The sequence below is a fragment of the Thiohalocapsa sp. genome, assembly GCF_022340605.1.
In the GTDB taxonomy this organism is placed as follows: domain Bacteria; phylum Pseudomonadota; class Gammaproteobacteria; order Chromatiales; family Chromatiaceae; genus Thiohalocapsa.
On record NZ_JAJDNQ010000111.1, the window covers coordinates 1 to 52,407 of the forward strand.

A 52,407-nucleotide genomic window follows, 5' to 3' on the forward strand; every position below is an offset into this window, starting at 1 on the left:
GCCCGCCTCTATGACGCGGTGCTGGCCGAGGCACCCGGCCAGCGGGGCGCGCTGCTCGGCAAGCTCCAGCTCGCAATCAGTGAGGGTGATCCGACGCGAGCGCTGAGCCTGTGCGACAGCGCCGAGCGGCACCTGCCCGGCAACACGCAATTGCTGATCACGCGCGCCACTGTATTGCAGCAGCTGGGCAGGCTGACCGAGGCGGCGGCGCTGCTGCGCGGGATCGCGCAGCCACCCGTTGCGGCGCGGTTGCGCCTGGCCGACATCCTGCGCCTGGCGGGGGAGGCGGCGGAAAGCGCCCGCATCTACGACGCGGTGCTTGCCGAAGCGCCCGGCGACCCCGGTGCACTTGCCGGCAAGATCACCCTGTTTCTCGAAGTGGGGGACATCGAAGCGGCTCAGCAGGCGCTAGGGCAGTGTGGCCCTGACTGCGCGCGGCATCGGGACTTGGCGCGAAAGAAGATTGCCATCACAAGAAGGATCGGCCGGCTGTCGCACGCCGCAAGACTCGCGCGGGAGCTCTGGGAGCGCTTCCCCGAGGATAGGGGCATCGCATTCGAGCTTGCCGAGCTCTTGGTTGCGGACGATGCGCCCGAGGAGGCCCTCGCGATCTTCGATAGCAAGCTGCGCGCGGATCCCGGCGATCGCCGGGCTCGCGTCGGCCGCGCCAGGATCGCGGCGGAAACCGGGGATCTGGATGAAGCCCTCTTGCTGCTGAAGCAGGATCCGTGGCTCAGGCGACGGTCCGGCGGCAACAGCAGTCTCGCGGGCGCCCCCGGTAGGGCGCAGGCGTTGCTGCTCCTGGAACTGCTCGACATCTCGGCAAGGCTCGACGCGCGCGATGAGATCCAGTCCGCGCAGGACCTGCTGATCCCAATGCTCGCGCACATGTCGAATTGGGAAGTCGCTCGGTTCGTCGGACTCGCCGAGAAATGGGAGCTTTCAGGCGCCTTGGAAGCCGCGGTCTCACAGATCGCCGAGCGTGCGACCATCCCGCCGCTGCTGGCCGTTGCCTTGCTGCGGCGCGCTCATGCCTCCTGCGATAGCGAGCTCGCACGACAGGTGCACGTGGCTTTGCGAGAGCGCGTGCCTGTCGTGCACCGATACACTTATGAGATTCAGGCGCTGACGCTGTTGCAGGGTGCCAAGGATGCCCTGCTTTTCATCAGACGCCAGAAACGGGGCTGCCGGTCGCCCGCCGAGATTCCTCACCTGACCCTGGCCCTGCGGGAAGGGGGAGCGAATGCGCTCGCGCTCCGGTATGTGCGTCTTTGTCATCGAAAATGGCCACACTCCCGGGAGATCCTGCACGCCCTTGTCACCAGTCTTATTTCCAGCGGCCAGCCACATGCCGCTTTGTCCGTGCTGCGCAGCCAGGCGTCGCGAATCCCGGGTATCGATCTGTTCGGAGTGCAGCTCAACGCACTGACGGAGACCGGGGACCTGGACGCGTGCCAAGCACTGATCGCCCGGAGCGGCGAGGCGAAACGCAAGACCGTTGCCGCAGCTCGGCTGCAGATCGCCACGGCGCTCGAGCAACTCGACGAGGCGCGGGCCGCCGCGCGGGACATGCTGTCCGCGCCGGGGCAGGCGCTACATGCCGCGAAGCACTTCAACATCAAGCACCAGGGGGCGCTTCTGAATGAGCTCGCGCTGTTCAAGGCTGCCGAGCGTGACGCCGCGGCGAATGGCATGCCATGCACCAGCCTCGTGCAAGACCACTACTACGCCGCGCGGCGGGTGCTCATCGATTGGGCCGGCGGCTCGGAGCGGCGCGGGTCGGGCCACGGGGCAGGGGCGATTCCGCGCAACATCTTCCAGTATTGGGACACGGCCGAGATTCCGGTGGCAGTTCAGGAGATTATGGGGAGCTGGCAGGGAATTCCCGGTTGGAACTACGCCAGGCTCGACCGGCGGCAGGCCATCGGCTGGCTGAGCCAAAAGCTGGGGTTGCGCTATGTCAAGGCATTCAAGCTCGCGAACCACGTCGCGGAGGAGTGCGACTTTCTGCGGCTCTGCCTGCTGTTTGTGGAAGGGGGCATCTATGCCGACGCAGACGATAGGCTCTATGGCTCCATCGATGCAATCGTCGGCAGCCGCCTCGGTGCACTACTTTTCCTCGAGCCTTTTGGCGCCGTGCTGAACAACTTCCTGTGCGCCGCGCCGGGGCACCCAATCATCGCGCGGGCCATGGAGATGGCCTGCGCCGCGCTTCTGGGGCGCGACAACGACAGCACTTGGGCGAAAACCGGGCCAGGGCTCCTCACCCGTGCGGCGGCGCTTCATGTTGTCCACAATCACCGTGACGCGGGCGGCGACACGTCTATCCTGCCGCGGTACTTGTTGCGCCGGCACGTGTATATCCACGTCGCCGTTCCCTACAAGAAAACGCCGAAATACTGGGGCGATATGGACAGTCCTGTGTCCCACGCCGAGCACTGCGCGCTCACGATTGTGGCGAATGCGAGCGCGGCGCGAACGGTCCAAGCGTCGTGATCGTCCTGAGTGGCCCGCCTCCGTGATTCCGAAGCAACGTGCTGACCGCCATGCAGTATTGCCGCCCTGAAGCAATGGCGAATGGTCGGCCAGTTCGCGCTACCGGTTCGCACAAAAGGTGCCAAGGCACAAGCTGCTCCGGATGGTACTTCTTGCCACTGTCGATATTGGCTCACGTTGGCGCTGATGTGGGCATGCCTGCGTCCGCCGCTGTTGCGTCATACCAAGCCGTCCGCCGCTGTGACCGCTCGCGGGCCAGCTCGCGCAGTTGCTCGGTGCGATCTTGTTTGATGATTTCGTCCAATTTCGAATCGCAGCAACAAGGCGGGACCTGACAGTTACCCAAAGCGGACAAGCGCGGCTGCATGGGGCTTGCCCGTTTAGGCTGCGCCAGCTGATCGGAGCAAAGGTCTATCGTCAGCCGGCCCGCGGCCGGCGGACCATTCGCGTCCACCTTCCTCGATCACGTCGCGGGTGATGAACTCGCGCAAGTGAGCAAAAAGTAGGGAAATAGGTTACAGCAGGGCGTTGTCCGGTGGCTTGGCGCCGGTTATTCTCACAGCGGCATGGAAACAACCATTATTGTCGGCCTCGCTGGTGGCGCCAGTTCGCTGGCTGAGAACCGAGACAAACGCCTCACATGAACTTGCTGTTAGGAAGCCCCTGCTAGTCTTGGCTGGCTGCGAACACAATTTTGAATATACCGCTCTCATCTGAGATTTCGTCTGACGAGTCCAGCGCAAGCATCTGAAATTGTTTAGTCTCTTGGTCATGCAGGACTACCACTTGGACAAGCAGGAACTTGCGGGGCTACGGGCAGCCTACCGCGCCGCGCGCAACGCCCGTGAGGCGTACCGGCTCAACGCCGTGATCCTGCTGGGCAGTGGTTGGAGCCCGTCCGAGGTCGCCGCCGCGCTGTTGATCGACGACGACACGGTGCGCAACCACTTCAAGCGTTATAAGCAGGGCGGCATCGCGGCGCTGGAGCGCATGAACTACGTTGGCAGCGAGGCGCTGCTCACCGCCGCGGAGGTGGCCGAGCTTCATGCGCACCTCCAGCAGGCGCTGCATCCAAGCGCTGCCTCGGTGGCGCGCTGGGTCAAGGAGCACTTCCGCGTGCATTACACGGACAGCGGCATGACCGCGCTGCTGCACCGCCTTGGCTACCGCTACAAAAAGCCCAAGCTGCTGCCGGGCAAGGCGCCCGCCCCAGAGGTGCAGGAAGACTTTGTCGCTGACTACAAAAAGCGCAAGCAAAACAAAGGCGAGCACGACGCCATCCTGTTCAAGGACGCCACCCACCCGCGGCACAACCCGGTCCTCGGTGGCGGCTGGATCAAACGCGGTCGTTGCTTCCCCCTCAAGAACAATACCGGCCGGCGACGCCTGAACATCAACGGTGTGATCGACGTTGAGACGATGCACGCAGTCATCCGCTACGACGACACCATCGATGCCGCGTCCACGATCGCGTTGTTCGAACAGATCGAAGTCGCCTACCCCAAGGCCGCGACGATCACCGTGTTCTGCGACAACGCCCGCTACTACCGCTCCAAAGCGGTGCGCGCCTATCTGGAGCACTCGCGGATCGATTTGCAATTTCTCCCGCCCTATTCGCCGAACCTCAACCTGATCGAGCGATTCTGGAATTCTTCAAGCGCCAAGCCTTGTACAACCGCTATTACGAAACCTTTGCCGATTACAAGGCTGCCTGCAAACAGTTCTTCGCGGACCTCGATGCGCATGCCAAGCAGCTACGCTCGCTGCTGACCGAGAACTTCGATATCATCCGCGGCTAAAGACAGCCGAAAACCTGTATCGGCTGGGTATAACCGGCAACCCTTGGGGGATACCAATGGCAACGTGGACTTACAACTTCTCGGCTACATACGCAAAGTCGGGCTTCCTTGCCCCCTGGACGGTGCAAAGCGAAGGTGCGGCTTCGGGTGCACTGAACGCCGTCGGCGACAACTTTGACGTGGGCGAAGTATCCGTCCTTCCGAATGGACAAAACGGTATTTTCTTGGGAAGCCTCGTAGACGCATCGGGTACCAAGCTACTTATGTTTCTAAGTGGGACGACATTTTATGGATACGGACATGTCCCGGACGGCTTTAGTGCGCTCGATGATTTTCGAGTAAATAACTTGAGCGTGAGCGCGGTTCCCGTCTGCTTCGCCGCCGGCACACTGATCGCCTCGCCTGATGGCGAGCGGGCGGTCGAGACCCTGAAAATCGGTGACTTGATAACCACCTCGGATGGACGCGCCGTGCCGGTGAAATGGCTGGGCCGCCAGACGTTACACAAGATTTTCACTCCGGCAGAGCGCTTTGTTCCCGTCCGTGTGACAGCAGGGGCATTGGGTGGCGGCCTGCCGCACACCGATCTGGTGCTGACCGCCGAGCACGCCCTGATACTCGATGGCCTCGCGATCAATGCCGGCGCGCTGGTCAACGGTACGACCATCGCCTACGAGCCAGTCGAGCGTCTCCCCGACCGCGTTACTTACTATCATGTCGAGACGGAATGCCACGAGGTAATCCTCGCCAACGGCGGGCCGGCGGAGACCTACGTCGACTACGCCGCCCGGCGCACCTTCGACAACTACGATGAGTATCTCGACCTCTACGGGGAGGAGCGGACCATCGCCGAGATGCCGCTGCCCCGCGTCTCTGCCGCGCGGCTCGTGCCGGCGGCCATCCGCGCCCGTCTTGGCGGCGTTCGGGAAGCGGCCTGATCCAGCGGCCGATAGCCCCGTCCCTGAGACCGGCCAAGCAATGGCCTGGAGCGCATGGATGCGCCCAGCGGTAGCAACGCTTGTGGGAGCGGCACTCTCGGTGCCGCGACCGGCGGCCAGGGAGCATGTTGCGCCCTGCGTAACCGCCAAGCGGCAGGCGCGTGGCCCGTTGCGCGTCGGGTTACGCGATCGCTGACCCGACCTACGCCTTGCGCGGCTTTTGTGCGCGGCACGCCCCACTCTAAGAAGCGCTTGCGCGCGGTGCTGTCTCGCGCCTGCCGCAGCCGTAGCCCATTGACCCCTTCAGCAGAACCCGCGCCGGCCGCGGCGGGGCGCAGCAGCTTCGGGCGCTTGCCTGTCGTCATGACGCGGCGGGCATGTCCCGGCGGCCATTACACAGCGGTCCAATCAGGTATGGCGGGATCGGGTACAATGGCCGGATGTCCACGATTCCCGATCTCCACACCCACTCCACCGCCTCGGACGGCACCCTGACCCCCACCGAGCTCGTGTCGCGCGCCGCCGCCGCCGGCGTCAAGATGCTGGCGCTCACCGATCACGACACCGTCGCCGGCATTGCCGAGGCACAGGCGGCCGCGGCGCCGCTGAGCCTGGTGCTGGTGCCGGGGGTGGAGGTCTCGGTTACCTGGGGCGGGCGCACGGTGCACGTGGTGGGGCTGGATCTCGATCCCGACTGTGCGGCGCTGCGCGATGGCCTCGCCGGGCTCCAGGAGCATCGCGTCTGGCGCGCTGAGGAGATTGCGCGGCGGCTCGACAAGGCGGGTTATACAGGAGCCCTGGAGGGTGCCCGCCGCCATGCGGCCGGCGCCCTGATCGGCCGCACCCACTTCGCGCGCTTTCTGGCTGAGCAGGGTGCCGCCGCGGACGTGCGGAGCGTGTTCAAGCGCTTCCTCGTCTCCGGCAAGCCTGGTCATGTACAGGGCGAATGGACGACGCTGGAGCAGGCGGTGGGCTGGATTCGTGCGGCGGGCGGCATTGCGGTGGTGGCCCACCCGGCGCGCTACAACTTTACCCGTACCAAGCTGCGCCGGCTGCTCGGCGAGCTGAAGGAATGTGGCGGTCGCGGGCTGGAGGTGGTCTCCGGCAGCCACAGCCGGGACGACTACTTCACCTTCGCGCGCCACGCAACCGAATTGGGGCTGCTGGGCTCTGCCGGCTCGGACTATCACGGCCCGGAGCAGCCGTGGATCGAGCTCGGCCGGCTGCCGGCGCTGCCGGATGGGTGCACGCCCATCTGGTCGCTGCCGGGGTTCGGCACCGGCGCCCGCGCCGCGGCGCACAAGTCTGCCGCCTAGGTGCCGCAGCGTCGGCACATTCCCGGCCGCTCGCTACGGCCGACGCCGGTTGCGCGGCGCCGCCGCTGAGCGGCTGGCCGCCCGTCCATTTTCACGTCGATGGCCGACTATATTCAGATCCACCCCAAGAACCCGCAGCCGCGGTTCATTGCCCGCGCCGCGGACGTGCTGCGCGAGGGCGGCGTCATCGTCTACCCGACAGACTCCAGCTATGCCCTGGGCTGCCGCATCGGCGAGAAGTCGGCGCTGGATCGCATCCGCATGATCCGGCGCGTGGACGACAAGCACCATTTCACGCTGGTGTGCCGTGACCTGTCGGAAATCGCCACCTATGCGCGGGTCGACAACGCCGCCTATCGGCTGCTCAAATCGTTGACGCCGGGGCCGTACACCTTCATCGTGCAGGCCACCAAGCAGGTGCCGCGGCGCCTGCTGCACCCGAAACGGCGGGCCATCGGCATCCGGGTACCGGATACACCCATCGTGCGCGACTTGCTTGCCGAGCTGAATCAGCCCATTCTGAGCACGACGTTGATCCTGCCGGGGGATGAGCATCCGCTGGAGGACATGTACGAGATCCGCGATCACATGGACCACTGCGCGGACCTTATCATCGATGGCGGCTCCTGCGGCATCCTGCCTACCACCGTCTTGGACATGACCACTGACCCGCCGGTGGTCCTGCGGCACGGTCGCGGCGACACCACACTCTTCGAGACCTGAGCGCGTGCCGCCCCCGTGCGACCCGTACGCGCGTTGATCGCGAGTCGATGAACCAGATTCTGCCAACCTTGCTCCTGCTGCTGCTGATCGCACCACCGGTGCTGCTCGCGATCACCGTGCACGAGGCCGCCCATGGCTGGGTGGCCAACCGCCGCGGCGACCCGACGGCCTTCCTGATGGGGCGCGTGACCTTCAACCCGCTGCGGCACATCGACCCGGTGGGGACCATCCTGGTGCCCGCGGTCATCTTCCTGACGTCCAAGGCGCTGGTCGGCGTGCCCTTCCTGTTCGGCTGGGCGAAGCCGGTGCCGGTGGACTGGCGGCGACTGCGCAATCCGCGCTGGGACATGGCGCTGGTGGCGGCCGCGGGACCCCTCGTGAACCTCCTGATGGCCTTCGCCTGGGGGCTCGCCATCAAGGCCATGGCGCTGGTGGTCACGGTGGTGGCGGTGCCCACCTGGTTCCTGCAGCTCTTCGTCGAGATGTGCGTGGTGGGCATCATCATCAACCTGGTGCTGATGGCGCTGAACCTCTTTCCGTTGCTGCCGCTCGACGGGGGCCGTATCCTGAACGCGCTGCTGCCGCCGCCGCTCGCGCTACGCTTCTCGCGCCTGGAGCGCTACGGCATCATCATCCTGATGGCGCTGCTGTTTCTGCCGAACGGCAACCCGCCCGGTCTGCTCGGGGCCGCGCTGCGCCCGGTGGTGAGCGGCGTGCTGACGGTGATACCCGGGTCGGCGCTGGTGCGCGACCGCTTTCCCATTTGACGCGCCGTTCCCGCCAGCGGGCGGTGCGCCAACCAAAGGCCATCATTTCGTGACCCCTGTATCCGCTCCGAATCCACGCGTCCTGTCCGGCATGCGGCCCACCGGCCGTCTGCACCTCGGCCACTACCACGGTGTGCTCAGAAACTGGGTCGAGCTCCAGCACGAGTTCGAGTGCTTCTTCTTTGTCGCCGACTGGCACGCGCTCACCACCGACTACGAGGACCCGTCCGGCATCCCTCAGGCCAGCTTCGACATGGTGGTGGACTGGCTCGCGGCCGGTGTCAGCGCTGGCTCCTCGACGCTGTTCATCCAGTCCCGGGTGCCGGAGCATGCCGAGCTGCACCTGCTGTTGTCCATGATCACGCCGCTGGGGTGGCTGGAGCGGGTGCCGACCTACAAGGACCAACAGGAGAAGCTCAAGGAAAAGGACCTCGCTACGTACGGCTTTCTGGGCTATCCGCTGCTGCAGAGCGCGGACATCCTGATCTACAAGGCAGGGCAGGTGCCGGTGGGCGAGGACCAGGTGGCGCACGTGGAAATGACTCGCGAGATCGCGCGGCGCTTCAACCACATCTATGGCCGCGAGCCGGACTTCGAGGAGAAGGCCGAGCAAGCCAAGCGCAAGATGGGCAAGAAGAATGCGAAGATGTTCGACCAGTTGCGCCGCAGCTACACCGAGCAGGGCAATCAGGAGGCACTCGAGAAGGCCCGTGCGCTGCTGGAGACTCAGGCGAATATCACCGTCGGCGACCGCGAGCGGCTGTTCGGCTACCTGGAGGGCGGCGGCCGGGTGATCCTGCCGGAGCCGCAGCCGCTCCTGACCCGCGCCGCCAAGATGCCGGGGCTGGACGGGCAGAAGATGTCCAAGTCCTACAGCAACACCATCGCGCTGCGGGATGATCCCGACGCCGTCGAGCAAAAGCTCCGTACCATGCCCACCGACCCCGCCCGCGTGCGCCGCACCGATCCGGGCAATCCGGAGGTGTGCCCGGTGTGGCAATTCCACCTCGTCTACTCCGATGACGGTGTGCGCGACTGGGTGCAGCAGGGCTGCCGCTCCGCCGGTATCGGCTGCCTGGAGTGCAAGCAACCCATCATCGATGCGGTGCGCGCGGAGCTGGAGCCGATTCAGGCCCGTGCCAAGGAGCTGGAGGCACAGCCGGAGACGGTGCGCACCTTCATCAACGAGGGCTGCGAGCGCGCCCGCGACGTGGCCCGCGAGACCATGGACGAGGTCCGCCACGCCATGTCCCTGGTGCAGGGCTAGTGAGGGTTTGTCTCAGACCGACGAGTCATCATCGTCACTGTCGATAGCTGAGCGCGGATCGTTGTCGTCTCGCTCCCACGCTCCAGCGTGGGAGTGTCTGGCCACCGCTCCAGCGGTGCGTGCAGCGGACCTCGGCAAGCCGCGGCGGCCTGGCCGTACGACGCTGGAGCGTCTGCCCTTGCTCCCAACGCTGGAGCGTGGGAACCAGATTGCCCCGCGCAGTCCCGACCATCTCTGAATCCGGAGGCTTGCGGTGACGGAAACGACCAGCGACGAAGCCACCGCCGTGCCGGACGCCGATGCAGCCACCGCGGAGGCCGCCGTCGCGGAACAGGTTGACATCCCGCAAGGCGCCGATGTCGTGCCCTTCGCCATCGTTCGCGGCGCGCCACTGCTGAAGCTGCCCGAGGATCTCTACATCCCGCCGGATGCGCTGGAGGTTTTTCTGGACGCCTTCGAGGGGCCGCTGGACCTGCTTCTGTACCTGATCCGCAAGCAGAATCTGGACATCCTGGACATCCCCATCGCACAGATCACCGCCCAGTACATGGAGTACGTGGAGCTGATGAAGGAGGTCAAGCTGGAGCTGGCGGCGGAGTACCTGGTGATGGCCGCCATGCTCTGCGAGATTAAGTCCCGCATGCTGCTGCCGCGCCCGGAGACCGCCGAGGAGGAGCACGCGGACCCGCGCGCCGAGCTGGTGCGCCGGCTCATGGAGTACGAGCGCTTCAAGCAGGCCGCGCAGGACCTCGATGCGCTGCCGCGGGAGGGGCGCGACAACTTCACCGTGCATACCGAGGTGTCCTCCGAGCACATCCGCCGTATCCCACCCACGGTGGAGCTGGGCGAGGTGCTGGCGGCGCTGCGCGACGTGCTGCGCCGGGCGGACCTGTTCACCAGCCACCGGGTGGAGCGGGAATCCCTGTCGCTGCGCGAGCGCATGTCGCGGGTGCTGGCCCTGGTGCAGCACGGCGGCTTCGTGCCCTTCGAGGCGCTGTTCGACGTCACCGAGGGCCGGGCCGGCGTGGTGGTGAGCTTCCTGGCCATCCTGGAGCTGGTGAAGGCCGCGACACTGGAACTGGTGCAGTCCGAATCCTATGCACCCATCCACGTGCGCCTGCGCGCGGCGGCGGCGTGAGTGCCCGGTGTATGAGCGCCTGGTGTGGCTGCGCTGTGGTGGAATGGATGACCGGATCGGGGTCGGTCCCGATCCCGATTTCGATTTCGATTTCGATAGGTCCGGAGGGTGCATGCGTGAAGCGCATCTGGGCATCCGTTCCGGCGGCAGATCGGCGTACGTGTGAACGCCCATGAGTACAGGCCAAGACGACGACGGGCTCGTCGATGATCCGGCAGCGGACCGCGCTGAGGTCATAGCCCTCAATGCGCTGTCCCTCGCCACACCCGATGTGAAGCTGGTGGTGGAAGGGGCGCTGATGGCCGCGGGCGGGCCGCTGACTCTGGACCAGATCCTGGCCCTGTATCCCGAGGAGCGGCGCCCTGCCCGCGACGAGATCCGCGCCGCCGTCGGCGAGCTCACCGAAGACTACGACGGCCGCGGCATCGAGCTGGTGGAGGTGGCCGGCGGCTGGCGCATCCAGGTGCGCCGGCTGGTGGCGCCCTGGGTGGCGCGGCTATGGGAGGAGAAGCCCGCGCGCTACTCTCGCGCCCTGCTGGAGACGCTGGCGCTCATCGCCTACCGCCAGCCCATCACCCGCGGCGAGATTGAGGATATCCGCGGCGTCGCCGTTAGCACCCAGATCGTCAAGACCCTCACCGAGCGCGAATGGGTGCGCGTGGTCGGCCACCGGGACGTGCCCGGGCGGCCGGCGCTCTACGCCACCACGCGGCGGTTTCTCGACTACTTCGGCCTCAAGTCCCTGAACGACCTGCCGCCGCTCGCCGAGCTGCGCGACCCCGCGTTCTTCGGCGAGCAGCTCGATGCCGAGGCGGCGGCCGCGTTGCAGCTAGCGGCAGAGGAGGCCGCGGGCGTCCGCGCGGTGGTGCCGGCCGCCGATTCTGCGAACGACGCGTCCGCCAACGATGCCGATGTGGGAGCGGCGTCCCCGCCGCGACCGCCGCGATCATCGCGCCCCGGCGAAGCCCCGCACGATGTCTCCAACGATGACGACCCAACGTAAGAACCCATCCCGATCCAAGCCCGCGCGCAGCCCGAGCAGAGACGAGCAGGCCCCGTCGCGCCCGCAGCAGCGCCCGGGCCGTCTCGCCGCCAAGGGCAAAGGCCCGGCGCGCCGCCCGCAGCAGGCGCGGGCGCCGGAGGCCGACGCCGTTCGCCTACAGAAGGTGCTGGCCGAGGCTGGGCTCGGCTCCCGGCGTACCCTGGAGGGCTGGATTCGCGACGGCCGCATCCGGGTCAACGGCCAGCTCGCCCAGCTCGGCGACCGCGTCCTGCCCACCGACCGCATCAGCGTCGATGGCCAGGAGCTGAAGCGCCGTCCGGCGGCGCACGCGAAGATCCGCGTGCTCGCCTACCATAAGCCCGAGGGCGAGGTGGTGACCCGCCGCGACCCGGAGGGTCGTCCGACCATCTTCCGCCACCTGCCCGGCATTCGCGACGGGCGCTGGATCGCCGTTGGCCGGCTGGACCTGAACACGGCCGGCTTGCTCTTGGTCACCAACCACGGGGAGCTGGCCAACCGGCTCATGCACCCCGCCCGCCAGGTGGAGCGCGAGTACGCCGTGCGCATCCACGGCGAGGTGCCGGGAAATGCCCTCGAGCAACTGGTGCAGGGCGTCGAGCTGGACGACGGCCCGGCGCGCTTCGAGGAAATCGTCGAGTCCGGCGGCAGCGGCGCCAATCGCTGGTTCCACGTCCTGCTGGTGGAAGGCCGCAATCGCGAGGTGCGCAGGCTCTGGGAAGCCGTCGGCTGCGAGGTGAGCCGCCTCAAGCGCGTGCGCTTCGGCAACATCATCCTCGGTGTCCGGCCGCTGCCAGGGCAGTGGCGGGAGGTCACTGGTGAAGAGCTGGGCGCGCTGCTCGGCATTGCCGGCCTGACGGCGCCGCGGCGCCCCACGCGTCGCGCCGGGCCAAACGCTCGCTCCGGCCCGCGCGCGCGAAAGCCGAAAAGCGACTTCCGCGACGACGCATGGAACACAACGAAAACAGACGCCTAGGGAGGCGTTGCCTCAGACTGACGACGGCATGGCTGGCGAGTGACGCGTCGATCGACACGCGGCATGCAGCAAGGGCCGAGGGCCGAGGACCAAAACGCAACCGCACAGCTCCTCTCGACTACCGTTCCGGCTCTTGGCGCTTGGCCCTTTCTGATCGGTGCTGCGGTGCACACAAAACTTGACGCATCTGCAAAGATTTCGGCCCCTCAAGCAGTCTAGTCGGGGGCCACCGCGCGGACCGTCTCAACCGTTACTCAGCGCCGCGTCGCACCAGCGGTGCCGACCTCCGCGCCCCCCATTCCCATCCGCAGCCCGATCCAGCAACCGATGCTGGCCACGATGGCGCACAGTGCCGTACCCCACGCGGTGTCCGCCAGCACCATCACCAGCGGCCAGTCCGGCAGCGTCGCGCGGTTGGTGAGCTCGTAGGTCATGTAGGTGAAGAAGCCGAACAGGGCACCGTTCAGCGCCGCGACGCCGATGCGCCCCGCAGCCAGCCCCGGCCGCACGGCGAAGTATTGGATGCCGATGATGAACAGCAGGTAGAAGGCCAGGGCCGCCACCCAGTCCACCTGCGGGCTCAGCAGGTGGCCGATCTGCTCCTGGTAGAAGTCCGCGGCGACGACGCCGAGCCAGACCATGTCCACGAGGAGAAACACGGGGACGAGGATGAGGTAGAGCTTGAATTGGCGCATAAGCACAGATATCCGGTCGCAAGAGGTTGTGGCTGCGGCGGCGGTTGCCGCGAGCATACCGTGAGCCGGCATTCTAAGCCGGATGCACCTCAGGGTCCGGCGGCATCGGCGCGCAGCGGATGCGAACGGGTCTTGCCGACGGCGCTGGCCCGGCTGCCTGGTTTCGGACCCGTGTGACGACTGCGATCTGTGCCTTGCGGAGGGCCGCTGCATGGCTGGTGTGCGGTCAGTCGTCCTCGGTCACCTCGGCCAGCACCAGGCCTGTGGCGCGCTCCTGGCTGGGGGTGAAGGTGATGCAGTGCTCGGCCTTGGTGATGAGGTAGACATTGAAGCCGTCGGCCTCGCGGACGGGGGTGACGCCGGCGCCGATGTCGTCGTCCAGGCACTGGGTGAAGTGCATGTCCGGGAAGGCGTCGCGCAGGGCGGCGACGGACTCGGTGGTGAGGCCGGCGCGCCCGATGACGGTGGTGATCTGGTCGAGGAATTGGTCGGTGATCATCTGCTTCTCTTTGCGCTGGCGGACGCCGCGCGGGAGCGCCGGTGTTGTAGCGTTTCCGCCGGAGATGCCGTGAAAGTATTGCTCGCAACGCCGAAAACGAGCGGATCGTCGCAGCTCTTGCTTGTGGGAGCGGCACGCTTGGTGCCGCGACCGGCGGCAAGGCAGCACACACCATGCCCCGATTAACTGCCAGGCGGCAGGCAACCTCCCTGCCGTCGTCGCGCCACAGAAGGCAGTGGCGCTCCCACGCTGGCGCGCCCGGAGCGGTCGTCATGGGAGGTCGGGTCAGCGATAGCGTAACCTGACAATCAACGGCTTGCTTGCGCCCTGATTGGCGCCCTGATTGGCGCCCTGACTGGCGCCCAGCGTCGAGTTACGCCGCGCTAACCCGACCTACACCGAATACTTTCACAGTCTCCGGAGTGACCGCACCAGCCCGGCGGGGCGAGGCCGCGAGATCAGGCGTCCTCGGTGTCGCGCTCGAAGCGCACGCGCTCCTCCGCGCTCTGGCCCATGACTTTGGCCAGCCAGGGCGCCGGCTTGTGGGCGAGCTGCGCGGACAGTTCGGCCATGCGCTCGCGGGCGCTGCCGCCCTGCGGAAACTTGATGGGGTGGATGTCCCGCTTGACCACCTTGGCGGCAGCGGGGCCGCCGATGCTGGCGACGAAGAGCACCTGGCAGTCCGTGATCAGTTCCGCGCGGTAGGCGTTCTTGTCGTCGTCCGCGGTGCTGTCGTCGATGTCGCGGACGTCGACGAGCCGGTTCACGCCGGCGGCCACCTGGTAGACCAGAAAGCGGCGGCAGGAGCCGAAGTGGCCGTCCAGCAGATCGCCTCCGTTGGAGGCGCAGGCGACGCGGATGGAGCCGGATGCGGCCTCGCCTGCAGCGAGTGGGGCTTCGACGGGCGGGGGCGGCTCGATGTCATGGCCTTGTCCCTTGAGCAGCGCCAGCGCGGCCTTGAGCGCGGCGGCGTCGACCTCGGCGAGCTCGCCGGCGGCGGCCGTCTTGAGCTGCTTGACCGTGAGGCCGTCCAACGCGGCCACGGTCGGCGGCAGGCCCACGGCGTCGGCGAGCACCTTGAGTAGCCGCGCGGGGTCCGTATCCGGCAGCGCGCGGGCGGCGAGGCCGATGCGTAGTGCGATGTCGTCGGAGAGGGCCGGGGCGGTGGCTTCGGGGGTGACTGGGTCAGTCATGCTGGTGGGGCCTGTGCTGCGGGGTGGTGTGGGCGCTTGGGTGGTGAATGCGTTGCGCTGGTAGGGGCTATGCGCCTGCGGAGTGTCGCCCTGGTGGGCGACACTCCGGCCGACACTTCGGCCGGGGTGAGGGTGGCGTCGGCGTCAGGCCGGGACGATGCAGTCGTCTTCCATGCAGGCGTCGAGGCACTGCGGGGCGTCGAACTCGCCTTCGCACTCGGTGCAGGTGGCGGCGTCGATCTTGTAGACGCCCTTGAAGGGCTTGATCGAGTCGGTGGGGCAGACCGGCTCGCAGTCGCCGCAAGCGGTGCACAGGTCTTTGATAATTTGCAGGGCCATGGTCGGTCTCCGGAATTCAGACTTCGGCGCGCTTGAAGCGCAGCGTGGTTGGGAAGCTCGGCGGTGGACTGATGGGGTCGATGTACCAGCGCGAGCCATCGGTGAGCTCCACCTCGCCGCCCCAGGCGTCGGCGGTGTCGGTCTCGACGCTGGCGATGGTCTCTTCCATGTCCTTCTTCGCGACATAGAAGAGCAGGCCGCCGTCGTCCTTCCTTCTGATCATCACATTGGGCATTGCTGACTCCAGGTCGGGGTATCGAGTGCTTTGTATCGAGGGTGAGGGCGGGGCGGGACCCCGCCGTTCGCCCCCTTTCACCCGATATCCGCTTTAGCGGACCAGATCGTAGTTGTAGTCGGTCACGCCCATCTCGCGGGTTTCCTCATCGAGCCGCTCGAGCACCGCGTTGACCAGGGTGGTGAGCATGTACATGGCACCCTCGTAGCCCATGGTGGTCATCCGGTGCAGGTGGTGACGATCAAAGATCGGGAAGCCGATCCGGATCAGCGGCACCTCGTGCTCCTTGCCCTTTTGCAGCGTGTCGCGCTGGATGAACTTGCCGTAGCTGTTGCCGATCAGGAAGTCCGGCTTGTCGGTGAAGCACAGCGAGCGCAGGTGCCACAGGTCCTTGCCGATGAAGACCTCGGCGTTCTGGCCGAACGGCGAGTCGGCGAGCATCTTGTCCATCGCCTTCTTCCAGCGCTTGTTGGCGTGGTTGCAGAGCACGTGCTTCGGCTCGGCACCCAGCTCCAGCAGGAACTTGGTCATGCCCATCACGAAGTCGGCGTCGCCGTACAGCGAGAAGGTTTTGCCGTGCAGCCACTGGTGGCTGTCCTGGATCATGTCCACCAGGCGGCCGCGCTCCTTGGCGAGGCTGTCGGGAATGGCCTTGCCGGTGAGCTCTGCGACCTTCATCAGGAAGTCGTCGGTCCACTCCAGGCCCATCGGTATGTTGATGGCCGTGGCCGGCTGGTGCCAGGTCATCTCGACGAACTTCTTGGTCTTCGGCAACTGCCAGGGCTGGAGCAGCAGGGTGTCGATGGCGTTCGGCGCGTCCTGCATCTCCGCCAGCGGGGTGCCGCCGTCGTACATGCGGTATTCACCGTCCGAGGGGGTGTCCAGCACCTCGGTGGGGTCGCACAGCAGCGAGTAGCCGACGCCCATCTCCTGCATCATCCGGTGCAGAACGCGGTAATTGCCAAGGTAGGTCTCGAAGCCCGGCACCAGATTGATCTTGCCGTTGCTGCCGACTTCCTTGCCTTCCATGTGGTTTAGCGTGAAGTAGCGCTGCATGCCCTCGAACATGTTGTCCCAGCCGGTGGTGTGGCTGCCGACGAAGCTCGGGGTGTGCGCAAACGGGGTCGGGAACTCGGCCGGGATGTGGCCTTCCTTCTTGGCGTTGCCGATAAAGGCGTTGAGGTCGTCACCGATGACCTCGGCCATGCAGGTAGTGGACACCGCGATGCACTCGGGCTTGTAGAGCGCCTTGGCGTTCTCCAGACCGTCGAACATGTTCTTCTGGCCGCCGAATACCGCCGCGTCCTCGGTCATGGAGTCGGAGACACAGGCGATCGGCTCCTTGAAGTGGCGGTTGAAGTAAGTGCGGAAGTAGGCGACGCAGCCCTGAGAGCCGTGCACGTAGGGCAGGGTCTTCTCGAAGCCGAGCGCGCACAGCACCGCGCCGAGGGGCTGGCAGGCCTTGGCCGGGTTGATGGTGAGCGCCTCGCGGGCGAAGTTGATCTCCTGGTATTCCTTGGTGGTGGTCCACTCGAAGACCTCTTCCAGCTTCGCCTGCTCCGGGCGCTCCTCGACCGTGTCCTGCTTGGCGGCCATGTTGGCCTTGTATTCCTCCTGGCGGAACAGCGGGTAGCTGGGCTTGATCTTATCGACGGTCTGGCTCATGGGTGTGCTCCTGCCGCGCCGCTAATCCGCGGACGACGGCTCAGGGTTAAATCGCGGTGTGCTCGTTCCCACGCTCCAGCGTGGGAACGCTTGGCGGACGCTCTGCGTCCCGTGTCTAGACTCGGCGCGGAGCGCCTGCCCTTGCTCCACGCCGGAGCGTGGGAGCCAGATGGCGCCCCAGGCTCCCAGCTTAGGCGCTGGCTGCTACCGGTGCCGCGGCGTCATCGGCGGCCGACTTCAGCCAAGGCGCCTGCATGCTCTTCCAGCAGGGGTTGTTGATGGTCATGTCCATGTCACGGGCGAAGATGGCGAATCCGTCGTAGCCGTGATACGGACCGGAGTAGTCCCAGGAGTGCATCTGCCGGAACGGCACGCCCATCTTCTGGAAGATGTACTTCTCCTTGATGCCGGAGCCGATGAGGTCGGGCTTGACGCGCTTGACGAACTCCTCGAACTCATAGCCGGTGACGTCGTCATACAGCAGGGTGGCGTTCCCCATCTCCTTGATGGTGCGGTCGTAGTCGTCGTTGTGCGCGAACTCGTAGCCCGTGCCGACCACTTCCATGCCCAGATCCTCGTAGGCGCCGATGATGTGGCGCGGACGCAGACCACCGACGTAGAGCATCACCCGCTTGCCTTCGAGTCGCGGTCGGTACTTGGCGATGACCGCGTCGTACTGGGCCTGGTACTTCTCGATGACGCGCTCGGCACCTTCCTTGATCTTGTCGTCGAAGCGCTCCGCGATGGCGCGCAGGCTCTCGGCGATCTTGGTCGGGCCAAACAGGTTGTACTCCATCCACGGAATGCCGTATTTCTCTTCCATGTGACGGCTGATGTAGTTCATGGAGCGGTAGCAGTGGATCAGGTTCAGCTTGACCTTCGGGGTCAGCTCCATCTCGGAGAGCGTGCCGTCGCCGGACCACTGGGCCACCACGCGCAGGCCCATTTCTTCCAGCAGGATGCGCGAGGACCAGGCGTCGCCGCCGATGTTGTAGTCACCGATGATAGCAACGTCATAGGGCGTGCTTTCGAAGCTGGTGTCGCCGTCGCGGTTGTGCAGCACCCAGTCGCGAATGGAATCATTGGCGATGTGGTGACCCAACGACTGGGAGACACCGCGGAAGCCTTCGCAGCGGACCGGGATGATCGGTTTTTCGATCTCCTTGGCCTTCTTCTTGGACACCGACTCGATGTCGTCGCCGATGAGGCCGATGGGGCACTCGGACTGCACCGAGATGCCCTTGGCCAGCGGGAAGAGTTGGTCGATCTCGTCGACGATCTTGGCCAGCTTCTTGTCACCGCCGAAGACGATGTCCTTCTCCTGGAAGTCGGAGGTGAAGTTCATCGTGCCGAAGGTGTTTACACCGGTCCAGCCGACGTAATAGTTGCGGCGGCCGGCGCGGGAATACTGCCCGCAGCCCACCGGGCCGTGGGAGATGTGGATCATGTCCTTGATGGGGCCCCAGACTACGCCCTTGGAGCCGGCATACGCGCAGCCGCGGATGGTCATGACGCCCGGCTGGGACTTGCGGTTGGACGTGATGCACTTCTTCGACTGCTCGATGCTTTGGTCATTGACCGCCAGGTGCTTGGCGCGGTCTTTCTTCGCCTTTTCGGGGTAGACCTCAAGCACCTCCTGGATGAGGGCCTGGGTCTCTTCACGGGTCATTGCTGCCATGTCGGCTTTCCTCGTAACGGCGCCGCCGCCAATCTGCGGACGGTCACGCTGTGAAGAATGGTCTGGGAACCCCTCTCCCCTCCGGGAGAAGGGAAAGGGGAGAGGGGTGGGGCGCTCGACCCCGATGGTCCGTGCACCACTACTGCACAAGTGGGCAATGGCGGTTGCGGGCCAAGACGCGCAGTTTTAAGCGACGGCCTCTTCCTCGGCGGTCTTGCCGACGATGCTCTCGTCCTCTTCGTCCATGAGGCCGAACTCCATCAGCAGGTCCTCGAGGGCATCCATTGAGATCGGCGTTGGAATGACGAAGTTGGTGTTGTCGATGATCTTCTGCGCGAGCTGACGATACTCGTCGGCCTGCTTGGCCTTCGGGTCGTACTCGATGACGGTCATCCGGCGAATCTCGGCGCGCTGCACGACGTTGTCGCGGGGCACGAAGTGGATCATCTGGGTGCCGAGCTGGCGCGCCAGCTCCATGATCAGCTCGTCCTCGCGCGCGGTGTTGCGGCTGTTGCAGATCAGGCCCGCCAGGCGCACGCCGCCGGAGCTGGCATACTTCACAATGCCCTTGGAGATGTTGTTGGCCGCGTACATGGCCATCATCTCGCCGGAGCAGACGATGTAGATCTCCTGCGCCTTGTTCTCGCGGATGGGCATGGCGAAGCCGCCGCACACCACGTCGCCCAGCACGTCGTAGAAGACGAAGTCCAGCTCGTCGTCATAGGCGCCTTCTTCTTCCAGGAAGTTGATGGCGGTGATGACGCCGCGGCCGGCGCAGCCGACGCCCGGCTCCGGACCGCCCGACTCGACGCACTTGATGCCGGCGTAGCCGGTGCGCAGCACGTCTTCCAGCTCCAGGTCTTCCACCGAGCCGGCATCGGCCGCCAGGTGCATAATGGTCTCCTGCGCCTTCGCGTGCAGGATCAGGCGGGTGGAGTCGGCCTTCGGATCGCAGCCGACGATCATGACCTTCTTGCCGAGCTCCGCGAGGCCGGCGACGAGGTTCTGAGTGGTGGTGGACTTACCGATGCCGCCCTTACCGTAGATGGCGCATTGACGCAGTGCCATGGGTCTTTCTCCCGGTTGTTCGCCCCGTGACGGGGTGGTGGATGAAATCGCGCTCACCGGGGGATAAGCAGTTGCTGTGCCAACTTTGTATATGGCGTCTAAGCGATTGATTAAAAATATTTTGTAGTGTCTTTGGTTACGTCTGGGGGTTGGTCGCATAGCCGACAAAGCCTTAGGCGTTGTGGGTCTAACAACATGGCAAAGAGGTGCGTAGTGCGTAGTGCGTAGCGCGAAGTGCGCGGCGAGCCAGCCGCCGCCGGTCCGTGCGCCCGGGCAGCGGGCCTTTGGGACGAGGACCCCGGGTTGGGGTGTCTTCGCCCGAGTCACACTGCGCACTTCGCACTGTCCACGCTGAAGCATTGCGCCGGCGTCGCGCTTCGATCGCGAAACCGATGCGCCTACTGAACCGACAACAATGACAACAACCCTCCCCCGCGACGCCCGCCTGCCGCTGAACCGCTGCAACCTGCCGGCGGTGATCCTCGGCGGGCTCACCTACCAAGCCCATCCGGTGCCGTTGGAGATCGACGGCGTGCGCGCCTTCCACCACGACCTGTTCGCGCTGCTGGCACCCATCGCGTCGCACCCCGAGCGGGCGGGGCTGTTCGTGGAGTACATGGCTGCGCATTTCTGCCTGGGCGACTTGGAAGAGGCCGGCCTGGTGCCGGGGAAGGTGCGCAAGGCGCGGCGCAATGCCAACTACCTGCGCATGGTGCGCGGGTGGTCGTTCGACTCCGACGGCCGCGAGGGGGCGGTGCTTAAGCACTGGGCGGAGACTCGCTTCGGCCTGCTGGCGCGCCACCACGCGGGGCCGCTGGATGGCCGCGACGGCGATGCCTACCATCGCTATCTCGTCGCCGGCAGCCATGGCCTCTACGCCACCAACGCCCTGGAAGCGCAGCTCGACCTGCTCTACACCTATTGTCAGTACGAGCTCAAGCGCCAGCACCCGGAGCAGACGCACCGGACGCTCTATCGCGGCAGCAACCGCATCGACGAGCACGAGGTCTTGGACCGCGCCGCGGACGGCGGCTACCGGGTGCTGCTCAACAACCTGAACAGCTTCACCAGCGAGCGCGAGCGGGCCGACGAGTTCGGCGACTACATCCTCACGGCCCAGGTACCGCTGCCCAAGATCTGCTTCTACAACGGCCTCCTGCCGGGCATGCTGAAGGGCGAGGACGAGTTCGTCGTCATCGGCGGGGTCTACGCGGTGCGGATCGAAACCCTATAAGGGGCAAAGCCAGAGGAGCACACCCCATGTCCGATGTCCTGAACCGCCTCGCCGAGGTGCTGGAGGCCCGCAAGACGGCCGACCCCGAGTCGTCCTATGTGGCCAAGCTCTACCACAAGGGCCTCGACGCCATCCTGAAGAAGGTGGGCGAAGAGGCTACGGAGACCGTTATGGCCGCCAAGGACGGCGTGCCGGAGAAGATCGTCTACGAGGTCGCGGACCTCTGGTTCCACACCCTGGTGCTGCTGGCGCAGCAGGGGCTGAAGCCGGAGCAGGTGCTCGCGGAGCTGGACCGTCGCTTTGGCTTGTCGGGCCTCACCGAGAAGGCGCAACGCCAGGGCTGATCGCGGCGCAGGCCACGCTGGAGCGCGCCGCTGCCGCGGGCGTCAAACGGATGGACCCGCTCGCGTGGCACCGTTCCGAGCGCCTTGGAATGCGGTATCATCGCTGGTCTTTCCTGGGTGCAGCGTCGGCTGCACCTTTCCGGCCACGGCCGGCGCCGGTCGCGACGCACACGCGTGGCCTTTCCTACATCATTCAGCTCGCCCGAAGCCGGCGGGCGCGGAGGTCGACATGGGTATGGGTGGTATCAGTATCTGGCAGCTCCTGATCATCCTCGTGATCGTGCTGCTGCTGTTCGGAACGAAGCGGCTGAAAAACATCGGTTCCGATCTCGGCGGTGCCGTCAAGGGCTTCCGCTCGGCGATGAGCGACGCCGGCAAGGATGACGACGAGGAGACGCGGCAGATCGAGGACACCAAGGCGGCGCGCACGGCCGAGACACCTGCCGGTGCCCAGTCCGGTGCCCAGTCCGGTGCCCAGTCCAGCAACCAGTCTGGCGTTGGCAAGCCCGCGGACAAGAGCAAGGCCTGAGCACGGGCGCATCCTGAGCGGAGACGGCGACTGCCATGTTCGACATCGGTGCGCTAGAGCTGGTCGTGGTCGGTGTGGTCGCGCTGCTCGTGGTGGGGCCAGAGCGGCTGCCCAAGCTCGCCCGCACTGCCGGGCTCTGGGTCGGCCGCGCTCGGCGGGCCTTCGTAGCGGTCAAGGCGGAGATCGACCGCGAGATGAAGGCGGAGGAATTGAAAGAGATCCTCCGCAAGCAGGCCGCATCCAATCCGCTGGAACAGATTATCGAGGACGACGGTGGGTTGGCCGCCAAGCGCAACGCCGGCAAGCCCCCTCGCCCCGGCGATACGAGGCGAGCGGCTGGGGGCGGACCCGGTGATCCACCCTGATCGGTGCAGGACTTGATGCAGGTCCAATTCGGGACCTGTCCGGGACCGGTCCAAGATTGATCCCGCAGTATCCTGCGCCGCATGCGCAGACCCTTTGCCCGGCAACCGTGCACGGCGCCGTCGATTCGCGGTGCGTGCCCGGCCCACCGACGTACCTATCCACGGCGCTATGCGGCGCTGAGCCACCAGCATGAACATCCAGGAACCTTCTGACCACACCGACGACGGCCTCGGCGGCGAGCAGCCGTTCATGTCGCACCTTGTCGAGCTGCGCGACCGGCTGCTGCGCATGGTCATCGCCATCGTGGTGGTCTTCCTGGTGCTGTTCCCGTTCGCGAACGACATTTATACCTTTGTCGCCGAGCCCATCCGCGCTCAGCTGCCGCCGGGCTCGCAACTGATCGCCACCCAGGTCGCGTCGCCCTTCCTCACGCCGTTCAAGCTGGCCCTGGTGGTGGCCGTGTTCGTGGCGATGCCCTACCTGCTGTACCAGTTCTGGGCCTTCGTCGCGCCGGGGCTGTACACCCACGAGAAGCGGCTCGCGGTGCCGTTGCTGGCCTCCAGCATTGTGCTCTTCTACCTGGGCATGGTGTTCGCGTACTTCGTGGTGTTCCCGCTGGTGTTCGCCTTCTTTGCGTCGGTGACGCCGGAGGGCGTCGCGCAGATGCCGGACATCGCCTTCTATCTCGAGTTCGTGCTGAAGCTGTTCTTCGCCTTCGGTGTTGCCTTCGAGATTCCCATCGCCACCATCTTGTTGGTGGCCGTGGGCGCCACGACGCCCGAGGCCCTCGCGCAGAAGCGTCCGTATGTCATCGTCGGCGTGTTCGTCGTCGGTATGCTTCTGACGCCGCCGGATGTCATCAGTCAGACGATGCTGGCGATTCCAATGTGGCTGTTGTTCGAGGCCGGCGTGTTCTTCTCGCGCTGGTTTCAGAAGCGCCAGGCACTGGCGGCGGGACCCGCGCCTGCCGACGGTCCCGGCGTCCCGCCTTCCGCGCCGCCGGCGGCGGGCGGTTCCGGCGGGACGCCGCGGGCGCCCGTGGGCGGTGTGGAGATGGGTCGTGAGGCCGACGCAGCGGACGTCGATGGGCGCGATCGCCATGGTCCCATGACGGAGGCTGAGATGGACGCCGAGCTGGACGCCATCGAGGCAGAGGAAGCCGCCGACGCCGACGCCGCGGAGGCGCTGGAGCGCCGGCAGGCGACGGGCGCGCCGGATCGCATCGAGGCACTCATCCGCGGCGCCAACGAGCGACGTGCGGATGGCGACACCGCCTCCGCCCGCCACCTGCTCTATCTGGTGCTGGAGGAGGGCGACGCGGACCAGCGGCGGGTTGCTCGGAACATCCTCGCCGATCTCGACCGCGACTGATCGTGTCCCGCCCGTCAGGGCCGCTTGTCAGACCGACCCATGCCGGGCAGCGATGCGCCGGCGCACAATTCTGTCGCCCGTGGCCGCGGCCGATGACGAATGCGGCCTGCCGATATCGGGGTGGCTAAGCGCATTCCCGCGGCGGCATAGACCTGACGCCGCGCGGCCGGATGAAAACCATTCAGACGGAGGTTGGCGCCCATGGCGACGCCGCAGCAGATCCACTATAAGCAGAACCGGCTGAAACAGCTGCGCGCATTCTGTCACGCGGCCCGCACGGGCAGCGTCAGTGCCGCGGCGGAGAAGATCTTCCTGAGTCAGCCGACGGTGTCGTTGCAGATCCAGGCCCTGGAGCGCGAGCTTGATACCGTGCTGTTCGAGCGGCGCGGGCCCAAGATCCGCCTGACACCGGAAGGCGAGCTGCTGTACGAGCTGGCGCAACCGCTGGTGGAGGGTATGGACAAGCTGCACGAGACGTTCTCCGTGCACTGTGGCAGGGTGGATCAGGGCTCGCTCGACATCGCCGCCGGCGAGGCGACCATTCTCTACATCCTGCCGGAGCCCGTGCGCCGCTTCGTCGCGCACTATCCGGGCATCGACCTGCGCCTGCACAACGTGACCGGCCGCGACGGACTCGCGATGCTGCGCGCGGACGAGGTGGACATGGCCGTCGGCTCGATGCTGGAAGTCCCGGACGACATCACCTACCGGCCCGTGGTCACCTATGGCCCGGCGCTGATCACGCCGGCGGACCATCCGCTGGCCAACAAGCAGGACGTCACCCTGGCCGAGATCGCCGAGCACGGACTTATTTTGCCCCCGCGGCACCTCAGTACCTGGCACATGGTGGACTTGATGTTTCGCCAGCAGGAGCTGGACTACAAGGTGACACTCGAGGCCGGTGGTTGGGAGGTGATCAAGAAATATGTCGAGCTGGGGCTGGGGATTTCCATCGTCACCGACCTGTGTTTGACGGGCCGGGAGCGGCTGGGGCGTGTGCCGCTGGACCGCTATTTCCCAAAACGCAGTTACGGTATCGTGCTGCGCCGCGGCAAATTCCTCTCACCGCAGACTAAGCGGTTCCAGGAGATAATGGACCTCGTATTCCCCGGGGAGGCGCAGGACCGGGTGGGACTTCAGCGGCGAGGGGAAGGCGATCTGGGGGACGGCCTGATGGGCTAAGCGCAACCACTGGCGCAAGCTTGTCGCGGTCGTGTCCGAGTGTTCCGAGCTGATGTTTTATCAGCGCGGTCAGGTTGCGCGTTCAGCCGAGCCAATAGGCCACGCTGATGCGTGCACGTTGCTCGGTCGAGTTGTTGTGGCGCAACCCGTTCCGCGAGGCGCCGAAACCAAGCGGTGATTGGCATAAATGACACAATAAGTGTTCAGAATCGTGCAGAAGTCGTTGTTTTGCACGCAAATTTTGTGCCTGCTGTGTACCACGTGCCGAGCTGCCTTATTTATTCTAACGAAATGACACTGAACAAACAGATTGGCCAGCGTCTCCGGTCGGCGCGGTTGGCCCACAAGTACAGCCTGTCAGAGCTTGCCTCGCGGACCCGCACTCTCTCGAAGTCGCGCATCAGCAACTACGAGCAGGGCATTCGCCGCATGGGCATCGAAGAAGCCCAGGAACTCTCAGAGGCATTGGAGGGTGTTACACCAGCCTATCTGCTCTGCCTCGACGACACCTCGCCTCTGGCCGAGGATGAATGGCAACTCATACAGCGCTATCGAATGACCGATGAGCGCGGCCGAGAGTTGATCCAGCACGTCGCGGAGAATGAGGGCAAGTACGTCGTCAAGCGTACTCCGGATGTGGACTCCCCGGAAGTCACGTAATCCCGTACATGCAATTCACGTATAGTGTATGCGCGCTGCCGCGAGTTACGCAAGCGCGTTGTCGACGGCTCGCCCATGCGCGTCGCTCCATACTCGCCGGTCGAGCTTATTTGTCTAGGCTTCACGCCTGAGCCCGCAGGCTGGGCTGACCGGCTCGGGCATCGCGGGGTGGGCGCTGACGCCACCGCTGTCTGCGCGGTTATGGATAGCGGTCGTCTGCCGCTGGGGCTTTTGCCTCAATGTCCGATAACGATCAACCGGCAGCCGTCTTTGTGCTGCTGCCGAGCGTCGTCATCAGCGTCGGCGCGGCATTCTTCTGGCTCATGCGCAACTGAGGCAGGCCGGCTTCCGGGCGTCGCGTCGCGTCGTCACCCTGATCTCTGAGATCCCTGAGCGCAAGGTGCTTTGACCGCGTCGTCCGTGACCATTACAGTTTCGCCGCCGGGCGTGTATCGACCGGTGGGCGAAGACTGTGTGGGTGCGGCAAGGGTACATTGCATGATCAAGGGGATGTCTGGGGTCTTCCGGCAGGCGCGCTGGACCGTCGTGCCGGCGCTCCTACTGTCGTTGGTGGCCTGTGGTGGCAAGGCGCCGCAGCGGGAAGATGACGTTTCGGTGCCTTATGCACCCTCGGCCGAGTTTCCGCTGCCCGCCGGTCTCGAGGACAACGTCGGCTTCTGGGTGAATGTGTACACAAAGTGGGGCAGGGACAAGGTGGTGATCCACGACGATCGCTACCTGGCGATCGTCTATCAGGTGGCGTCGCTGCCGGGTCCCATCGAAGATGTCTACACCCCGGCGCAGAAGGTCTATGTGGACGGGCTGGAGGCGCGCTGGCGCGCGCGGCTGCGCGGGTTGGAAGCCCGGCTCGCCTCCGGGACGCGGCTCAGTCCGGCGGAGCAGGAACTGAAGGCGCAGTTTGAGCGCGAGGGCGGGTCCGGCGCGCTGTTCGGTGCCGCAGAGCGTGTGCGCAGCCAGCGTGGCGTGCGCGAGCGCTATCGCGACGGCCTCGCGCGCAGTGGGCGCTGGGAGCCGGTCTTCCGCGAAGTGTTCCGGCGCCAGGGGTTACCGGAAGATCTGGCGCTTTTGCCGCACGTGGAGTCTTCGTTCCAGGCCAAGGCGCGCTCCAGCGCCGGCGCATCCGGCATGTGGCAGTTCATCCGCGCCACCGGCAGAAATTACATGACTGTCGATGCGTCCATCGACGAGCGGCTTGATCCGGTGCTGGCCGCGGATGGCGCCGCCCGCTACCTGAAGAGCGCCTACGCCAAGCTGGGCAGCTGGCCGCTGGCGCTCACGTCGTACAACCACGGCGTCGGCGGCATGCTGCGTGCCAAGGAGCGTTACGGCACGGACATGGGCCGCATCGTGCGCGACTACGACGGGCGTTACTTCGGCTTTGCGTCGCGCAACTTCTACGCGCAGTTCCTGGCGGCCCGGCACGTCGCCCGCAATGCCGAGCGTTACTTCCCCGAGGGCGTGCACTATCAGCCACCCCTCAGTGATCAGCCCGTGCGGCTGACCTACGCCGTGTCGGTGGACGAACTGGCACAGCATTACCGGGTGCCGCGCTCGTCGTTGGTCGCGCGCAACCTGTCCTGGCTGGATCCGGTGCGCCGCGGCGAACGGCCCGTGCCGGCCGGCACCACCGTCTGGCTGCCCCAGGGGGCGAGCCGACTGGCGCGGGGACAGCCGCGCCCGAGCATGCTATGAGGTCGTTATTCGTGCATTCGCGTATCGCAAAACCGAGCTCCGTGTCCACCGCCCGCCGCCGCCTGCTGCCGCTGCTGGTCGGGTGTGCACTGCTCGCCGGCAGCCCCGCGCTGTGGTCCATGCCGGTGAGCTTGACCGACGGGCTCGCCTCGTATTACGGCGGCGGCTTCAACGGCCGGCGCACGGCCAGCGGCCAGCGCTTCGATCAGCACGCGATGACCGCCGCCCATCGCACGCTGAGCTTCGGCACCAAGGTACGCGTCACCAATGCCCGCAACGGGCGCAGCGTCGTCGTCACCATCAATGACCGCGGACCCTTCGTGCGCGGGCGCATCATCGATCTCTCACGGGGCGCCGCGCGGGCCATCGGCATGCTCGGTGCTGGCGTCGCGCCGGTGCGCCTCGAAGTTGTCGGCCAAGACATCGATGGCGGCGCCCGCAGCTCGCTGTGGCAGCGGGGCAGCCGCTTGCTGATGGAACTGTTTTGATCCGCGCATGCACCGCTTCGCCGGCGCCTGCGACCGTGGCAGGCGGCTGCCGGGCCTTGACCGCGAGGTATGGCATCCATGGCCATCAAGTCTGACCGTTGGATTCGGCGCATGGCGCAGGAGCACCGGCTCATCGAGCCCTTCGAGCCCGCGCAGGTGCGCGAGGCCGATAACGGCGGGCGGGTCATTTCCTATGGCACGTCAAGCTACGGCTACGACATCCGCTGCGCGAATGAATTCAAGATTTTTACCAACATCAACTCGGCGGTGGTGGACCCCAAGCAGTTTGACTCGTCGAGCTTCGTCGACCTGCGAGCCGACGTCTGCATCATCCCGCCCAACTCCTTCGCGCTGGCGCGCACGGTGGAATATCTGCGCATACCCCGCAACGTGCTGACGATCTGCCTCGGCAAGTCGACTTATGCGCGCTGCGGCATCATCGTCAACGTGACGCCGCTGGAGCCGGAGTGGGAGGGGCACGTGACCCTGGAGTTCTCCAACACCACCCCCCTGCCGGCGAAGATCTACGCCAACGAGGGCGTTGCGCAGATTCTGTTCCTGGAGTCCGACGAGCCTTGTGAGACGTCCTACCGCGATCGCGGCGGCAAGTATCAGAACCAGACCGGCGTGACCTTGCCCAAACCTTGATCAGGGGCTAGGGGCTAGTGCAACAGTGCGCAAGTTCCCAGACCGTCTCAGGTCGAGGTCGAGGTCGAGGTCGAGGTCGAGGTCGTGCGGATACTCGATGACGACAACGACCACGACAACGAACATAAGAGTCGCAAAGTTGGCTGAAGCTGCGAACTCGGAACTAGCCCTTGGGAGACGCGGCACGCACGAGGGTCGAGGGCTGGCCTGCACGGTCCAGGCCGTGGCGCTGAAAGCGCGGGTTGGCCGCTTGAAGTCACATTCGGCGAATACGGGGGCAGCCGTTGCTGCGCAATTGCCGCTGCACCAGTGAGCTGATGCGCCGCTGTTCCTCCACCAGCGCACTGGGCGGCGGCGGCGAGCGCTTCAGCAGGGACTCTGCTTGCCGGAGGTCGTTGCAGCGGGCGTGGCCTTGGGGAGCCAGGGTGGCGCGGTAGACATGAGCCGATGCGCCGTACAGGAAGCCGAGGGCACTGCTGGGCACCTCGCGGCGGGCATCCTGGGCCGCGATCAAGAGCTTCTCGTTTTCGCGATCCAGCTTCTGCTCCTTGACGTCGTCGAGCCGATTGCGCCGTTCGCTGAGCGTGAGCAGGAGGCCGCCGTGATATGACACCCGGCTGCGGGCGCTTTTCTGCGGCTGCAAGGCCAGCGCCTTGCGGTACCCGGTCTCGGCGCAGTCCAGCAGGTGGCGCATCTTGGCATCCTGAGCGGAGGCGCTCTGCGGTTGCTCGATGGCGAGCCGCAGACAGGCGTCGCCCTTCACCGCATGGGACTTGGCGCAGGCCTCGGTGCGGTCGTTGCAGTGGATGTCGGTCACGGCGATGGAGTTGAAGTCCCCGGCGACGGCGTGTGCTGGTAGCGTATTGCCGAGCCCACCGTCGGTGGTGCTGGCGCAGCCTGCGGCGAGGATGGCGGTCAGGAGCGCCGCCGGCAAAAGGGCAAACCCGAGTCTCACGCGACGCACTCCGCTGTCTGGGGCCGGACTGATGAAAGATGTCGCCACGCACCGCACCCGCGTCGCCGACCACATCACTGAAGCCCGGCAATAATCGCATACTCCCATGCCGGCCATCGTGCAAACGCTCACGGCGCGCCCTGCCTGCACGCATCGTTCAGGTCGGGGAAGAACGTGTGGCGCAGTACCAGGTAGCCGAACAGCACCACGAACACGGAGGTCAGCACGTCACTGATGAAGTGCCCGCCAGCGGCCATGCGCGCAACACCGACGAGCGCCGTGTACAACGCCGCCAACACGACCCACCATGAGCGTGGCCCAGCGAGCAGGTGTGCAACCGCGATCAGGTAGGCGGCTGCCGCCACGTGTCCCGAGCTGAATGATCCACCGTTGCCTTTGGCGGGGACGAAAGCCGGGGTAAAGGGCCGCTCGCCGCCAAATGTGCTTGTCTGCACCGGTCGCGCGCGTCCCCAGTGTTCCTTGAGGCCCTGATTCACGAGCAGCCCCGGGAACAGTGCCAGCACACACAGTAGCAGTAGCAGCTTGCGCCCGGTGAGGTCCAGGAACCGACGCCCGCGCCATCGGTTCGCTGCCCAGACGGCGATCAATGCCAGGTTGCCGGCGACCATCAACACGGCCACCGAGCGATACACCACTTGCTCCCAGATCGTCCCTTGGGCGCCGAAGCCGACCCCCGCGGTGTAGAACAGGCCGGCCACCGCCGGGTCGATCCGCGGAAAGGCGAGCATCGCGTCGGCGAAGAGGAAGAAGACAATCAACCAGCCGACGGGGATGCCGGCGATCGGGTGGCGGAACGGCTCCAGCCGGCGCGGGAGCCAGCGATCCGCGCCCGGCGCCGGCGACGGGGGGTCCGCGGGCATTGCGGCAGGCGGGCCCGCGTCAGAAGAGCGTATAAATGAAGGGAGCTACCGCGGAGCCCTGCGCCAGCACCAGCAGTACGCCTAGCAGCAGCATGACGACGATAATGGGCGCAAGCCAGAATTTCTTGCGCTCGCGCATGAAACCCCAAAGGTCGCGCAGCAGATCGATCATGGTGTGAGGGTCTTCGCAGTTCTGTGTTGGCCGGCGTCTGGGTCAGGGCGTCTGGGTCAGGTCTTGCCGCCGGTTGGCGTCAGGGGGCAGGACCCGGAGCAGCTTCAGGGTACCTCGAAAAATTCGAGGTTCCCTTCACGGAGACCGCAGTAACGCGTCAAATTTCGTTACGAGGGTCGGGCACAGCCCCAAAGCTGTGGCAGTATAACCGATTACCGACGGCGGCTCGCAGTCGTGGCTCGCTGCTTCCGACCTCTCCCGCAGATCCGGCGAGAGTGCCTCGCCGCCGGCAAGCCAGTCGCCGTGTGTGCCCCGCACCTTGTCCCCCGCATCCAGACTTGTCTCGTTTTGCTATGAAGCGCTTGTTTTTCTATGGCCTTTGGTTTGCTTTCGTGGCGCTGCTCCTGCAGTTGGCCGGTTGGGTCTATATATCCATGGGTCACGCCAAGTCCCTTGAAGGGTATGGCTATCCCGCCGGCTTGTTCGTGCCTGATCCACGCTTGGGTTATGCTTATCGACCCGGCTTTTCCGGTCGCTTCAACGGCCCCGGCTACCACGAAATTCCCATTGAGATCAACGAGCAAGGCTTTCGGGATGCGCCATTCGAGCCGACCTCCGAGGATCGGGCACGAATTGCCTTCCTCGGTGATTCCGTGGTGTTCGGCGCCGGTGTGCGTGCCGAGGACCGCTTCACCGATTGCCTCGAAGCGGAGGGCGATGGGGCTGAGCCCGGCACCAAACCGCCGTCGATCCTGAACCTCGGGGTCAACTCCTACACCTTCGACCACTACCTGGAAATTGCCCGGCAGGACTTCTTCGGGCTGAAGCCGTCCGCAGTGGCGGTGGGCCTGACGCTGAACGATTTTGCGCCGATGGACGCCTCCGGCCCCGCGCGCCGCATGCGCCGCCATGCCGAGGGTCTGCACACCCCCGAATGGTTCCAGCGCATCAGGGAGCGTGTTGCCGGCACCTACGCCGTCCGCTTCCTGTCCGCGCTGCGCATCCGGCTCCGCTACCTGCTGATGAACACCGACAAGCGCGAGGAATACCACACCAAGTGGATGCGGACCGTGGTGGCGGCCTGGCAGCGGCCGCAGATCCAGGCCAGCTTCGCTGCGGATCTCGACCGCTTCGCGGCGCTGATGAACAAGGACCAGATGCCGTTCGGTTTCGTCGTCTTCCCGGAGCTGAACGACGTCTTGCACCCGGAGGTTTTCTCCGGGCCCCGGCGGACGGTTTTGGCGTTGCTCAGGGAGCGGAACCTCAAGGTGTGTGACCCTTATGAAGACTTCGCCCGCCAGCCGGATCCGCAACGGCTCTTCCTCGCCCACGACGACGTGCACTACAACGCCGCCGGGCACCGGCTGATGTGCTCGGCGGTGCGGCGCTGCCTAAACGATTGGGGGTTCCTGACGCCCTGAGGGGGCCGCGGGCGCATCCGCGGCCAGCGCTTCGCTCAGGAAGGCGCCGGTGGCAGCCCCATCGCCGCCAAATAGGCACTGACAGCGGGCTCGATGGCGTAGGGTCGCGCGGCCGACGCGAGCTCGGCCCGTGCAGGGGGCACCGCCAGCGTCTCCGCCATGGCATCCGCCAGCGCGGCGTCGTCCCCCACGGGCACCAGCCGCCCGTAGCGCCCGTCGTGCAGGATCTCGCGCGGGCCGCTGGGGCAGTCCGTGGACACCACGGGCGTACCCAGCGCCAGGGCCTCGATGAGCACGAAACCGAGTCCTTCCCAACGCGACGTGAAGGCGAACAGGTCCGCATGTGCGAGGTAAGGGTAGGGCTCGGCGACGAAGCCCGGCAGCGCCACGTCCGCCGCGATGCCGAGCGATTGCGCCAGGTCCAGCAGCCGCTGGCGCTGGCCGCCGCGGCCCAGGATCATGAGCCGGCAGGGCCGACGCGCGCGCAGCCGGGCGAAGCCGCGCAGCAGGGTCGGGAAGTCCTTGCGGGGGCCCAGTTCGCCCATGCCCAGCACCAACGGCACCTCGGGGTCGCCGAGCCAAGGGTGTGCCGGCGGCGGTGGCGGCGCCTCGAACAGGCGCTCCGGCACGACCGGTGACGGCACGATGCGGATCAGGTGCCGATCGAGGCCGGCGAATGCGGCAAGGTCTTCGGCGACGCCGCGGCTCGGCACCAAGACGGCGTCCGCGAAGCGGTACAGGTGGTGCATCGACGCCCGCTGCAGGTTGCGCTCCAGGCGGCCGCGGCTGGCCAGGTTCACCGACACCGTGGTGCCGAGGCGCAGCAGCAGCCGCGTGTCGACGCGGGCCATTGCGCGCGCCAGCAGCGCCGTGCGGTTGACCCGGTCCTTGTCCGCCAGCAACGCGGCTGGACGTGCCCGGCGCAGATACCGCACAAGCGCCGGCAGGCAGGCGTAGGTGCTGCGGTGGCCGAGGTCGATGACGCGCAGATTCGGGTGGGTCGCCGCGAGCTCCGGGCCGTGGCCGCGGACCTTGAGCAGGTCCACACGGTAGCCGCGCGCGGCCATGCCCGGCAACAGGTGCCGGGCGATGCGGTCTACGCCGCTGTGGCCGGAGGTGGAGAAGAAGCAGGCGATGGGACCGGAGCTCTGTTCCACTGCCGCCTCAACCACGGCGTGCTTCCGAGGCGTGCCGCGCCAGCCGGTCCTCGGGACGTGCTGCCGCGGCGGACTTCCGGGCCTTGGCCGGATGCCGCGCCTCGTAGCGCAGTATCCGCCACACGTGCAGCCAGTCGTCGCCGCAGGGACTCGCATCCGGCCAGGCGATGTCCGGGACCCGGTGCAAGGGCAGGCCGCGGCAGTCGAACAGGGTTTCGGACTCGGTGCGGCGGAAGCCCGGGATCTTCGGCACGGCATACTTCCAGACCACCAGCGTGAAGCCGGTTTGGCGCAATTGTTCGAGTTGCGGGATGGGGACGATCTCACCGAGACCGTACTCCGACGGGCGGGTGAGGCCGGGCCACTGGCCGACCGGCGCGCCGGCACCGTAGAAGTTCAGCATCGCCGCGGTCTGATAGCGGTCCGCAAAGAGCGGTGCATGGCCGATTTCGGCCACACGGGCGGCGAGTGCCGGATAGCCATGGGTCTCGCGCAGGATGCGGTCCGCCTTGTGCGGTAGGGGCAGGGCGGCGGTGGCAGCGTGCGCGGCGTAAAGACTCAGCAGCAGGACGTTGGCGATGGCGCCGGCGGCCGCCCAGCGCGCCAGCGGACGCACGGCGGCGGCCAGCAGGGGGGCGGCGCCGACGATATAGAGCGCGGGCCAGTTGGCCTCGATGGAGCCGCCAGCGGCGATGCTGCCGAACAACACCAGGGGCGTCAGGGCCGCGGCGCCCAGCAGCACCCGGGCCGGCACCGACAGCGCGTCGCGCAGCTCGGCGAGCGAGCGGACCCAGCGACCGCCGGTGAAGGGAGCTGCAAGGGCAACCAGCAGCGGCAGGCCCCAGAACAGCAGCTGTACCAGGATGAAGTTGCCGATGCCCGTCAGCCGCTCGCCGGTTTCGGCCGGCACCGCGCTCGCGTGCTCGCCCGCGTGCGGGACCGCGGCGCCGAGCAGTCGATCCGCCGGCAGCGACAGGGCGCCCGTGTCCGTCGTGAATCCATGTCCGAACTGGAAGCGCAGTGAGAGCCAGTCGTGCTGTGCGTTCCAGACCAGGTTCGGCAGGAACACCAGCAAGGCGATGAGCCCACCCAGGTACGGCCAGGGCGTGCGCAGCGCGCGCCGGTCCACGCTCAACAGAGCGACCAGGAACACCGGGCCGATCATGACCATCGTGTACTTGCCGAGCAGGCCGAGTCCGGTGGCGGCACCGGCGGTGAGCCAACGCCACCGCTGCCGGCCATCTTCGCCCTGGAGCGCCGCCAGCGCCTCGTGCAAGGCGAGCACCCAGAACAGCGCCAGCATCGTGTCCGGCGTCGTGAGCACGCCTGAGATCAGCCCCGGAAAGGTCGCCGCCGCGAGCAGCAGCGACAGCGACAACAGGGGCTCCCGGCGGATGCCGCAGGCGTAGTACAGCCGCCACAGTGCCAGCAGCGTCAGGGTGCTCACGAGCAGGGCACCGAGGCGCGCGGCCAGCGCGGAGCCCGGCAGGAGTTGCACGCCGAGGCCAAGCAACGCCACGCCCGGGGGGTGGTCGAAATAGCCCCAGGCGAGTGCGCGGGCCCAATCGTAGTAGTAGGCCTCGTCCTGCGCCACCGGCGTCAACCAGGCGGCGAGCACGCGCCACAGGGTCACCGCGATGACGATGCCGAGCGGTGAGCGCACGGCTCGCGCGAGTCGGGCCGATGTGGAGTTCATGACGGACACGACTCAGCGCTGCCCTTGTAGGGTGTGGATCATGGCGCCTCGGCTTCGCGCGCGGCGACCCCGAAGAAGACCATGGCCAGATACCAGATCAGCGCGGACATGAAGTGGGCATACAGCGACAGGGTCGCGCTCAGCGGGAAGGCGGCGAGCAGCAGGGCGATGCCCCAGGGCACGGCCTCGTACTGCCGGCGCCGCGTCAGGTGCATGATCGCCGTGGCGATCAGCACCAGGAACAGCGCGTAGCCGAAGAGGCCGATGGTGCCGGTCTCCGCCGCCACCTCCAGCAGGAACAGGTGCGGCTGGCCGCGGAAAACCTTGTCGCCGTTGGAATAGTCGGGGTATGAGAACTTGTAGTTCCTGACACCGATGCCGTTGACGGGATGGTGCGCGTACATCCGCGCCGCTGCCTGCCAGTGCGGCAGCCGGTTGTTCACCGCGGCATTGACCTGCGCGTAATCGCCCGAGAAGAGTCCGCCCAGGCGCACGACGCGCTTCTCCAGCCAGTTCGTCTGCGCCACGGCGATGGCGGCCACCACCATCACCACGGACACGATGAGTGCGACGCGGCGCAGCCGCAGTCGGATGCCCATGGCGAGCAGCAGTCCGCTGTAGAGCGCCAGGGAAAGCAGCATCAGCATCCAGGCGATGCGGCTGCCGCCGTAGAGGACCACCAGCAGGTATGGAAACACCAACAGCCACAGGGGCCGCCGGCGCGTGCCGAAGCGCACCAGCGCATGGAAGAACACCGGCGACATGGCCGCCAGCACCACCGTCAGGCGCGGCCCCATCATGCCGGACAGACGCTCGCCCGCGAAGGCCTCATTGCCGAAGAAGTCGACGCCGGTCACGAACTGAAACAGCGCATCCGCCCCCCAGTACAACAGGACCGCGAAGGCCCCGGCGAGCAGGGCACGCGTGGTGCCGTAGCGCACGAAGGCGCCGATCCAGAGGTAGCCGGCCAACAGGTAGATCAGGTAACGGGCGGTGGCGGTCGCGGCCACCTGCGGGTACTCCGCGTCCAACACGGACACCAGCATCGGTATCCACAGGCACGCGAAGGCGGCGGCGAAGAGCAGGAACCAGCGCTCCCGCGGCCACTCGCGCCGCCGCAGCAGCACAAAGACGCCGCCCAGCGCGAGCACCGCGAGAAAGAACCGAAACAGCTCCGCGATGGAGAAGAACAGCAGCAGCAGCGTTGCCGCTGCCACCGGCCAGGACGCCGCGACGCGCGACCAGAACTGTGCGGCGGGCGGCCCGCTCGAATCGCGATCGCTGTGCATCATGGTGTTGGCTTGTCCTGCAAATGCGTGCTTGCGGACGCGTCGCTGCGGCCGTGTTGGCGTCATGCCGCGCGGCCGCGGTCATGGGCCGGGACGGCCAGGGACGCCGCGGCGACGCGGTCAGTCGGTGGTGTCGGCGAGCTTCAGTGTCTCCAGCAGTCGCGCACAGAATTGCTGTTTCGAGCCCGTGGAGTAGTCGCCGGGATGTGCGTGGGCGAATGCCTTGAAATAGAGGAACAACAGATACTTGAACGTCGTCTCGGCGTTGGGGGCGCGGCTCAGTGCCCGCGCCAGTGTGGCGCCGACCTCGGCGCGCCCGGCGACCCGGTGCACGAGGCCGTCGAACCCGTACGCGGCGTTGCCGAGTACGATGACAGGCCGGTCGAATACCAGCGCCTCCAGGCCAACCGTGGAGTTTACCGTAACCACGGCCGCCGCCGCCGGCAGGATGCGGCGCACGTCGCCGCCGTCGAGCCAGAGCACCTGCGGAAAGCGCCGGATCACTGGGTCGTAGTCCGTTTTGTGCCGGTCGGCCGGGTGCAGCTTGACCACCAGGCCGGTATCCGGGGCCACCTCGGCCAGGGCCGCCACCAGGTCCGCGATGGCCTCGTCGAGGCGCGGGCCGTAGACGGGCGAGTGCACCGTCAACTGGCTGTCCTGGCGGACTTGGAGCGGAAAGAACACGAAGCGCTCCGGCAGCGCCGGCGGCGGATGCGGCACCAGGCGATTGATCCGCCGGCGCGGCTCGCGGTCGCGAAGATCGATGAGCGCCTGCACCAGGTAGGCGAGCGGCGAGGCGCTGAGCTCGCGCGGGCGCGGTACCCGCGGCGCCACGCGCTCGCCACGCCGATAGCCGTCCAGCAGCTGGCGCAGGGTGTCGCGCTCGCTGTCCGTCCATTGCAGCGCGAGTATCTGCTCGAGACGGGTGTGGGCGGGGCCGAAGGAGGCCGCCGCATTGACGCCCATGGGATCGAGCTGCATGGTGCCGGGCAGGTAACCGTTCTCGCCGTAGGCGACGGGTATGCCGTGGTAGCCTGCGATCTGCGCCGCGATACCCGCGGCGAGTCCGGAGCCGTTCCAACAGAACAGGCCGTCCGGTGCTCTGTGGTCGAGAAAGTCACGCACCGAGCGCTCCACGGCCCGATACTCGGGGCTGGCCGTTGCCACTGCCTCCCGGTGCCGCGGCAGGCGCAGGCCCGCCATCAGTGCATCCGGATCGATGTCTGGAGCATGCCAATACGACCCCGCTGCCCCGCGCCGCCGCCGAAGGGCGCCGATGCGCTCGGGCGCCGGGGCGTGTCCGCAGTTGCGCAGGATGCTGCGCGGTTTCGGGCGGCGCGCATAGAACGCCGACTGTATTGTTGCGGGCAGTTCCGCGCTGGCGGCGCACAGGAACGGCGCCAGGCGCATTCCCGGGTCGATGAAGGCGATGGTTCGGCGCGGCATGTCCAACTGAGACCCGTGCGTGCGGGCGCAACTGCGGCTATCGTGGCGGTTGTGTTCGGGCAACGCCGACGGGCTCGACCCCCTGGGCCAGGCTCGATGCCGACCCCGATTCCGAACAGGCTTCATCCAATCATCGGCTTCTCTGCAAGGTTGTCGCAAGTGGCTCGCAGATGAACGAGGTTACACCGCAGGCAGGGCGGGTCGCCTCCATCCTGATCGTCCGGCTCTCCGCCATCGGCGACGTCCTCTTCGCGACGCCGCTCATCGCGGCCCTGCGCCGCACCTATCCGCAGGCGCGCATCGCCTGGCTGGTGCAGTCGGAGTACCGCGAGCTGCTGGCGGCGCATCCGGACCTGGACCTCGTCATTCCCTGTCCGATCCGCCGCTGGCGCCGGGACTGGCGGCGAGGGCAGCTCCGGCAGGTCCTGCGGGAGATCGGCGCACTGCGCCGGCTGCTGCGGCGCCAGCGCTTCGACCTCGCGCTGGATCTCCAGGGTCTGCTGAAGAGCGGGGCGCTCACCTGGCTCTCCGGTGCGCGGCGGCGCATCGGCCTCGGCTCGCGCGAGGGCAGCGGGCTGCTGATGACCCGCGTGCTCGCGCCACGGCCTGAGAGCGCGCGCATCGGCTCCGAGTACCTGTTCCTGGCCGCTGCACTGGGGCTGGATGTCGACGACTTCGGCATGGCCATGCACTATGGGTCCGACGCCGCCGCGGCCGCCGGCCGGATGCTGGACGCCCATGGCCTCGGCGACGGCTTCATCGCGGCCTGTCCGTTCACCACGCGGCCGCAGAAGCACTGGCTCGCCGAGCGCTGGGCCGGGCTCGCGGTGCGGGTCCGGGACGAGCACGGGTTGCCCGTGGCCCTGCTGGGCGGACCGGCGGATCGTGCCGCCGGTGAGAAGATGGCCACGGCCGCGGGCACTGCGGCGGTCAACCTCGCGGGCAGCACCTCGCTGTCGCAGGCGGCGGCGCTGATCGCCCGCAGCCGCGCGGTGGTGGGCGTGGACACGGGCCTGAGCCACATGGGTATTGCACTCCGGCGGCCCACCCTGCTGCTATTCGGCGCCACCTGCCCGTACACCGATACCACTCGCGCCGACGCCCGCGTGCTCTACCATGCCCGCGCCTGCGCGCCCTGCCGCCGCCGGCCCACGTGCGACGGGCGCTTCGACTGCATGCGTGACATCGGCACCGAAGAGGTGCTGGCGGCGCTGCGCCAACTGCCGGGGTTGCGGACATGAAGATCCTGCACGTGGAGGGCGGCGCCGAGCTCTACGGCGGCGCCAAGCAGGTGCTGTACCTGCTAGAAGGGCTCGCCGCCCAGGGCATCGAGAACCATCTTGCCTGCCGTAGCGGGTGTGATCTCGCCCGCCAAGCCGCGCCCTTCGCAGCGGTGCACGGCATGGCGATGCGAGGCGACCTCGATTTCGGCCTCATCGGCCGGCTGGGCCGGCTGATGGACGCGTGCAGTCCCGATCTGGTCCACCTGCACAGCCGCATCGGTGCCGACGTCATGGGCGGCATCGCGGCACGTCGCCGCGGTCTGCCCGTCGTGCACACCCGGCGCGTGGACAATCCGGAGCCGCGTTGGCTGGTGGCTTGGAAATACCGCCTCCACGACCGTGTGGTCGCCATCTCCGAGGGCATCGCGCGGGTGTTGCGCGCGGAGGGCCTGCCGGAGCACAAGCTGCGCGTCGTGCGCAGCGCGGTGGCCGCGTCGCGTTACGACGGGCCGCGCGACCCGATGCACTGCCGCGACGAGCTCGACCTCGCGGCGGACACGCCCGCCATCGGCGTCATCGCGCAATTGATCGAGCGCAAAGGTCACCAGGTGCTCCTGGATGCGCTGCCGCGCCTGCTCGCCGTGCACCCGCGCCTGGCGGTGTTCTTTTTCGGCAAGGGGCCGCTGGCGGGCGCGTTGCAGGAGCAGATCGACGACCGCGGGCTCGCCGCGCGGGTGCGGCTGATGGGCTTCCGCGAGGACCTCGCCGGGTTGCTGTCCTGTCTCGACATCGTCGTCCATCCGGCGCTGATGGAGGGCCTCGGCGTGTCGCTGCTGCAGGCCGCCGCGGCCGGCGTGCCCATCGTCGCGAGCGCCGTCGGCGGCATCCCCGAGGCGGTGCAGGACGGCGTCAACGGCCGCCTGGTGCCGCCGGGCGACCCGGCGCGCCTGGCCGCGGCCGTGCACGAGTTGCTTCGCGATCCCGCGCTGCGGACCCGGCTCGGCGCCGGCGGGCGGCGGCTGGTGCGCGAGTCCTTCTCGGTGGAAGGCATGGTCAACGGCAATCTGGCCGTCTATCGGGAGCTGCTTTAGCGGCCATCGGGCGCGAGCGTGCTGGTACAACAGCGCGCAAGTCCCGAGACCGTCTCATGTCGTTGTCGTGGTCGGTCTCGTAATCCTGGGCTCAACCGAGCGGATATTCGATGACGACTCCGATTTACGAACGACAACGACAACGACAACGACAACGACGGAGCCCGGTCTCGGAATTTCCGCAGCGAAGCACTAGCCACGCTGCTCCGCCACCCGGTCGAGCACTGCCAGATAGCGCCGGGCGCTCACGACGGCGGCATACTCTTGCACCGCTGCCTTCAGCACGGCAGGCGCCAATGGCGCATCCAGCGCCTGCGCAAGCGCCGTGGCCAGTGCCCGCACGTCGCCCATGGGCACCAGCGGGCCGTAGCGGCCACCGGCGAGGATCTCGCGTGGCCCGCTCGGACAGTCGGTCGCCACCACCGGCGTGCCGAGGGCCATGGCCTCGGTGAGCACGTTGGGCGAGCCTTCCCACCGCGAGGACAGGGCGAACAGCCGCGCACTGGCCAGGAACGGGTAGGGATTCGGCCGGAAGCCCGCCAGATCCACGTCCGCGGCGACGCCGAGCGTCTTTGCCAGCGCCGTCAGGCGCTCGCGCCAGGCGCCCTCACCCAACAGCACCAGCCGGACCGGTCGCCGGGCGCGCAACGATGCAAAGGCACGCAGTAGGGTCGGGAAGTCCTTCTGCCGCTCCAGCCGGCCGGCGCCCAGGATCACCGGCGCCGCCGCCTGGGCCTCGGGACTGAGCCAGGGGTGCGGGCAAGGCATGGCCGCCCGCGCGGCGAGCGACGCCGTGATGACCGGATTGCGGATGACGCTGATGCGCTCGCGCGGCAAGCCCGCGACCCGCGCGGTGTCATCCGCCACACCCTCCGACACGGCGATGATGTGCTCGATTTGCCGCCAGCTCCGCCGCGCCGGGGCGGTGCGCAGCCAGCGCCGCAGCGGGTGCCGGTGGGCGAGCGCACCGGACAGGTCGGTGCCGAGGCGCATGACGATGGGCACGGGCACCTGCGCGAGCTTGCGTGCCAGCACCGCGGCGCGCCCGGCGCGATCCTTCGCGGCCAGCAGCACCGCCGGCCGCTCGCTGCGCAGGTGCCGGGCGAGGGCGCCCGCGGCCGCCAGGCTGTGGCGAGCGCCGAGGTCGATGCGGCGTACCGATGCCGGCAGGTCTTGCAGGTGTGGGCTTTCCGTGCGGATGGTAAGCAGGTCCACGGGCCGGCCGAGCTCGGCGAAGCCTTGCAGCAGGTTGACGAGCATGCGCTCGACGCCGCCGGCGCCGGAGAAGGAGGCGAGCACGCTGATCCGCGGTTCGTGTTGTGACATCAGTGACCTTGACGCAATCCGCGCGCTGTGGGCCGGCCCGGGCGCAGGTGCGCGGGCCATGATCGGGGACAGCTTCGAGGCACGCGTCCGGGGCAGTGGCCCCCGGTGGCCCGGTACAATGGCGAGCCGAGCCCCGCCGAAGCGCAGGGGCCATTGTGCTATAGTCTATCCCGCGCTGGCAGTGAGGATTTATAGATGGCAAAAACAGCGAATAATTCCGCCGCCGGGGACACCTCCGCGGCCAAAGCTTCATCAGGCCAGAGCTCCTGGCTTTGGTTTCTGACCCTGCTGCTGGCTGGCGCGTTCGTCGCCTCCGGACTCATCGGGCACCAGCCCTGGACCAAGGACGAGGCGTACTCCCTGGCCGCCGTCAACAGCATCCTCGAGACCGGCGACTACGTGGAGCCTCAGGTGGACGGCCAGCCGGCGCTCAAGTCGCCGCCGCTCTACTACATCACCGGCGCGGCCATCGCGCACGCCGCGGGGCGCTATGTGCCGGCAGACACGCTGCCGCCGGAGCAGGCGGCGCGCATCGCCAGCGGTGTGTTCCTGGCAATCACGCTGTTCTTTACCGCGCTGTTCGCCCGTGCAGCCTGGCGATCCGGCGACGATACCCCTGTCCCGGACGTCGGTTCCATTGCCGTGCTGTTGCTCATCGGTACCCTCGGCATCGTCTGGTTCGGCCACGACATGATTCCGGACAACGCCCTGATGGCGGGCATGGCGATGGCGCTCTACGGCTTGGCACTCCTGCCGCGCAAGGTCTTCTGGGGCGGTCTCTGGCTTGGCACCGGTGCCGGTGTCGCCTTCATGTCGACGGGCCTGTTCGGCCCCGTGGTGCTGCTCGTGGCCGCGGTGCTGATGCCGATCCTGCTGCTCTTCCACAAGTTCGGCCGCTACCTCAAGGGCTTCCTGTTGGCGCTGCTGTTCGCGCTGCCCTGGTTGATCATCTGGCCCTGGCTCCTCTACCAGCGCGATCCGCACCTGTATGAAGTGTGGCTGTTCACCAACAACATCGACCGCTTCCAGGACGGCTTCGGCCTCGGTACAGCGCAGTCGCAGCTGGAGTGGCTGTGGGTGTTTCTCGTCATGGCCTTTCCGGCTTGGCTGATGGCGGTGCTGTCGCTGGTGCTTCGCCCCGGCGCATTGTTCGGTTTCTCAGGCGTGCGCGCGGCGCTGGTGGTGGCCTTGGTGGGCTGGGCGCTGGTGATCACCAACCAGGCTACCAGCCCCATCCATGGTCTCGCGCTGCTGGTGCCCATCGCGGTGATCGGAGCCGGCGGCATCCAGCGGCTGCCGCGTTTGTTCGTTTGGCCGGCGCACTGGCTGTCCGTGCTCCTGTTCGGCGTCATCGCAGTGGCGCTGTGGGGGGCTTGGGTCTGGCTGCTATACAAGGGCACGCCGCCGCCGGTCGAGGGTCTCGGCACCTATCTGCCCATGGAGTACAGCTTCCACTGGCAGCCGGCGGTCTATATCACCGCCGCTGCGGTGACAGTGATCTGGCTTTGGCTGGTGATGCGCTCCCGCTCGTCGCAGCCGCCGGCGTTGCTGGCGTGGCCGGTGGGTGTCGTCATGGTCTGGAGCCTGCTCGCGCTCCAACAGCCTTGGCTGGAAATGGCCATTGAGCAAGGCACGTTGGAGAAGGCGGTGCCGGCCGAGTTGATGGACCTGCTCCCTAAGGCCGGCCCGACTTCGTCGAGCCCAGCTTCGTCAAGCCCAGCCGGCACGCCTGCCGCACCGGCGTCCACCATGTAAGCCTGCCGCACGCATCGGGCCGGCCGCCGGCCGGCCCGACCGCGACCGCGTCTTGTCACGCCGACTCTATTCCCTGCTCGTCGGGCTGCTCATCCCGCTGGCGCTGCTGCGGCTCGCCTGGCGCAGCCGCCGGGCGCCCGCCTATCGGGAGCGCTGGCGGGAGCGACTGGCCCTGGAGCCCGCTCCGCCACGGCCGGCGGAGCTCTGGGTGCATGCCGTCTCCGTGGGCGAGGTGCAGGCGGCGCTGCCGCTGCTGCGCCATTTGCTGCGGCGGGGCCACAACATCCTCGTGACCACCACCACGCCCACCGGCGCGGCCCGGCTGCACGACTCGCTGGGCGACGCGGTGCAGCACCGCTACACCCCGTTCGACCTGCCCGGCATCATGCGGCGCTTCCTGGACCGCGCCCAGCCGCGAGCGGTGCTGGTGATGGAGACCGAGATCTGGCCGAACATGCTCGCGGTTTGTGCCGAGCGCGGTATTCGCAGCATGCTGATCAATGCCCGTCTCTCGGAGCGCTCAGCGCGCCGCTACGCTTGGGTGGCCGGCTTCAGCGCCGAGACCATGCGGCGCTTCGCCTGCATCGCGGCGCAGAGCGAGACCGACGCCGGGCGCTTCGTGCGGCTCGGTGTCGAACCGGGACGCATCGCCGTCACCGGCAGCATCAAGTTCGATCTGCGGCCGCCGGCCAGTGTGACCGATCGTGCCGAGGCGCTGCGCCGCGCCTGGGGTAACGAGCGGCCTGTCTGGGTGGCCGCCAGCACCCGCGAGGGCGAAGAGGAACAGGTCCTCGCCGTGCATGCCCGCGTTCGCGCCGAAATGCCGACTGCGCTGCTGGTGCTGGTGCCGCGGCATCCGGAGCGCTTCGAGCGCGTCGGCGCGCTGGTGCGGCGCCAGGGCCTGTCATTGGCACGCAGGAGCGTGCAGGAGCCATGTGGTGCCGACACGGCGGTTTACCTCGGCGATACCATGGGCGAGCTGGCGCTATTCTTCGCCGCCGCGGATGTGGCCTTCGTGGGAGGGAGCCTGGTGCCTACGGGCGGGCACAATCTGCTGGAGCCGGCGGCGGCGGGGCTGCCGGTGGTGAGCGGGCCGCACACCTTCAATTTCGCCGAGATCACGCGGCTGCTCTGTGAGCGCGGCGCGATGCTACAGGTGGCCGACGCGCAGGCGTTGACGCGGGTGTTGCTGCGCTGGCTCGGCGATGCCGCCGAGCGGGCGCGTGTCGGCGAGGAGGGCCGCCGCGTCATTGCCGAAAACAGCGGCGCCCTCGACCGCGTCTCGGCCCTTGTCGACGTCTGCCTCGCGGGCAAGCGCCCGCGCGCGCCCAAGCCCTCCCATTAGATTCGCGAGTGCGCTCTGGCTGTCCTCGGATGGCCCATCGAAATCGCTATCGAAATCGCTATCGCAATCGCTATCGGCATCGATCCACGCCTCGATTCCGATCCCGCAATGGAGCGTTTTGGGCGTCTTGGCGCACCAAGCCGCGGATGGACCCATCGCGCTTCGCACCTGCTGTCGAACGTCGTCAGCAGTCGCTCTCAGGCGCTATCGATGACTGTTTGCCGCCCCGGAGCATGGCTGCGCCGGGGCGATTCCGGGCGCAACCCGAGGTTACTTGAACATCCGCGAGACCTCGCGGAACTTCGCGTTGGTGGAGTCGCCGAGCCACTCGAAGGCGGCGGATTCCGTGTTGGTGACGTGGATGCCGCTGTGGCGCATGCGCTCCAGCGCATTCTGGCGATTCGCCGGATGCCGTGAGCAGATAGCATCCGCCGCGACGAACACCTGGTAGCCCCAGCGCTGCAGCCCGGAGGCGGTCTGCACGATGCAGATGTGTGCCTCCATACCCACCAGCACCACCTGTTTGCGCTCGGGCTGGCTGGTGAGCGCGCGCTCGAAGCCGGCGGCCGTGCAGCAGGAGAAACAGGTCTTCTCGGTGGGCGCGGCAGTCGCGGGCAGGTTGTCGCGGATCGCCTCGATGGTCTTGCCGAGGCCTTGCGGGTATTGCTCGGTGGAGATAATGGGGATGTCCAGGATCTGCGCCGAGGCCATCAGCCGGTTGATGTTGGCGACCGTCACGGCCAGCTCGTCTTTCGGCATCGCTGCCGCCAGGCGCTCCTGCGCATCGATGATAAGCAGCTGCGAGAAAGCAGCGTTGCACAGTGGCATGGGTGCCTGATGAATGCTCATTGTGGTGACCTCGCTCGTCTCGTTGTGCGGGCAGCCCTCGGGGCGCCCGTCAATGTTGTTCTGGGGCTCGCAGGGTAGCTGGCTGTTGAGGCGCCGGCGCGCTCAGTAGGTCTGCGTTGCCGGGTCCACCTCGTGGGCCCAGGCGTCCATGCCGCCCTGGAGGTTGAGTACCTGCCGGAAGCCCCGGTGGTCCAGGTACAGTGCCACCTGTTGGCTGCGGATGCCGTGGTGGCAGATGACCACCACCGGGCGTTCCTCATCGAGCCGATCGAGCGCGCCCGGTACCTGCCGCATGGGGATGTGAGTGATGCCGTCGAGCCGGCAGATGTCCAATTCCCAGTGCTCGCGCACGTCGAGCAACTGCGGCGCCGGTGCATCGCTGCGCAGCAGCGCGTTCAGCGCGCGGGCGGTGACCTGGCGGACCATGTCGCGTGCTGCTGGCGTGGTGCCGGGGGAGTGACTTGCGCGCGGGCGGCGTCAGAAGACGAAGCGCTCCGGCTGCGGCACGTTCCTGAGCGCCGGCACGGAGGTTTCGAACAGTGCCTCGCGGCGCAGATCGCTGCCCGAGCCGATGCGCGTCTCCAGGCGCGCCTCCATGACCGGGTCCTCGCCGACGATGACGAACAGGCGCCCGCCTGGCGCCAGTTGCTGTGCCAGCATCGGCACCGGCTCTTCGGTGGGGACCGAGCCCGTCACGGCGATGACGTCGAAGGGGCCGCCGTCCACCGGGGCCGCCATGGCGTCGCCGGCCCGCACCTCGACGCGGCGCAGGTTGAGCGCTTCGATCCGCTCGCGGGCGCCTTCGGCCAGGGCGGGGTCGATCTCGACACCGATCACGCGGCCGCCCAGGCGCGCCAGGCAGGCGGTGACATAGCCCGTGCCCGGGCCGATCTCCAGTACCTTGTCGCCCTCGCGCACCTGCAGTGCCTGCAGCATCCGGCCCACTACCTTCGGCGGCAGCATGCAGGTGTCGGTGCCGATGGGGATGTCGATGTCTGCATACGCCAGCGCCTGGTAGGCGTCCGGCACGAAGGCCTCCCGCGGCAGCTCGCCCAGGACCCGCAGCACGCCCTCGTCCAGGACGTTCCATGGGCGTACCTGCTGCTCAATCATGTTGAAGCGTGCGATCTCGATGGGAGAGGTCATGCGGTTCTCCGAAAAGGCCCTTATTTTGTACGGGGAATGCAACCCGCCAAGGCTACGGTTTTTACGCGCCGGCGGCAAGTTTGCGGGCCGTCGCCTCCCGTGTACGGGGCGCGTGCGCGGGGCGCGTCCGAGGCTTACAATCCACGTAGATTCAGCAGCGGAGATGCTTGCCGTGCAGAGATATCCATCGCAGGTGCTAAGCCTTTGGGCGGCGCTCGCGCTCGTAGCGCTGCCCGTCGGCCAGGCGCTGTCGCAGGGGCGCTCGGCAGGCTCGGAGGCCGCCACGGTGATGGAGGAGCCCACCGAGGAGCAGATTCGGACCGCCTACGCCGCGACCCTGGAGGACATCAACACGCGCAGCGCCGCCCAGTTGGGCGAAGCCGATGCGGCGCCGTTAACTGTCGTGCTTGAAACCCTCACGAAGCTCGGCTGCCGTAGCCTGGGCGGGCAAGGGGTGCAGTACGACTGCCGTGTGGAGCGGCACATCCGCCGCGGCGACCGTAAGCCCACCACCGATGTGGTGCAGCTCTGGCTCGCTCACGAGGATGGGCGCTGGATAGCCCGGTGAGGGCTTCGCGACGGGCGGGCTTGCGCGCAATCCATCATCTGCCGGTCGCAAGGTCGACGACAGCCGGCGGCCCGGGTAGGCGCCACGGGCGCTATAGGAGCACCAGGTTGTCCCGGTGGATCAGTTCCTCGTCGTCCACGAAGCCGAGCACTTCCTCGAACTTGCTACTGGGCAGGCCCTGGATGCGGATCGCGTCCGGCGCGTCGTAATTCACCAGGCCGCGCGCCACCTCCTGGCCCTTGCTGTCGACGCAGGCCACCACCTCGCCGCGGGCGAAATGCCCGTCGACGCCGGTTACGCCCACCGCGAGCAGGCTCCGCCCGCCCTCGCGCAGCGCCTTCACCGCGCCGTCGTCGAGCACCAGCCGGCCCGTGACACGCAGATGGCCCGCGAGCCAGCGCTTGCGCGCCGCCTGGGGTCCCTGGGCGGGTACCAGCAGGCTGCCCACGTCGGCCCCCGCCGCGATGCTGCTGAGGCTCTGTGCGCGGCGCCCGGGGGCAATGACGGTGGCACAGCCCGAGCGTGCCGCGAGCCGCGCCGCGCGAAGCTTGGTGATCATGCCGCCGGTGCCCAACGCGCCGCTGCTGCCGCCGGCGGCCCGGTCCAGTCGCGGGTCGTCGACCCGGGCGCGGTCGATCAGCAGGGCGTCCGGGTCCAGGTGCGGATTGGCGGAGAACAGCCCGTCCTGGTCCGTCAGCAGGATCAAGAGATCGGCTTCCACGAGATTGGCCACCAATGCCGCGAGGGTGTCGTTGTCGCCAAAGCGCAGCTCGTCGGTGGCGACGGTGTCGTTCTCGTTGACCACCGGCACCACGCCCATGGAGAGCAACGTGCGCAGGGTGCTGCGGGCGTTGAGGTAGCGCTTGCGGTCGGCGAGATCGTCCCGGGTCAGGAGCACCTGCGCCGTATGCAGTCCATGGCGCGAGAAACCGTCCTCGTAGGCGCGGATCAGGCCCATTTGGCCGATGGCGGCGGCGGCCTGAAGCGCGTGCAGTGACTGCGGGCGCTGTCGCCAGCCCATGCGCGCCATGCCTTGGGCGACGGCGCCAGAAGACACCAGCACCACCTCGCGGCCGGCGGCATGCTGCGCGGCCATCTGTGCGATCCAGGGGCCGAGGACCTCCGGGTCCAGCCCTGCACCGTCGCGCGTCAGCAGGGCGCTGCCGATCTTGACGATCCAGCGGCGCGTGGCGGGGATCTGCGTGCGGTGAAACACGTGGCCCTCGGTTGCGGTGTCCGGAGGAATCCGACTCAGTCGAGCGGATGCCAGGCCGCATCGGCGGCCTCTGGCGCGGGCTCGGAGCGCAGCGGGTGCGGCAGGGCGTCGAGACGCTCCATCAGTGCCGCCGCCAGGGTTGCCGTGCCGGCGCCGGTGGTTGCCGAGACGGCGTGCACCTCGCCGTGCCAGTTCAGTTCGCGGACCAGCGTCGCGCGACGCTCGGCCAGGGACTCGGCGTCGATGAGGTCGATCTTCGTCAGCACCAGCCAACGCTCTTTCGCTGCCAGGTCCGGGTCGAAGGCGGCAAGCTCCGCGGCCACCGTGCGCACCTGCTCGGCGGCCGAGACGGATGCGTCCAACGGTGCGATGTCCACCAAGTGGAGCAACAGCCGCGTGCGTGCCAGGTGCTTCAGAAATCGGGTGCCGAGGCCCGCGCCCTGCGCGGCGCCGGTGATGAGCCCCGGGATATCGGCAATGACGAAGCTGCGCCGGGGGGCGACGCTGACCACGCCCAGGTTCGGATGCAGGGTCGTGAACGGGTAGTCGGCGACCTTGGGTCTGGCGCTGGAGAGCGCTCGGATCAGGCTCGATTTGCCGGCGTTGGGCAGGCCCAGCAGGCCGACATCGGCGAGCAGCAAGAGCTCCAAGTGCAGATCGCGCCGCTCGCCGGGCGTCCCCGGCGTGAACTGCCGCGGCGTGCGGTTGGTGCTCGACTTGAAGCGGGCGTTGCCGATGCCGTGAAAGCCACCCGCCGCGACCCGCAGCCGATCGTCGCCTGACAGCAGCTCGCCGATCACCTCGCCGGTCTCGGCATCCCTGACGCGGGTGCCCAGCGGCACCGCAATCACGGCATCCGCGCCCGAGGCCCCGGTGCGGTTGCGGCCCATGCCGGAGCGGCCCGACTGCGCCCGGTGCATGCGCTTGTGGCGGAAGTCCACCAGGGTGTTCAGGTTTGCGTCGCCCACGAGGTAGACGCTGCCGCCGTCGCCGCCGTCGCCGCCGTCCGGCCCGCCCTTGGGGATGAACTTCTCGCGCCGGAAGCTCACGCAGCCGTCGCCGCCGTTGCCGGCTTCAACGCGAATCCTGGCCTCGTCGACGAATTTCACGGTGTTTCTCTGGACGCTGCTGCTTTGGACGGGGCTCGTCTGGACGGTGCTTCTCTGGCTGGGTTGCGGCGGTGGTGAGGCCGTGGCGAAGCTGGTCTGGTGGCGCCTAAACGATTACCCAAAAAGCGCAAGCCCCGCCTGGGCGGGGCTTGACGCGGCCCTGAGGCCGTGGGACGGGCGCGTCTGCTGACCGGCGCCGGCGCGGCGATTGGATGTCCCCGCGCGCCTCGGCGTAGTGTCGGCGCCGCTCCCAGTGCCGCTTTTCGCCTCAGCCCTGTGCCGGCGCCACCACGCTCACGTAGCGGCGGTTGCGCGGCCCCTTGGTCTCGAAGCGCACCTCGCCGTCGGTCAGCGCGTACAGGGTGTGGTCCCGGCCGCAGCCGACACCGACGCCGTTATGGAAACGGGTGCCGCGCTGGCGGACGATGATGCTGCCGGCGGAGACCTGCTGGCCGCCGAAGCGTTTGACACCGAGCCGTTTGGATTCGGAGTCGCGGCCGTTGCGGGAACTGCCGCCTGCCTTTTTGTGTGCCATGGAATAACTCCTCGCTGCTGGCGTCGGCCGGTTAAGCGCCGGCGATGCCGGTGATCTTCAGCTCCGTGAACCACTGGCGGTGGCCCTGGCGCTTCAGGTGGTGCTTGCGCCGGCGGAACTTGATGATCTTGATCGTGTCGTGCCGTCCGTGCCCGGCCACCTCGGCGGTGACCTTGCCGCCCTCGATGAACGGCTTGCCCAGCTTGACGCTGTCGCCGTCCGCGATCATCAGCACCTTGTCGAGATCGACGCTGGTGCCGGCCTCCGCGTCGAGCTTCTCGACGCGCAGCTTGTCGCCCTCGGCGACGCGGTACTGTTTACCGCCCGTTTCGATGACTGCGTACATGTTTCCAATTACCTTCCAACTTGCGCGGTCCGAGCCGGTGTCCGCGCCGAGTCTCAAGAATCCGAAGGGAGAGGAGCTGGCGCCCTGGAACGTCCGCCGATCGGCGTCGTCGCATTGAGTTGGCGTGCGGCTCAAGACCCGCCAGTATGTCTGGCTTTGTGCCGCTCAGTCAAGGCTTTCGGCGCCCTTGGCGCTCGCATGCCGGGGAGCGCATGCCCGGGCGCCGGTGGTGGCCCGGCCGCGCTGAGCCCTCGCTGGACCCTCTCGGACCCGATGTCCGTGCGTGACAATCTCCTCTGCGCGGCTTAAACTTAGACGCTTGGGCTGAGTGGCAGAGTGGTCATGCAGCGGCCTGCAAAGCCGTGTACGCCGGTTCGATTCCGACCTCAGCCTCCAATTTCCCGCCTACCCGATACTTACCAGTTCGATTCCCTCTCGACGCTCGCCGCCGCGAGATCGCCCTCCATACGCCTGCCCGGGTGGCGAAACTGGTAAACGCATTGGACTTAAAATCCAACGGCTTCGGCCTTACGGGTTCGATTCCCGTCCCGGGCACCATTTCGCCGGCATCGCTCGAGAAAGATGCCCGAAGCCTCTGCGCATGCCTGCCAATTGGACGCCGTGCCGCCGGTCTTCGGTGGGGCTCGGTACGAGGGAATTGTGGCTTTCCCTAATGAATATGGGCGAAATTGCGACGTGCGGCACAGTCAGGCCGATTGCATCGACTAAGCTCATGGTAGGGATGGTGGCGCGCACCGTCCCGTGACGCAGGGAGATAACCATGGGCAACCGATGCAATCCCGCCCGCTCCGACCGCCGCGCTGCGGTCGTGGCTTTCGCCTGCTCTGCGCCGCAACCGGCGCTCTTGACTGCTTGCACCCTCTCGGCCGCGATTTGCTTGGTCGCTATGACGATCGTGTCGCTGTAGCCGTTCTACCCGCCATCGTCCCCGGCGGGGACGGGGCCGCGGACCATTATGCCGGGCGGTGGTGTCGCCGGGTTGCGGTGGCGCCGCCGCGCAAGGCATCGTAGCCTTCTGCCCCTGATGATTGACGCGCTGCCGTCGCATCACGCCTCGGCCGCTGTCTGCGGACCTATGCCATCCGCGAGTAGCGCCGCTTATCTCCATCCCTGAGGGACCTGAGGGGCCCATCGCCATGAGTCTGCCCTTTCCCGAGCATCCTTTGCGCTATGCCGTCGCGCAGGAGCTGCACGTGCGCACCTTCGAGCCGGTGCGCGCGCCCGTCGCGGTGAGCCACTTCGCCTACCAATGTGGCGAGCGGGGCACCGGCGCCAATGTCGCCCACCTGCTGCGGTTACTGGAGCATTTTGGCGTCGATGCGCCGCCGCCGGCGGAGGTCGGGCAGTATTTCTTTGTCGACCTCGGCGACTGGCGCCTGCGCTGGGAGCGCCACACCGAGTTCGTCACCTATGGCTTCTCGCGGGCGTTGTCGCCGGAGCGCGCGGCGGCACACCCGTTCGCGGACGAGCCCCTCGCGGGGCTGCCCCCGGAATGGCTTGCGGCAATGCCCGGCCAAGTGGTGGCCGCCGTGCAGCTGGTGCTGGAGTCCGAGCAGATGCCGGAGCGCTCGCCCGCGGACCTGATGACCATTTTCGCCGGCAACCCGGTGATCGGTGCCGAGGTGGCGGGCGGTGCCGGCCTGGCTTGGTCGGACCTGCGCATCCACGACGACGGCTTCGGTCGTATGCTGCTGCGCGATCGCGGGCTCACCGACGCCCAGGCGGGCCGGCTGGTGAAGCGCGTGCTGGACCTGAATACCTATCGCGCCATGACCCTGCTGGGGCTGCCGGCGGCGCGCGACGCCGCGGCGGCACTCAGCGATGCGGAGCGGCGGCTCGCCGATGTGGCCGCGCGCATGGGGCGTGCCAACGGCGGTGAGCCCGGAGCAGCGGTCGCCGCGCCGACGTCCGAGCGCGCCTTGTTGCGGGAGCTCACCGACGTCGCCGCCGAGGTCGAATCCGTCGCCGCGCGCACCGCCTCGCGCTTCGATGCCACCGTCGCCTACCACCAAGTGGTTCAGCAGCGGCTCCAGCAACTGCGCCAGGAGCGCATCCAGGGCCTGCCCACCTTCACCGAGTTTCTCGAGGTGCGACTGGCGCCGGCCGTGAGCACCTGTCGCGCCACCGCCCGGCGCCAGGAGAGCCTCGCCGACCGTGCCGCACGCATGACGGCGCTGCTGCGGGCGCGGGTGGAGGTGCGCCTGCAGGAGCAAAATCGCAGCTTGTTGGATTCCATGGCTCGGCGCGCAAAGCTCCAGCTGCGCCTTCAAGAGACCGTCGAGGGGCTGTCCGTGGTGGCCATCAGCTATTACGGCGTCGGGCTTGTGGGCTACCTGCTCAAGGGCATCGCCGCCGCCGGCGTGCCGCTCGACACCGGCGTCGGCACCGCAGCGGCCCTGCCGCTGGTCCTGCTCGGCGTCTGGCTCGGTCTCAAGCGCACCAAGGAGCGGTTGCAGCGCGATGAAGAGCGCTAGCGCAACGGTGCGCAAGCCCCGAGACCATCTCAGGTCGT

The 52,407-nt window shown here is 67.4% G+C and carries 50 protein-coding genes and 2 tRNA genes; 29 read left to right on the forward strand and 23 right to left on the reverse strand.

Annotation, left to right across the window (positions count from 1 at the left end; genetic code table 11):
- The 10 genes from LJE69_RS14180 to rluB form a co-directional block, all read left to right on the forward strand.
- Positions 1 to 2,496, forward strand: a 2,496-nt coding sequence (locus LJE69_RS14180; protein ID WP_296926148.1) for a tetratricopeptide repeat protein, incomplete at its 5' end; no start/stop codon positions are given.
- A gap of 786 nt (positions 2,497 to 3,282) precedes the next feature.
- A complete protein-coding gene (locus tag LJE69_RS14185; RefSeq protein WP_296926150.1) occupies positions 3,283 to 4,266 on the forward strand; it encodes an IS630 family transposase in 984 nt (327 codons plus the stop codon).
- 85 nt (positions 4,267 to 4,351) lie between these two features.
- Positions 4,352 to 5,233 (forward strand): Hint domain-containing protein, encoded by an 882-nt coding sequence (locus LJE69_RS14190; RefSeq protein WP_296926152.1) that lies wholly within the window; start codon positions 4,352 to 4,354, stop codon positions 5,231 to 5,233.
- A gap of 440 nt (positions 5,234 to 5,673) precedes the next feature.
- Positions 5,674 to 6,549, forward strand: coding sequence for a PHP domain-containing protein (locus LJE69_RS14195; protein WP_296926154.1), 876 nt, complete (start codon positions 5,674 to 5,676; stop codon positions 6,547 to 6,549).
- A gap of 99 nt (positions 6,550 to 6,648) precedes the next feature.
- The gene (locus LJE69_RS14200; protein WP_296926156.1) at positions 6,649 to 7,272 is read left to right on the forward strand and encodes an L-threonylcarbamoyladenylate synthase; all 624 of its coding nucleotides are present in this window, start codon (positions 6,649 to 6,651) and stop codon (positions 7,270 to 7,272) included.
- A gap of 47 nt (positions 7,273 to 7,319) precedes the next feature.
- Positions 7,320 to 8,039: a site-2 protease family protein gene (locus LJE69_RS14205; protein WP_296926158.1), complete on the forward strand. Its 720-nt coding sequence runs from the start codon at positions 7,320 to 7,322 to the stop codon at positions 8,037 to 8,039.
- 49 nt (positions 8,040 to 8,088) lie between these two features.
- Positions 8,089 to 9,306 (forward strand): tryptophan--tRNA ligase, encoded by a 1,218-nt coding sequence (locus tag LJE69_RS14210; RefSeq protein ID WP_296926159.1) that lies wholly within the window; start codon positions 8,089 to 8,091, stop codon positions 9,304 to 9,306.
- Positions 9,307 to 9,646: 340 nt separating this feature from the next.
- A complete protein-coding gene (locus LJE69_RS14215) occupies positions 9,647 to 10,444 on the forward strand; it encodes a ScpA family protein (RefSeq protein WP_296926275.1) in 798 nt (265 codons plus the stop codon).
- A 250-nt stretch (positions 10,445 to 10,694) separates the two neighbouring features.
- Positions 10,695 to 11,447 carry an SMC-Scp complex subunit ScpB gene (gene scpB, locus LJE69_RS14220; protein ID WP_296926277.1) on the forward strand — a complete coding sequence of 251 codons (753 nt, stop codon included), beginning with the start codon at positions 10,695 to 10,697 and terminating at the stop codon, positions 11,445 to 11,447.
- Positions 11,431 to 12,441 carry a 23S rRNA pseudouridine(2605) synthase RluB gene (gene rluB / locus LJE69_RS14225; RefSeq protein ID WP_296926161.1) on the forward strand — a complete coding sequence of 337 codons (1,011 nt, stop codon included), beginning with the start codon at positions 11,431 to 11,433 and terminating at the stop codon, positions 12,439 to 12,441. Before scpB ends, rluB begins: the two co-directional genes overlap by 17 nt.
- 254 nt (positions 12,442 to 12,695) lie before the next feature.
- Here rluB and LJE69_RS14230 read toward each other — a convergent pair whose 3' ends face one another.
- From LJE69_RS14230 to nifH, 8 genes are all read right to left on the reverse strand, one after another.
- Positions 12,696 to 13,136: a DUF2177 family protein gene (locus LJE69_RS14230; RefSeq protein ID WP_296926163.1), complete on the reverse strand. Its 441-nt coding sequence runs from the start codon at positions 13,134 to 13,136 to the stop codon at positions 12,696 to 12,698.
- A 226-nt stretch (positions 13,137 to 13,362) separates the two neighbouring features.
- Positions 13,363 to 13,635, reverse strand: coding sequence for a DUF6129 family protein (locus tag LJE69_RS14235; RefSeq protein ID WP_296926164.1), 273 nt, complete (start codon positions 13,633 to 13,635; stop codon positions 13,363 to 13,365).
- Between the two features lie 458 nt (positions 13,636 to 14,093).
- A complete protein-coding gene (locus LJE69_RS14240) occupies positions 14,094 to 14,828 on the reverse strand; it encodes a dinitrogenase iron-molybdenum cofactor biosynthesis protein (protein ID WP_296926166.1) in 735 nt (244 codons plus the stop codon).
- 144 nt (positions 14,829 to 14,972) lie between these two features.
- Positions 14,973 to 15,167, reverse strand: a complete 195-nt coding sequence (locus tag LJE69_RS14245) for a 4Fe-4S binding protein (RefSeq protein WP_296926168.1) — start codon at positions 15,165 to 15,167, stop codon at positions 14,973 to 14,975.
- Between the two features lie 16 nt (positions 15,168 to 15,183).
- Positions 15,184 to 15,402 carry a putative nitrogen fixation protein NifT gene (gene nifT, locus LJE69_RS14250; protein WP_296926170.1) on the reverse strand — a complete coding sequence of 73 codons (219 nt, stop codon included), beginning with the start codon at positions 15,400 to 15,402 and terminating at the stop codon, positions 15,184 to 15,186.
- A gap of 93 nt (positions 15,403 to 15,495) precedes the next feature.
- Positions 15,496 to 17,067, reverse strand: coding sequence for a nitrogenase molybdenum-iron protein subunit beta (gene nifK, locus LJE69_RS14255; RefSeq protein WP_296926171.1), 1,572 nt, complete (start codon positions 17,065 to 17,067; stop codon positions 15,496 to 15,498).
- 190 nt (positions 17,068 to 17,257) lie between these two features.
- The gene (gene nifD, locus LJE69_RS14260; RefSeq protein WP_296926174.1) at positions 17,258 to 18,745 is read right to left on the reverse strand and encodes a nitrogenase molybdenum-iron protein alpha chain; all 1,488 of its coding nucleotides are present in this window, start codon (positions 18,743 to 18,745) and stop codon (positions 17,258 to 17,260) included.
- 186 nt (positions 18,746 to 18,931) lie between these two features.
- Entirely contained in the window at positions 18,932 to 19,813 is an 882-nt protein-coding gene (gene nifH, locus LJE69_RS14265; RefSeq protein WP_296926176.1) for a nitrogenase iron protein, read from the reverse strand.
- Between the two features lie 415 nt (positions 19,814 to 20,228).
- On the opposite strand from nifH, the gene LJE69_RS14270 reads away from it, so the two are divergent.
- The 10 genes from LJE69_RS14270 (at position 20,229) to dcd (ending at position 28,348) form a co-directional block, all read left to right on the forward strand.
- The gene (locus tag LJE69_RS14270; protein WP_296926178.1) at positions 20,229 to 21,047 is read left to right on the forward strand and encodes an NAD(+)--dinitrogen-reductase ADP-D-ribosyltransferase; all 819 of its coding nucleotides are present in this window, start codon (positions 20,229 to 20,231) and stop codon (positions 21,045 to 21,047) included.
- A gap of 26 nt (positions 21,048 to 21,073) precedes the next feature.
- The gene (locus LJE69_RS14275; protein ID WP_296926180.1) at positions 21,074 to 21,391 is read left to right on the forward strand and encodes a phosphoribosyl-ATP diphosphatase; all 318 of its coding nucleotides are present in this window, start codon (positions 21,074 to 21,076) and stop codon (positions 21,389 to 21,391) included.
- 229 nt (positions 21,392 to 21,620) lie between these two features.
- Entirely contained in the window at positions 21,621 to 21,920 is a 300-nt protein-coding gene (tatA, locus tag LJE69_RS14280) for a Sec-independent protein translocase subunit TatA (protein ID WP_296926182.1), read from the forward strand.
- Between the two features lie 35 nt (positions 21,921 to 21,955).
- Positions 21,956 to 22,285 carry a Sec-independent protein translocase protein TatB gene (gene tatB / locus LJE69_RS14285; protein WP_296926215.1) on the forward strand — a complete coding sequence of 110 codons (330 nt, stop codon included), beginning with the start codon at positions 21,956 to 21,958 and terminating at the stop codon, positions 22,283 to 22,285.
- A gap of 190 nt (positions 22,286 to 22,475) precedes the next feature.
- On the forward strand, positions 22,476 to 23,657 hold the full coding sequence (gene tatC / locus LJE69_RS14290) for a twin-arginine translocase subunit TatC (RefSeq protein WP_296926218.1): 1,182 nt from the start codon (positions 22,476 to 22,478) through the stop codon (positions 23,655 to 23,657).
- Between the two features lie 201 nt (positions 23,658 to 23,858).
- The gene (locus LJE69_RS14295; RefSeq protein ID WP_296926220.1) at positions 23,859 to 24,839 is read left to right on the forward strand and encodes a LysR family transcriptional regulator; all 981 of its coding nucleotides are present in this window, start codon (positions 23,859 to 23,861) and stop codon (positions 24,837 to 24,839) included.
- Positions 24,840 to 25,130: 291 nt separating this feature from the next.
- Positions 25,131 to 25,499, forward strand: coding sequence for a helix-turn-helix transcriptional regulator (locus LJE69_RS14300; RefSeq protein ID WP_296926221.1), 369 nt, complete (start codon positions 25,131 to 25,133; stop codon positions 25,497 to 25,499).
- 498 nt (positions 25,500 to 25,997) lie between these two features.
- On the forward strand, positions 25,998 to 27,212 hold the full coding sequence (locus LJE69_RS14305) for a lytic transglycosylase domain-containing protein (protein WP_296926224.1): 1,215 nt from the start codon (positions 25,998 to 26,000) through the stop codon (positions 27,210 to 27,212).
- A 41-nt stretch (positions 27,213 to 27,253) separates the two neighbouring features.
- Entirely contained in the window at positions 27,254 to 27,700 is a 447-nt protein-coding gene (locus LJE69_RS14310) for a septal ring lytic transglycosylase RlpA family protein (RefSeq protein WP_296926226.1), read from the forward strand.
- A gap of 78 nt (positions 27,701 to 27,778) precedes the next feature.
- Positions 27,779 to 28,348: a dCTP deaminase gene (dcd, locus tag LJE69_RS14315; protein ID WP_296926228.1), complete on the forward strand. Its 570-nt coding sequence runs from the start codon at positions 27,779 to 27,781 to the stop codon at positions 28,346 to 28,348.
- Positions 28,349 to 28,604: 256 nt separating this feature from the next.
- Here the strand turns inward: dcd and LJE69_RS14320 are convergent, their stop codons facing one another.
- The 3 genes from LJE69_RS14320 to LJE69_RS14330 all read right to left on the reverse strand — a co-directional run bounded on the left by LJE69_RS14320 (position 28,605) and on the right by LJE69_RS14330 (position 30,356).
- Entirely contained in the window at positions 28,605 to 29,303 is a 699-nt protein-coding gene (locus tag LJE69_RS14320; RefSeq protein ID WP_296926231.1) for a hypothetical protein, read from the reverse strand.
- Positions 29,304 to 29,431: 128 nt separating this feature from the next.
- Positions 29,432 to 30,184, reverse strand: coding sequence for a phosphatase PAP2 family protein (locus LJE69_RS14325; protein WP_296926232.1), 753 nt, complete (start codon positions 30,182 to 30,184; stop codon positions 29,432 to 29,434).
- 19 nt (positions 30,185 to 30,203) lie between these two features.
- Entirely contained in the window at positions 30,204 to 30,356 is a 153-nt protein-coding gene (locus tag LJE69_RS14330; RefSeq protein ID WP_296926234.1) for a DUF5989 family protein, read from the reverse strand.
- Between the two features lie 353 nt (positions 30,357 to 30,709).
- Here LJE69_RS14330 and LJE69_RS14335 point away from each other — a divergent pair, with 353 nt between their 5' ends.
- Entirely contained in the window at positions 30,710 to 31,777 is a 1,068-nt protein-coding gene (locus LJE69_RS14335; RefSeq protein ID WP_296926236.1) for a hypothetical protein, read from the forward strand.
- Positions 31,778 to 31,812: 35 nt separating this feature from the next.
- Here the strand turns inward: LJE69_RS14335 and LJE69_RS14340 are convergent, their stop codons facing one another.
- The 4 genes from LJE69_RS14340 to LJE69_RS14355 all read right to left on the reverse strand — a co-directional run bounded on the left by LJE69_RS14340 (position 31,813) and on the right by LJE69_RS14355 (position 37,365).
- A complete protein-coding gene (locus tag LJE69_RS14340) occupies positions 31,813 to 32,949 on the reverse strand; it encodes a glycosyltransferase (protein WP_296926238.1) in 1,137 nt (378 codons plus the stop codon).
- Positions 32,942 to 34,630 (reverse strand): glycosyltransferase family 39 protein, encoded by a 1,689-nt coding sequence (locus LJE69_RS14345; protein WP_296926239.1) that lies wholly within the window; start codon positions 34,628 to 34,630, stop codon positions 32,942 to 32,944. The genes LJE69_RS14340 and LJE69_RS14345 overlap by 8 nt, the downstream gene beginning before the upstream one ends.
- 38 nt (positions 34,631 to 34,668) lie before the next feature.
- Positions 34,669 to 35,922, reverse strand: a complete 1,254-nt coding sequence (locus LJE69_RS14350; protein WP_296926241.1) for an O-antigen ligase family protein — start codon at positions 35,920 to 35,922, stop codon at positions 34,669 to 34,671.
- 117 nt (positions 35,923 to 36,039) lie between these two features.
- Positions 36,040 to 37,365, reverse strand: coding sequence for a capsular biosynthesis protein (locus LJE69_RS14355; protein ID WP_296926243.1), 1,326 nt, complete (start codon positions 37,363 to 37,365; stop codon positions 36,040 to 36,042).
- Between the two features lie 170 nt (positions 37,366 to 37,535).
- On the opposite strand from LJE69_RS14355, the gene LJE69_RS14360 reads away from it, so the two are divergent.
- Complete coding sequence (locus LJE69_RS14360; RefSeq protein ID WP_296926245.1) at positions 37,536 to 38,606, forward strand: glycosyltransferase family 9 protein; 1,071 nt, start codon at positions 37,536 to 37,538, stop codon at positions 38,604 to 38,606.
- Positions 38,603 to 39,679: a glycosyltransferase gene (locus LJE69_RS14365; RefSeq protein ID WP_296926247.1), complete on the forward strand. Its 1,077-nt coding sequence runs from the start codon at positions 38,603 to 38,605 to the stop codon at positions 39,677 to 39,679. The genes LJE69_RS14360 and LJE69_RS14365 overlap by 4 nt, the downstream gene beginning before the upstream one ends.
- Before the next feature lie 192 nt (positions 39,680 to 39,871).
- On the opposite strand, the gene LJE69_RS14370 is transcribed toward LJE69_RS14365, so the two are convergent.
- Positions 39,872 to 41,005 carry a glycosyltransferase gene (locus LJE69_RS14370; protein WP_296926249.1) on the reverse strand — a complete coding sequence of 378 codons (1,134 nt, stop codon included), beginning with the start codon at positions 41,003 to 41,005 and terminating at the stop codon, positions 39,872 to 39,874.
- Between the two features lie 195 nt (positions 41,006 to 41,200).
- On the opposite strand from LJE69_RS14370, the gene LJE69_RS14375 reads away from it, so the two are divergent.
- Both LJE69_RS14375 and waaA read left to right on the forward strand, forming a co-directional pair.
- A complete protein-coding gene (locus LJE69_RS14375; protein WP_296926251.1) occupies positions 41,201 to 42,760 on the forward strand; it encodes a hypothetical protein in 1,560 nt (519 codons plus the stop codon).
- Positions 42,761 to 42,812: 52 nt separating this feature from the next.
- Positions 42,813 to 44,105 (forward strand): lipid IV(A) 3-deoxy-D-manno-octulosonic acid transferase, encoded by a 1,293-nt coding sequence (gene waaA, locus LJE69_RS14380; RefSeq protein ID WP_296926253.1) that lies wholly within the window; start codon positions 42,813 to 42,815, stop codon positions 44,103 to 44,105.
- A gap of 270 nt (positions 44,106 to 44,375) precedes the next feature.
- Here waaA and LJE69_RS14385 read toward each other — a convergent pair whose 3' ends face one another.
- The 3 genes from LJE69_RS14385 to LJE69_RS14395 all read right to left on the reverse strand — a co-directional run bounded on the left by LJE69_RS14385 (position 44,376) and on the right by LJE69_RS14395 (position 46,100).
- On the reverse strand, positions 44,376 to 44,954 hold the full coding sequence (locus tag LJE69_RS14385; protein ID WP_296926255.1) for an isochorismatase family protein: 579 nt from the start codon (positions 44,952 to 44,954) through the stop codon (positions 44,376 to 44,378).
- Between the two features lie 102 nt (positions 44,955 to 45,056).
- Positions 45,057 to 45,380, reverse strand: coding sequence for a rhodanese-like domain-containing protein (locus tag LJE69_RS14390; RefSeq protein ID WP_296926258.1), 324 nt, complete (start codon positions 45,378 to 45,380; stop codon positions 45,057 to 45,059).
- Between the two features lie 51 nt (positions 45,381 to 45,431).
- Complete coding sequence (locus LJE69_RS14395) at positions 45,432 to 46,100, reverse strand: protein-L-isoaspartate O-methyltransferase (RefSeq protein WP_296926260.1); 669 nt, start codon at positions 46,098 to 46,100, stop codon at positions 45,432 to 45,434.
- Between the two features lie 172 nt (positions 46,101 to 46,272).
- On the opposite strand from LJE69_RS14395, the gene LJE69_RS14400 reads away from it, so the two are divergent.
- Positions 46,273 to 46,668 carry a hypothetical protein gene (locus tag LJE69_RS14400; protein WP_296926262.1) on the forward strand — a complete coding sequence of 132 codons (396 nt, stop codon included), beginning with the start codon at positions 46,273 to 46,275 and terminating at the stop codon, positions 46,666 to 46,668.
- 91 nt (positions 46,669 to 46,759) lie between these two features.
- Here LJE69_RS14400 and proB read toward each other — a convergent pair whose 3' ends face one another.
- The 4 genes from proB to rplU form a co-directional block, all read right to left on the reverse strand.
- Positions 46,760 to 47,884, reverse strand: a complete 1,125-nt coding sequence (gene proB, locus LJE69_RS14405; RefSeq protein ID WP_296926264.1) for a glutamate 5-kinase — start codon at positions 47,882 to 47,884, stop codon at positions 46,760 to 46,762.
- Positions 47,885 to 47,919: 35 nt separating this feature from the next.
- On the reverse strand, positions 47,920 to 48,993 hold the full coding sequence (gene cgtA / locus LJE69_RS14410; protein ID WP_296926266.1) for an Obg family GTPase CgtA: 1,074 nt from the start codon (positions 48,991 to 48,993) through the stop codon (positions 47,920 to 47,922).
- Between the two features lie 268 nt (positions 48,994 to 49,261).
- Positions 49,262 to 49,528, reverse strand: coding sequence for a 50S ribosomal protein L27 (rpmA, locus tag LJE69_RS14415; RefSeq protein WP_296926268.1), 267 nt, complete (start codon positions 49,526 to 49,528; stop codon positions 49,262 to 49,264).
- Positions 49,529 to 49,559: 31 nt separating this feature from the next.
- Positions 49,560 to 49,874 carry a 50S ribosomal protein L21 gene (rplU, locus tag LJE69_RS14420; protein ID WP_296926271.1) on the reverse strand — a complete coding sequence of 105 codons (315 nt, stop codon included), beginning with the start codon at positions 49,872 to 49,874 and terminating at the stop codon, positions 49,560 to 49,562.
- A gap of 322 nt (positions 49,875 to 50,196) precedes the next feature.
- Here rplU and LJE69_RS14425 point away from each other — a divergent pair.
- The 3 genes from LJE69_RS14425 to LJE69_RS14435 all read left to right on the forward strand — a co-directional run bounded on the left by LJE69_RS14425 (position 50,197) and on the right by LJE69_RS14435 (position 52,369).
- Positions 50,197 to 50,270, forward strand: a tRNA-Cys gene (locus tag LJE69_RS14425).
- Positions 50,271 to 50,347: 77 nt separating this feature from the next.
- Positions 50,348 to 50,432, forward strand: a tRNA-Leu gene (locus LJE69_RS14430).
- Between the two features lie 599 nt (positions 50,433 to 51,031).
- Entirely contained in the window at positions 51,032 to 52,369 is a 1,338-nt protein-coding gene (locus LJE69_RS14435; protein WP_296926273.1) for a DUF3422 family protein, read from the forward strand.
- Positions 52,370 to 52,407 lie beyond the last annotated feature (38 nt).

What these genes read in the sequence shown, in the direction of transcription:
- LJE69_RS14190 (WP_296926152.1), top strand. Translation starts at nt 4,352, where the DNA reads ATGGCAACGTGGACTTACAACTTCTCGGCTACATACGCAAAGTCGGGC.
- LJE69_RS14195 (WP_296926154.1), top strand. Translation starts at nt 5,674, where the DNA reads ATGTCCACGATTCCCGATCTCCACACCCACTCCACCGCCTCGGACGGC.
- LJE69_RS14200 (WP_296926156.1), top strand. Translation starts at nt 6,649, where the DNA reads ATGGCCGACTATATTCAGATCCACCCCAAGAACCCGCAGCCGCGGTTC.
- LJE69_RS14205 (WP_296926158.1), top strand. Translation starts at nt 7,320, where the DNA reads ATGAACCAGATTCTGCCAACCTTGCTCCTGCTGCTGCTGATCGCACCA.
- rluB (WP_296926161.1), top strand. Translation starts at nt 11,431, where the DNA reads ATGACGACCCAACGTAAGAACCCATCCCGATCCAAGCCCGCGCGCAGC.
- LJE69_RS14230 (WP_296926163.1), bottom strand. Translation starts at nt 13,136, where the DNA reads ATGCGCCAATTCAAGCTCTACCTCATCCTCGTCCCCGTGTTTCTCCTC.
- LJE69_RS14235 (WP_296926164.1), bottom strand. Translation starts at nt 13,635, where the DNA reads ATGATCACCGACCAATTCCTCGACCAGATCACCACCGTCATCGGGCGC.
- LJE69_RS14240 (WP_296926166.1), bottom strand. Translation starts at nt 14,828, where the DNA reads ATGACTGACCCAGTCACCCCCGAAGCCACCGCCCCGGCCCTCTCCGAC.
- LJE69_RS14245 (WP_296926168.1), bottom strand. Translation starts at nt 15,167, where the DNA reads ATGGCCCTGCAAATTATCAAAGACCTGTGCACCGCTTGCGGCGACTGC.
- nifT (WP_296926170.1), bottom strand. Translation starts at nt 15,402, where the DNA reads ATGCCCAATGTGATGATCAGAAGGAAGGACGACGGCGGCCTGCTCTTC.
- nifK (WP_296926171.1), bottom strand. Translation starts at nt 17,067, where the DNA reads ATGAGCCAGACCGTCGATAAGATCAAGCCCAGCTACCCGCTGTTCCGC.
- nifD (WP_296926174.1), bottom strand. Translation starts at nt 18,745, where the DNA reads ATGGCAGCAATGACCCGTGAAGAGACCCAGGCCCTCATCCAGGAGGTG.
- nifH (WP_296926176.1), bottom strand. Translation starts at nt 19,813, where the DNA reads ATGGCACTGCGTCAATGCGCCATCTACGGTAAGGGCGGCATCGGTAAG.
- LJE69_RS14270 (WP_296926178.1), top strand. Translation starts at nt 20,229, where the DNA reads ATGACAACAACCCTCCCCCGCGACGCCCGCCTGCCGCTGAACCGCTGC.
- LJE69_RS14275 (WP_296926180.1), top strand. Translation starts at nt 21,074, where the DNA reads ATGTCCGATGTCCTGAACCGCCTCGCCGAGGTGCTGGAGGCCCGCAAG.
- tatA (WP_296926182.1), top strand. Translation starts at nt 21,621, where the DNA reads ATGGGTATGGGTGGTATCAGTATCTGGCAGCTCCTGATCATCCTCGTG.
- tatB (WP_296926215.1), top strand. Translation starts at nt 21,956, where the DNA reads ATGTTCGACATCGGTGCGCTAGAGCTGGTCGTGGTCGGTGTGGTCGCG.
- tatC (WP_296926218.1), top strand. Translation starts at nt 22,476, where the DNA reads ATGAACATCCAGGAACCTTCTGACCACACCGACGACGGCCTCGGCGGC.
- LJE69_RS14295 (WP_296926220.1), top strand. Translation starts at nt 23,859, where the DNA reads ATGGCGACGCCGCAGCAGATCCACTATAAGCAGAACCGGCTGAAACAG.
- LJE69_RS14300 (WP_296926221.1), top strand. Translation starts at nt 25,131, where the DNA reads ATGACACTGAACAAACAGATTGGCCAGCGTCTCCGGTCGGCGCGGTTG.
- LJE69_RS14305 (WP_296926224.1), top strand. Translation starts at nt 25,998, where the DNA reads ATGATCAAGGGGATGTCTGGGGTCTTCCGGCAGGCGCGCTGGACCGTC.
- dcd (WP_296926228.1), top strand. Translation starts at nt 27,779, where the DNA reads ATGGCCATCAAGTCTGACCGTTGGATTCGGCGCATGGCGCAGGAGCAC.
- LJE69_RS14325 (WP_296926232.1), bottom strand. Translation starts at nt 30,184, where the DNA reads ATGCCCGCGGACCCCCCGTCGCCGGCGCCGGGCGCGGATCGCTGGCTC.
- LJE69_RS14330 (WP_296926234.1), bottom strand. Translation starts at nt 30,356, where the DNA reads ATGATCGATCTGCTGCGCGACCTTTGGGGTTTCATGCGCGAGCGCAAG.
- LJE69_RS14335 (WP_296926236.1), top strand. Translation starts at nt 30,710, where the DNA reads ATGAAGCGCTTGTTTTTCTATGGCCTTTGGTTTGCTTTCGTGGCGCTG.
- LJE69_RS14345 (WP_296926239.1), bottom strand. Translation starts at nt 34,630, where the DNA reads ATGAACTCCACATCGGCCCGACTCGCGCGAGCCGTGCGCTCACCGCTC.
- LJE69_RS14350 (WP_296926241.1), bottom strand. Translation starts at nt 35,922, where the DNA reads ATGATGCACAGCGATCGCGATTCGAGCGGGCCGCCCGCCGCACAGTTC.
- LJE69_RS14355 (WP_296926243.1), bottom strand. Translation starts at nt 37,365, where the DNA reads ATGCCGCGCCGAACCATCGCCTTCATCGACCCGGGAATGCGCCTGGCG.
- LJE69_RS14360 (WP_296926245.1), top strand. Translation starts at nt 37,536, where the DNA reads ATGAACGAGGTTACACCGCAGGCAGGGCGGGTCGCCTCCATCCTGATC.
- LJE69_RS14365 (WP_296926247.1), top strand. Translation starts at nt 38,603, where the DNA reads ATGAAGATCCTGCACGTGGAGGGCGGCGCCGAGCTCTACGGCGGCGCC.
- LJE69_RS14370 (WP_296926249.1), bottom strand. Translation starts at nt 41,005, where the DNA reads ATGTCACAACACGAACCGCGGATCAGCGTGCTCGCCTCCTTCTCCGGC.
- LJE69_RS14375 (WP_296926251.1), top strand. Translation starts at nt 41,201, where the DNA reads ATGGCAAAAACAGCGAATAATTCCGCCGCCGGGGACACCTCCGCGGCC.
- LJE69_RS14385 (WP_296926255.1), bottom strand. Translation starts at nt 44,954, where the DNA reads ATGAGCATTCATCAGGCACCCATGCCACTGTGCAACGCTGCTTTCTCG.
- LJE69_RS14390 (WP_296926258.1), bottom strand. Translation starts at nt 45,380, where the DNA reads ATGGTCCGCCAGGTCACCGCCCGCGCGCTGAACGCGCTGCTGCGCAGC.
- LJE69_RS14395 (WP_296926260.1), bottom strand. Translation starts at nt 46,100, where the DNA reads ATGACCTCTCCCATCGAGATCGCACGCTTCAACATGATTGAGCAGCAG.
- rpmA (WP_296926268.1), bottom strand. Translation starts at nt 49,528, where the DNA reads ATGGCACACAAAAAGGCAGGCGGCAGTTCCCGCAACGGCCGCGACTCC.
- rplU (WP_296926271.1), bottom strand. Translation starts at nt 49,874, where the DNA reads ATGTACGCAGTCATCGAAACGGGCGGTAAACAGTACCGCGTCGCCGAG.
- LJE69_RS14435 (WP_296926273.1), top strand. Translation starts at nt 51,032, where the DNA reads ATGAGTCTGCCCTTTCCCGAGCATCCTTTGCGCTATGCCGTCGCGCAG.